The 56,271-nt window shown below is 69.6% G+C and carries 51 protein-coding genes and 1 other RNA gene (1 of these 52 running past the window's edge); 31 read left to right on the top strand and 21 right to left on the bottom strand.

Annotated features, from left to right (window positions below):
- The 6 genes from MD221_RS02875 to asnS form a co-directional block, all read right to left on the bottom strand.
- Positions 1 to 1,171: the 5' portion of an aldehyde dehydrogenase gene (locus MD221_RS02875; protein ID WP_242107679.1), read on the bottom strand. 263 nt of this gene lie to the left of the window's left edge; the window shows 1,171 of its 1,434 coding nt (coding positions 1-1,171); the start codon lies at positions 1,169 to 1,171; the stop codon falls past the left edge of the window.
- Positions 1,172 to 1,270: 99 nt separating this feature from the next.
- Positions 1,271 to 2,059, bottom strand: coding sequence for an SDR family oxidoreductase (locus MD221_RS02870; RefSeq protein WP_242107678.1), 789 nt, complete (start codon positions 2,057 to 2,059; stop codon positions 1,271 to 1,273).
- Between the two features lie 4 nt (positions 2,060 to 2,063).
- Positions 2,064 to 2,726, bottom strand: a complete 663-nt coding sequence (locus MD221_RS02865) for an FMN-binding negative transcriptional regulator (protein WP_242107677.1) — start codon at positions 2,724 to 2,726, stop codon at positions 2,064 to 2,066.
- A gap of 35 nt (positions 2,727 to 2,761) precedes the next feature.
- Positions 2,762 to 3,097, bottom strand: a complete 336-nt coding sequence (locus MD221_RS02860; RefSeq protein WP_242107676.1) for a hypothetical protein — start codon at positions 3,095 to 3,097, stop codon at positions 2,762 to 2,764.
- Entirely contained in the window at positions 3,094 to 3,402 is a 309-nt protein-coding gene (locus tag MD221_RS02855) for a hypothetical protein (protein WP_242107675.1), read from the bottom strand. Before MD221_RS02855 ends, MD221_RS02860 begins: the two co-directional genes overlap by 4 nt.
- Before the next feature lie 6 nt (positions 3,403 to 3,408).
- Entirely contained in the window at positions 3,409 to 4,809 is a 1,401-nt protein-coding gene (asnS, locus tag MD221_RS02850) for an asparagine--tRNA ligase (protein WP_242107673.1), read from the bottom strand.
- A 116-nt stretch (positions 4,810 to 4,925) separates the two neighbouring features.
- Between asnS and MD221_RS02845 the strand changes: the two genes are divergently transcribed.
- The 5 genes from MD221_RS02845 (at position 4,926) to MD221_RS02825 (ending at position 8,531) form a co-directional block, all read left to right on the top strand.
- Positions 4,926 to 5,279 carry a HesB/IscA family protein gene (locus MD221_RS02845; protein WP_242107672.1) on the top strand — a complete coding sequence of 118 codons (354 nt, stop codon included), beginning with the start codon at positions 4,926 to 4,928 and terminating at the stop codon, positions 5,277 to 5,279.
- 308 nt (positions 5,280 to 5,587) lie between these two features.
- Complete coding sequence (rpsF, locus tag MD221_RS02840) at positions 5,588 to 6,010, top strand: 30S ribosomal protein S6 (protein ID WP_242107670.1); 423 nt, start codon at positions 5,588 to 5,590, stop codon at positions 6,008 to 6,010.
- Between the two features lie 23 nt (positions 6,011 to 6,033).
- The gene (gene rpsR / locus MD221_RS02835; protein WP_096208774.1) at positions 6,034 to 6,264 is read left to right on the top strand and encodes a 30S ribosomal protein S18; all 231 of its coding nucleotides are present in this window, start codon (positions 6,034 to 6,036) and stop codon (positions 6,262 to 6,264) included.
- 124 nt (positions 6,265 to 6,388) lie between these two features.
- Complete coding sequence (rplI, locus tag MD221_RS02830) at positions 6,389 to 6,841, top strand: 50S ribosomal protein L9 (RefSeq protein ID WP_242107668.1); 453 nt, start codon at positions 6,389 to 6,391, stop codon at positions 6,839 to 6,841.
- Between the two features lie 274 nt (positions 6,842 to 7,115).
- Positions 7,116 to 8,531 (top strand): replicative DNA helicase, encoded by a 1,416-nt coding sequence (locus tag MD221_RS02825; protein ID WP_242107666.1) that lies wholly within the window; start codon positions 7,116 to 7,118, stop codon positions 8,529 to 8,531.
- A gap of 52 nt (positions 8,532 to 8,583) precedes the next feature.
- Here the strand turns inward: MD221_RS02825 and MD221_RS02820 are convergent, their stop codons facing one another.
- The gene (locus tag MD221_RS02820) at positions 8,584 to 10,011 is read right to left on the bottom strand and encodes a serine hydrolase domain-containing protein (RefSeq protein ID WP_242107664.1); all 1,428 of its coding nucleotides are present in this window, start codon (positions 10,009 to 10,011) and stop codon (positions 8,584 to 8,586) included.
- Positions 10,012 to 10,241: 230 nt separating this feature from the next.
- On the opposite strand from MD221_RS02820, the gene alr reads away from it, so the two are divergent.
- From alr to MD221_RS02800, 4 genes are all read left to right on the top strand, one after another.
- Positions 10,242 to 11,366, top strand: a complete 1,125-nt coding sequence (gene alr / locus MD221_RS02815) for an alanine racemase (protein WP_242107662.1) — start codon at positions 10,242 to 10,244, stop codon at positions 11,364 to 11,366.
- 53 nt (positions 11,367 to 11,419) lie between these two features.
- Positions 11,420 to 12,835, top strand: a complete 1,416-nt coding sequence (locus tag MD221_RS02810; protein WP_242107660.1) for a cryptochrome/photolyase family protein — start codon at positions 11,420 to 11,422, stop codon at positions 12,833 to 12,835.
- Positions 12,836 to 12,905: 70 nt separating this feature from the next.
- Positions 12,906 to 14,369: a WS/DGAT/MGAT family O-acyltransferase gene (locus MD221_RS02805; protein WP_242107658.1), complete on the top strand. Its 1,464-nt coding sequence runs from the start codon at positions 12,906 to 12,908 to the stop codon at positions 14,367 to 14,369.
- A 126-nt stretch (positions 14,370 to 14,495) separates the two neighbouring features.
- Positions 14,496 to 15,185, top strand: a complete 690-nt coding sequence (locus MD221_RS02800) for a YiaD family glycine zipper/OmpA-like lipoprotein (RefSeq protein WP_242107655.1) — start codon at positions 14,496 to 14,498, stop codon at positions 15,183 to 15,185.
- A 224-nt stretch (positions 15,186 to 15,409) separates the two neighbouring features.
- Here the strand turns inward: MD221_RS02800 and ssrA are convergent.
- Positions 15,410 to 15,762, bottom strand: a transfer-messenger RNA (tmRNA) gene (gene ssrA / locus MD221_RS02795).
- Positions 15,763 to 15,886: 124 nt separating this feature from the next.
- On the opposite strand from ssrA, the gene MD221_RS02790 reads away from it, so the two are divergent.
- Positions 15,887 to 18,082 (top strand): CHASE domain-containing protein, encoded by a 2,196-nt coding sequence (locus MD221_RS02790; RefSeq protein ID WP_242107653.1) that lies wholly within the window; start codon positions 15,887 to 15,889, stop codon positions 18,080 to 18,082.
- Between the two features lie 9 nt (positions 18,083 to 18,091).
- Here MD221_RS02790 and smpB read toward each other — a convergent pair whose 3' ends face one another.
- Positions 18,092 to 18,586 (bottom strand): SsrA-binding protein SmpB, encoded by a 495-nt coding sequence (smpB, locus tag MD221_RS02785; protein WP_242107651.1) that lies wholly within the window; start codon positions 18,584 to 18,586, stop codon positions 18,092 to 18,094.
- An 80-nt stretch (positions 18,587 to 18,666) separates the two neighbouring features.
- Between smpB and MD221_RS02780 the strand changes: the two genes are divergently transcribed.
- Positions 18,667 to 19,098: a type II toxin-antitoxin system RatA family toxin gene (locus MD221_RS02780; RefSeq protein WP_242107649.1), complete on the top strand. Its 432-nt coding sequence runs from the start codon at positions 18,667 to 18,669 to the stop codon at positions 19,096 to 19,098.
- Positions 19,095 to 19,358 (top strand): RnfH family protein, encoded by a 264-nt coding sequence (locus MD221_RS02775; RefSeq protein WP_242107648.1) that lies wholly within the window; start codon positions 19,095 to 19,097, stop codon positions 19,356 to 19,358. The genes MD221_RS02780 and MD221_RS02775 overlap by 4 nt, the downstream gene beginning before the upstream one ends.
- A 31-nt stretch (positions 19,359 to 19,389) precedes the next feature.
- Here the strand turns inward: MD221_RS02775 and MD221_RS02770 are convergent, their stop codons facing one another.
- Positions 19,390 to 19,785 carry an outer membrane protein assembly factor BamE gene (locus MD221_RS02770; RefSeq protein WP_242107647.1) on the bottom strand — a complete coding sequence of 132 codons (396 nt, stop codon included), beginning with the start codon at positions 19,783 to 19,785 and terminating at the stop codon, positions 19,390 to 19,392.
- Positions 19,786 to 19,890: 105 nt separating this feature from the next.
- Between MD221_RS02770 and fur the strand changes: the two genes are divergently transcribed.
- The gene (fur, locus tag MD221_RS02765; protein WP_242107646.1) at positions 19,891 to 20,298 is read left to right on the top strand and encodes a ferric iron uptake transcriptional regulator; all 408 of its coding nucleotides are present in this window, start codon (positions 19,891 to 19,893) and stop codon (positions 20,296 to 20,298) included.
- 201 nt (positions 20,299 to 20,499) lie between these two features.
- Entirely contained in the window at positions 20,500 to 20,766 is a 267-nt protein-coding gene (locus tag MD221_RS02760; RefSeq protein ID WP_242107645.1) for a hypothetical protein, read from the top strand.
- A gap of 18 nt (positions 20,767 to 20,784) precedes the next feature.
- On the opposite strand, the gene recN is transcribed toward MD221_RS02760, so the two are convergent.
- On the bottom strand, positions 20,785 to 22,485 hold the full coding sequence (recN, locus tag MD221_RS02755) for a DNA repair protein RecN (protein WP_242107644.1): 1,701 nt from the start codon (positions 22,483 to 22,485) through the stop codon (positions 20,785 to 20,787).
- Between the two features lie 125 nt (positions 22,486 to 22,610).
- Here recN and hrcA point away from each other — a divergent pair, with 125 nt between their 5' ends.
- The 4 genes from hrcA to dnaJ all read left to right on the top strand — a co-directional run bounded on the left by hrcA (position 22,611) and on the right by dnaJ (position 27,631).
- The gene (gene hrcA / locus MD221_RS02750) at positions 22,611 to 23,738 is read left to right on the top strand and encodes a heat-inducible transcriptional repressor HrcA (protein WP_242107643.1); all 1,128 of its coding nucleotides are present in this window, start codon (positions 22,611 to 22,613) and stop codon (positions 23,736 to 23,738) included.
- A gap of 116 nt (positions 23,739 to 23,854) precedes the next feature.
- Positions 23,855 to 24,364, top strand: coding sequence for a nucleotide exchange factor GrpE (grpE, locus tag MD221_RS02745; RefSeq protein ID WP_425602186.1), 510 nt, complete (start codon positions 23,855 to 23,857; stop codon positions 24,362 to 24,364).
- A gap of 124 nt (positions 24,365 to 24,488) precedes the next feature.
- The gene (gene dnaK / locus MD221_RS02740; RefSeq protein WP_242107639.1) at positions 24,489 to 26,411 is read left to right on the top strand and encodes a molecular chaperone DnaK; all 1,923 of its coding nucleotides are present in this window, start codon (positions 24,489 to 24,491) and stop codon (positions 26,409 to 26,411) included.
- 95 nt (positions 26,412 to 26,506) lie between these two features.
- Entirely contained in the window at positions 26,507 to 27,631 is a 1,125-nt protein-coding gene (dnaJ, locus tag MD221_RS02735) for a molecular chaperone DnaJ (RefSeq protein ID WP_242107637.1), read from the top strand.
- A gap of 319 nt (positions 27,632 to 27,950) precedes the next feature.
- Here dnaJ and MD221_RS02730 read toward each other — a convergent pair whose 3' ends face one another.
- Positions 27,951 to 28,631, bottom strand: coding sequence for a 2OG-Fe(II) oxygenase (locus MD221_RS02730; RefSeq protein WP_242107635.1), 681 nt, complete (start codon positions 28,629 to 28,631; stop codon positions 27,951 to 27,953).
- A 122-nt stretch (positions 28,632 to 28,753) separates the two neighbouring features.
- Between MD221_RS02730 and dapB the strand changes: the two genes are divergently transcribed.
- On the top strand, positions 28,754 to 29,479 hold the full coding sequence (gene dapB, locus MD221_RS02725) for a 4-hydroxy-tetrahydrodipicolinate reductase (RefSeq protein WP_242107633.1): 726 nt from the start codon (positions 28,754 to 28,756) through the stop codon (positions 29,477 to 29,479).
- A 42-nt stretch (positions 29,480 to 29,521) separates the two neighbouring features.
- Here the strand turns inward: dapB and MD221_RS02720 are convergent, their stop codons facing one another.
- From MD221_RS02720 to MD221_RS02710, 3 genes are read right to left on the bottom strand one after another with little or no spacing between them, the layout of a single operon-like run.
- Positions 29,522 to 29,908, bottom strand: coding sequence for a hypothetical protein (locus MD221_RS02720; protein WP_242107631.1), 387 nt, complete (start codon positions 29,906 to 29,908; stop codon positions 29,522 to 29,524).
- Entirely contained in the window at positions 29,905 to 31,335 is a 1,431-nt protein-coding gene (locus MD221_RS02715; RefSeq protein WP_242107630.1) for a radical SAM protein, read from the bottom strand. Before MD221_RS02715 ends, MD221_RS02720 begins: the two co-directional genes overlap by 4 nt.
- On the bottom strand, positions 31,323 to 32,060 hold the full coding sequence (locus MD221_RS02710) for a prolipoprotein diacylglyceryl transferase (protein ID WP_242107629.1): 738 nt from the start codon (positions 32,058 to 32,060) through the stop codon (positions 31,323 to 31,325). The genes MD221_RS02715 and MD221_RS02710 overlap by 13 nt, the downstream gene beginning before the upstream one ends.
- 166 nt (positions 32,061 to 32,226) lie before the next feature.
- Between MD221_RS02710 and carA the strand changes: the two genes are divergently transcribed.
- From carA to MD221_RS02660, 10 genes are all read left to right on the top strand, one after another.
- The gene (gene carA, locus MD221_RS02705; RefSeq protein ID WP_242107628.1) at positions 32,227 to 33,417 is read left to right on the top strand and encodes a glutamine-hydrolyzing carbamoyl-phosphate synthase small subunit; all 1,191 of its coding nucleotides are present in this window, start codon (positions 32,227 to 32,229) and stop codon (positions 33,415 to 33,417) included.
- 2 nt (positions 33,418 to 33,419) lie between these two features.
- Complete coding sequence (locus tag MD221_RS02700; RefSeq protein WP_242108570.1) at positions 33,420 to 33,866, top strand: DUF6973 domain-containing protein; 447 nt, start codon at positions 33,420 to 33,422, stop codon at positions 33,864 to 33,866.
- Between the two features lie 8 nt (positions 33,867 to 33,874).
- Entirely contained in the window at positions 33,875 to 37,174 is a 3,300-nt protein-coding gene (carB, locus tag MD221_RS02695; RefSeq protein WP_242107627.1) for a carbamoyl-phosphate synthase large subunit, read from the top strand.
- Positions 37,171 to 37,644, top strand: a complete 474-nt coding sequence (gene greA / locus MD221_RS02690) for a transcription elongation factor GreA (protein WP_242107626.1) — start codon at positions 37,171 to 37,173, stop codon at positions 37,642 to 37,644. The genes carB and greA overlap by 4 nt, the downstream gene beginning before the upstream one ends.
- A 345-nt stretch (positions 37,645 to 37,989) precedes the next feature.
- Positions 37,990 to 38,937, top strand: coding sequence for a phosphoglycerate mutase (locus MD221_RS02685; protein ID WP_242107625.1), 948 nt, complete (start codon positions 37,990 to 37,992; stop codon positions 38,935 to 38,937).
- Positions 38,934 to 40,670, top strand: coding sequence for a single-stranded-DNA-specific exonuclease RecJ (gene recJ / locus MD221_RS02680; protein ID WP_242107624.1), 1,737 nt, complete (start codon positions 38,934 to 38,936; stop codon positions 40,668 to 40,670). Before MD221_RS02685 ends, recJ begins: the two co-directional genes overlap by 4 nt.
- A gap of 223 nt (positions 40,671 to 40,893) precedes the next feature.
- A protein-coding gene (gene prfB, locus MD221_RS02675; RefSeq protein ID WP_242107622.1) for a peptide chain release factor 2 occupies positions 40,894 to 42,022 on the top strand; the annotation gives its coding sequence in 2 pieces (ribosomal slippage) (positions 40,894 to 40,968 and positions 40,970 to 42,022; 1,128 coding nt in all).
- Between the two features lie 104 nt (positions 42,023 to 42,126).
- Positions 42,127 to 43,635: a lysine--tRNA ligase gene (gene lysS / locus MD221_RS02670; protein ID WP_242107620.1), complete on the top strand. Its 1,509-nt coding sequence runs from the start codon at positions 42,127 to 42,129 to the stop codon at positions 43,633 to 43,635.
- A gap of 194 nt (positions 43,636 to 43,829) precedes the next feature.
- Positions 43,830 to 44,888, top strand: coding sequence for a response regulator (locus tag MD221_RS02665; protein WP_277928874.1), 1,059 nt, complete (start codon positions 43,830 to 43,832; stop codon positions 44,886 to 44,888).
- A gap of 7 nt (positions 44,889 to 44,895) precedes the next feature.
- Positions 44,896 to 47,034, top strand: coding sequence for an ATP-binding protein (locus tag MD221_RS02660; protein WP_242107619.1), 2,139 nt, complete (start codon positions 44,896 to 44,898; stop codon positions 47,032 to 47,034).
- A 10-nt stretch (positions 47,035 to 47,044) separates the two neighbouring features.
- On the opposite strand, the gene MD221_RS02655 is transcribed toward MD221_RS02660, so the two are convergent.
- From MD221_RS02655 to acnA, 3 genes are all read right to left on the bottom strand, one after another.
- Positions 47,045 to 47,944 (bottom strand): crotonase/enoyl-CoA hydratase family protein, encoded by a 900-nt coding sequence (locus tag MD221_RS02655; protein WP_242107618.1) that lies wholly within the window; start codon positions 47,942 to 47,944, stop codon positions 47,045 to 47,047.
- A gap of 166 nt (positions 47,945 to 48,110) precedes the next feature.
- Positions 48,111 to 49,790, bottom strand: coding sequence for a long-chain fatty acid--CoA ligase (locus tag MD221_RS02650; RefSeq protein WP_242107617.1), 1,680 nt, complete (start codon positions 49,788 to 49,790; stop codon positions 48,111 to 48,113).
- Positions 49,791 to 50,274: 484 nt separating this feature from the next.
- The gene (gene acnA / locus MD221_RS02645; protein WP_242107616.1) at positions 50,275 to 53,055 is read right to left on the bottom strand and encodes an aconitate hydratase AcnA; all 2,781 of its coding nucleotides are present in this window, start codon (positions 53,053 to 53,055) and stop codon (positions 50,275 to 50,277) included.
- A gap of 215 nt (positions 53,056 to 53,270) precedes the next feature.
- On the opposite strand from acnA, the gene MD221_RS02640 reads away from it, so the two are divergent.
- Together MD221_RS02640 and MD221_RS02635 are read left to right on the top strand one after the other, a co-directional pair.
- A complete protein-coding gene (locus MD221_RS02640; protein WP_242107615.1) occupies positions 53,271 to 53,516 on the top strand; it encodes an AbrB/MazE/SpoVT family DNA-binding domain-containing protein in 246 nt (81 codons plus the stop codon).
- Between the two features lie 23 nt (positions 53,517 to 53,539).
- Positions 53,540 to 53,944, top strand: a complete 405-nt coding sequence (locus MD221_RS02635; protein WP_242107614.1) for a type II toxin-antitoxin system VapC family toxin — start codon at positions 53,540 to 53,542, stop codon at positions 53,942 to 53,944.
- Positions 53,945 to 53,998: 54 nt separating this feature from the next.
- Here MD221_RS02635 and hflD read toward each other — a convergent pair whose 3' ends face one another.
- Genes hflD through MD221_RS02620 form a run of 3 tightly spaced genes read right to left on the bottom strand, consistent with a single transcriptional unit; the run spans position 53,999 to position 56,255 of the window.
- The gene (gene hflD, locus MD221_RS02630; RefSeq protein WP_242108568.1) at positions 53,999 to 54,598 is read right to left on the bottom strand and encodes a high frequency lysogenization protein HflD; all 600 of its coding nucleotides are present in this window, start codon (positions 54,596 to 54,598) and stop codon (positions 53,999 to 54,001) included.
- The gene (gene mnmA, locus MD221_RS02625; RefSeq protein ID WP_242107612.1) at positions 54,598 to 55,770 is read right to left on the bottom strand and encodes a tRNA 2-thiouridine(34) synthase MnmA; all 1,173 of its coding nucleotides are present in this window, start codon (positions 55,768 to 55,770) and stop codon (positions 54,598 to 54,600) included. The genes hflD and mnmA overlap by 1 nt, the downstream gene beginning before the upstream one ends.
- 2 nt (positions 55,771 to 55,772) lie before the next feature.
- Complete coding sequence (locus MD221_RS02620) at positions 55,773 to 56,255, bottom strand: NUDIX hydrolase (protein ID WP_242107610.1); 483 nt, start codon at positions 56,253 to 56,255, stop codon at positions 55,773 to 55,775.
- Positions 56,256 to 56,271 lie beyond the last annotated feature (16 nt).

Below are 56,271 nucleotides of genomic sequence, written 5' to 3'. Positions count from 1 at the left end.
CGTCGAAGGGCTGCAAGGTGGCGACCGGCCCGAAGATCTCCTCGCGGTTGCTGGCGGTGTCCGGGCCCAGGCCCTCGATCACCGTCGGCGCCACGAACCAGCCCGGACGCTGCAGCGCCTGCCCGCCGCACAGGGTCGTGCCGCCCTCGGCGCGGGCGCGGGCGATGGCCGCGACCACCTTGTCGAAATGCGCCTGCGAGACCAGCGGCCCGAGCCGCGCGTCGGAGTCCATCGGATCGCCCACGCGCAACGCCGCCGCGCGCTCGACGAAGGCGTCGCGGAACTCGCTGTAGATGCCGCGCTCGACCAGGATGCGCGAGCCGCACAGGCAGATCTGGCCGCTGTTCTGGAACGCCGAGCGCACCAGCGTGTCCAGGTGGTCGCGCCAGTGGCTGTCGGCGAACACCAGGGTCGGGTTCTTGCCGCCCAGCTCCAGCGAGACCTTCTTCAGCATCGGCCCGGCGACGCCGGCGATGCGCCGCCCGACCGCGGTGCTGCCGGTGAAGGACACCGCCTTGATCGCCTCGTGGGCGACGATCGCCTCGCCGACCTCCGGGCCGAGGCCGTGGACGATGTTGAGCACGCCGCGCGGGAAGCCGATCTGCGCCGCCAGCTCGCCGAGCAGGGTGGCCGTGGCCGGGGTGATCTCGGAAGGCTTGGCGACCACGGCATTGCCCGCGGCCAGCGCGGGGGCGATCTTCCAGGTGAACAGGTACAGCGGCAGGTTCCACGGCGAGATCGTGCCGACCGTGCCCAGCGGCTGGCGCAGCGTGTAGTTCAGGCCGGCCTCGCCGTGGTGCGATTCGCTGGCGAACTGGGTGGCGGCGTGGGCGAAGAAACGCAGGTTGGAGATCGCGCGCGGGATCTCGACATCGCGCGCCAGCGCGAAGGGCTTGCCGCCGTCGCGCGACTCGGCGTGCGCGAAATCGTCCAGGCGCGCGTGCAGGGCGGTCGCCAGCGCGTCGAGCCAGTGCGCGCGCTCGCTGTTGGGCAGGCGCGCCCACGCCGGTTGCGCGGCCTGCGCGGCGGCGACGGCCGCGGCCACGTCGGCGGCGCTGCCGGAGGCGACCTGCGCATAGGCCCGGCCCGAGGCCGGATCGAACACGTCGAGCCAGCGACCGCTGTCGGAAGCCCGGGCCTCGCCGTCGATCCAGTGGGGCAGTCGCTGCATGCGCCTAGCTTAAAGCACGGCGATGAACGGCGCGCGCGGGCGATCGCGGGCCAGGCGCGCCGTACGCCGAGGCACGGATGCGCGGGCGCGCGCGTGTCCTCAGATCGAGTTCATCCGCCCGCCGTCGACGGCCAGGCTCACGCCGTTGACGTAGCCCGCCGCCGGCGAGCACAGGAAGGCGATCACGCCGCCGGTTTCCTCCGGTTTGGCGAAGCGGCCGGCGGGCACGCTCGCGCGCATGCCGGCCAGCACGTCCTCGGTGCTCTTGCCGGTGGCGCGGCTGCGCTCGCGCACGATCTGCTCCACGCGTGCCGTCTCGGTGTAGCCGGGCAGCACGTTGTTGACGGTGATGCCGTCGCCGCCGAGCTCGCGCGACAGGGTCTTGGCCCAGCCCGCCACCGCGCCACGCACGGTGTTGGACACGCCGAGCCCGGCGATCGGCTCCTTCACCGAGGTGGAGACGACGTTGACGATCCGTCCCCAGCGCGCCGCGCGCATGCCGGGCAGCACCGCCTGCACCAGCACCTGGTTGGCGATCAGGTGCCGCTGGAAGGCCTCGAGGAAGGCGGACGGCTCGGCCTCGAACGCGGGCCCGCCGGCCGGGCCGGCGCTGTTGTTGACCAGGATGTGCACGGGCGCGCGCGCGGCCAGTGCCGCGACGGCTTCGCGCATGGCCTCGGTGGCGGACACGTCCGCGACCAGGAAGCCGTGCCGCTGCTGCGGCTGCGCGCGGGGCAGGGCGTCGGCCACGGCCTGCAGGGCGTCGGCGCGCCGCGCCAGCACGGTGACGTCGGCGCCCAGCAGGGCGAGCTCGTGCGCGGCGGCGCGGCCGATGCCTTCGGAGGCTCCGCAGACCAGCGCATGCCGGCCGGTGAGGTTCAGGTCCATCGCGTTACTCCTGTGGTGCCGTCCCGTCCCCGGCTCGCATGGAGGGCGGCAGCGACAGCGCATGCATCATCGCCGCCACGGCCCGCGCCCCGGCATCGTCGCGCGCGCCGAGCGCCTCGGCCACCGCGCGGCGGTTGGCTTCGGGGTGGTTCTGGCTGAGCTTGAATTTCAATTCCACGCGCGCGGGCACGAAGCGGAAGCCGACGATGCCGCGCAGCTGCACGCGATGGTCCTCGCGCTCGGGCTCGAAGCGCCAGTCGCTGCCGACCGTGGCCTCGAAACGCGCGCTGGTGCGGACGACGAGGTCGGCGAGCGCCGCTTCGTCCTCGAAGCGCTGCAGCGGCCCGGACAGATGCGCGACCGCGTAGTTCCAGGTCGGCACGCGCGCCGCCGGTTCCTTGTCCGGATACCAGCCGGGCGAGACGTAGGCATGCGGCCCGTGCACGATCATCAGCGCCTCGCCGCCGTGGCGGGCCTGCGGGTTCGGCCTGGCCCAGTGCCCCTCGATCAGGATCGACTGCGCCGTGCGCCGGTACAGCACGGGCAGGTGGGTGGCGATGGGCGCGCCGTCGCCGCCGCCGGTGATCAGGGTGACGAAGGCGTCGCCCTCGAACAGCGCGTCGAGGCGGGTGAGGTCGTCGCTGGCGAAGGCGCGCGGGGTGTACATGCGGGGCGAGTCAGCAGTCGAGCCGGATCGCCGCGTCAGGCGCGGCTGCCGAGCCGTTGCACCATGCGTTCGCGCAGCTGCGCGTCGTCGCGCGCCTGCGGCGGCTGGATCTCGCCGGGGGCGAAGCCGCGCGCGAGCGCATCCTCCTCGTCGAGGCCGTCGAAGGCGACGAACTCGGCGTCCATCAGCGCCGCGCGCGCGCTGTCCTCGCTGTCGTAGACCAGGGTGTTGCCGTCGCTGTCGAGCACCGTCGCGGTGCCGGCCTCGCGCACCTGCAGGCGCGCCCAGACGATGGTGCGGCCGAGTGTGGCCAGCCACCATTGCGTGCGCGCCGTGCCGCCTTCGCCGGAAGTCGTCCCGGACGCGTTCATGCCGGCACCACCGCGGACAGCAGCCAGAGTCCGCCCGCGCAGGCGAGCCCGCCGAGGATCGTCATCAGCGACAGCCGCGCCGGAGTGGCCAGGCCGGTGAACTGCGGATCGGCCACCTGCCGGTAGCGGCCGCTGAGCAGCCAGCCGAGCGCCGCGGGCTTGAGGAACGCGCCCTCGCCGAAGCCCGCGCGCACCTCGGCATGGCGGTCGCGCAGGTGCACCAGCGCCAGCGGCCAGAAGATCACGAAGGCGCAGGCGCCGGCGATGGCGGCGGCGACGAACAGCAGGGCGAAGAACAGGATCATGGGGCCCTAGAATTCCGCATTGCCGGGCGCGCGCGGGTAGGGGATCGCGTCGCGGATGTTGGACAGCCCGCACACGTACACCACCAGGCGCTCGAAGCCCAGGCCGAAGCCGGCGTGCGGCACGGTGCCGTAGCGGCGGAAGTCGCGGTACCAGCCGTAGTGCGCCGGGTCCAGGCCGAACTGCGCCATGCGCGCGTCGAGCACGTCCAGGCGTTCCTCGCGCTGCGAACCGCCGATGATCTCGCCGATGCCCGGCGCCAGCACGTCCATCGCGGCGACCGTCCTGCCGTCGTCGTTCAGGCGCATGTAGAAGGCCTTGATGTGCTCGGGATAGTTGGTCACCACCACCGGGCGGCCGACGTGCTGCTCGGTCAGCCAGCGCTCGTGCTCGGTCTGCAGGTCCAGGCCCCATTCCACCGGGAAGTCGAACTTCTGGCCGGACTTCTGCAGCAGCGTCACCGCATCGGTGTAGTCGATGCGCTCGAACGGCGCGTTGACGAAGGCTTCCAGCCGCGTGATCGCGTCCTTCTGCACGCGCTCGGCGATGAAGGCCATGTCGTCGGCGCGCTCGGCCAGCACCGCGCGGAACAGGTACTTGAGGAATTCCTCGGCCACGCGCGCGTCCTCGGCCAGGTCGGCGAAGGCGATCTCCGGCTCGACCATCCAGAACTCGGCCAGGTGGCGGGTGGTGTTGCTGTTCTCGGCGCGGAAGGTCGGGCCGAAGGTATAGACCTTGCTCAGGCTCAGGCAGTACGCCTCGACGTTGAGCTGGCCGGAGACGGTGAGGAAGGTCTCCTTGCCGAAGAAGTCGCCGGAGAAGTCGACCGCGCCGTCCTTGCCGCGCGGCAGGTTGGCCAGGTCCAGGGTGGAGACGCGGAACATCTGCCCGGCGCCCTCGGCGTCGGAGGTGGTGATGATCGGCGTGCTGATCCAGTAGTAGCCGTTCTCGTGGAAGTAGCGATGCGCCGCCTTGGCCAGGCAGTCGCGGATGCGCGTCACCGCGCCGAACAGGTTGGTGCGCGGGCGCAGGTGCGCGACCTCGCGCAGGAATTCCAGCGAGTGCGCCTTGGGCTGGATCGGATAGGTCTCCGGGTCCTCGACCCAGCCAACCACCTCCAGCGCCTCGGCCTGGATCTCGAAGCTCTGCCCCTGGCCCTGCGAGGCCACCAGGCGGCCGCGCGCGACCACGGCGCAGCCGGCGGTGAGACGCTTCACCTCGCCCTCGTAGTTGGGCAGGGTGCTCGGCGCCACCACCTGGATCGGCGCGAAACAGGAGCCGTCGCTGACGTTCACGAAGCTCAGGCCCGCCTTGGAATCGCGCCGGGTGCGCACCCAGCCCCGGACCGTCACCTCGCCGCCTTCCGGCACCTTGCCGGCCAGCGCCTGTTCGACACTCAACGTTGTCATGCCTTGAATTCCTGCGGAACGCACCGATCTGGAAGCCGTACAGTCTACCTAAGCCGCGAGGCGGCATTGGTAGGTATCATCACAATCGTTTCCGAGTCCCGGCCGCCAGCATCGCCATGAGCATCACCCTCGCACCCGCCGCCTTCGAACGCGTCAAGGGCTACATCGCCGGCACCCCGGGCGCGATCGGCCTGCGCCTGGGCGTGACCCGCACCGGCTGCTCCGGCTGGGGCTACCTGGTCGACCTGGCCAGGGAGCCGCGCGAGGGCGACAACGTGTCCGAGCAGGACGGGGTGCGGATCTACGTGGATGCCGACAGCCTTCCGCTGGTGGACGGCACCGAGATCGACTTCCTCAAGCAGGGCCTGAACGAGCAGTTCGTGTTCCGCAATCCCAATGTCGCGGCCGAATGCGGCTGCGGGGAAAGCTTCACCACGGACGCCGACAAGGGCGAGCCGGGGCACGCCTAGCGCGGCGCTGCCGCGCTGCCCCGGCGAGCGCCCGGCCATGGATTTCGAGCCGCGCCGTCAGCGCGGCGAGGGGGGCGGACGTTCCGAAAGCGGGGCAGATGCGCCATGGACGGCAAACGCGGATCGCCGAGCCGCCGGACTTGCCCCTAAGCCATTGATCTCCCATAATATACGGCTCCCTGCGGCCTGGCCGCCGGGAGACCTTGCTCCACCGCGTCCGCTGCGGACGGTCGGGGGGCTATCCGGGCTGCCGGATTCCCGCGGGATTTCCCGGGGAACGGCCGCCGAATATCCACAAGGAAACCACAATGCGTCACTACGAAATCGTCTTCCTGGTCCACCCGGACCAGAGCGAGCAGGTGCCCGCCATGATCGAGCGCTACAAGGCGCTGGTCGAGGGCGGCAACGGCACGATCCACCGTCTCGAGGACTGGGGTCGCCGGCAGCTGGCCTATCCGATCAACAACCTGGTCAAGGCCCACTACGTCCTGTTCAACGTCGAGGCCGAGCAGTCCGTGCTCAACGAGCTGGTCGAGCTGTTCCGCTTCAACGACGCGATCCTGCGCCACCTGGTCGTGCGCCGCGACGGCCCGGAGACCGAGCAGTCGCTGATCATGAAGAACAAGGACGAGAAGAGCGACAAGCCCGAGCGTCGCCGCCGCGACGACGAGGATGAAGGCAAGGTCGGCACCGCCGACGATGCCACCGACGCCGAAGCCGAAGCCGCCTGAGCCCCTCTAGGAGCCGCACCGACATGTCCAAGTTCTTCCGCCGCCGCAAGTTCTGCAAGTTCACCGCCGAGGGTGTGAAAGAGATCGACTACAAGGATCTCAACACCCTGCGCCAGAACCTCACCGAGAACGGCAAGATCGTCCCCAGCCGCATCACCGGCACCAAGTCCCGCTACCAGCGCCAGCTCGCCACCGCCGTCAAGCGCGCGCGTTTCCTGGCCCTGATCCCGTACACGGACAACCACAACGTGTAAGCGGCGCGGGCCCCGGGCAGGGGCCCGTCGTCGCCTTCCATCCCCGTCCATTCGGACAGCCACCAGTTGCGGCGCCTGGGCGCCGCTAACGAATCGAGCTCATTAGGAGCACGGGAGCACCACCATGGAACTGATCCTCCTGCAGAAAGTCACCAACCTCGGCAACCTGGGCGACAAGGTCAAGGTCAAGCCGGGCTACGGCCGCAACTACCTCGTTCCGCAGGGCAAGGCCGTGCCGGCCACCGCCGCCAACCTGGCCGAGTTCGAAGCTAAGCGCGCCGAGTACGAAGCCAAGGCCAAGGCCATCCACGACGGCGCCAATGACCGCCTGACCAAGCTGGAAGGCGCCAGCGTCACCATCTACGCCAACGCCTCCACCGAGGGCAAGCTGTACGGCTCGGTCGGCCCGCGCGACATCGCCGAGGCGCTGACCAAGGCCGGCACCCCGGTCGAGAAGTCGGAAGTGGTGATGGGCGAAGGCCCGCTGCGCAACGTCGGCGAGTTCGAGGTCATCGTGCACCTGCACGCCGACGTCGAGACCACCGTCAAGGTGATCGTGGCGCCGGAAGTGGCGTGATGCGGCACCTCCGGAAGCCGCGCGGCGACGCGCGGGCTTCCAGACGAACGGGCGCCGGGAGGCGCCCGTTTTTCGTTGGGTCGCGGCGCCGGGAGGCGCCTGTGTTTTTGTTGCGTCGCAGCGCCTGAGACGCGTCCGGGGAAAGTTATGCACAGCATGTCCCAAGACTTGTCTGCAACCGGATCGCAGGAACGCCGCTACGATGTCCACTTCGATGCCAGCACGACAACAACAGGATCGCGACGACGGTCCGTCTAGGGGAGTCACGTCACTGATGAGCGCAAGACCGGGCTTCCGCAACGATGGGCCCACTTATCCGGGACGTGCCGACAGCCGCATCGAACAGCTGCGCGTGCCGCCGCAGTCGGTGGAAGCCGAACAGGCGGTGCTCGGCGGCCTGATGCTGGCCCCGGACGCCTTCGACCGCGTCGCCGACCAACTGGTCGACAGCGACTTCTACCGCCGCGACCACCAGCTGATCTACCGCGCCATCCGCGAGCTGGCGGAGAAGAACAAGCCCTTCGACGCGGTCACGCTCGGCGAATGGTTCGAGTCGCAGGGCTTGGCCGAACAGGTCGCCGGCGGCGCCTACCTGATCGAGCTGGCCAGCACCACGCCCTCGGCGGCCAACATCGCCGCCTATGCCGAGATCGTCCGCGACAAGGCCGTGCTGCGCCAGCTGATCGAGGTCGGCACCGGCATCGTCAACGACGGCTTCCAGCCGGAGGGGCGCGAGAGCAGCGAACTGCTGGCCAAGGCCGAGCAGGAGGTGTTCGCCATCGCCGAGGCCGGCGCGCGCGGGCGCACCGACTTCACCCCGGTCAACAAGGCCATGGCCGAGGCCTTCGACGTCCTGCAGACGCGCTACGCCAACGGCGGCGGCATCACCGGCATGCCGACCGGCTACACCGAATTCGACGAGATGACCGCCGGCCTGCAGCCGACCGACCTGCTGATCCTGGCCGCGCGTCCGGCGATGGGCAAGACCACGCTGGCGCTGAACATGGCCGAGTACGCCGCCATGAAGACCAAGAAGGCGGTGGCGGTGTTCTCGATGGAAATGTCGGCCAGCCAGCTGGCGCTGCGCCTGATCTCCTCGGTCGGCCGCGTCAACGCCACGCGCCTGCGTACCGGCCAGCTCGAGGACGAGGACTGGAGCCGCGTCACCAGCGCGATCCGCCTGCTCAAGGAAACCAAGATCTTCATCGACGACACCCCGGCGCTGTCGCCGGAGGTGCTGCGCGCCAAGGCGCGGCGCCTGAAGCGCGAGCACGACCTCGGCCTGATCGTGATCGACTACCTGCAGCTGATGCAGGTGCCGGGCAACAGCGAGAACCGCGCCACCGAGATCTCCGAGATCTCGCGCTCGCTCAAGGCGCTGGCCAAGGAGCTCAACGTGCCGGTGATCGCGCTCAGCCAGCTCAACCGCTCGCTGGAGACCCGCACCGACAAGCGCCCGGTGATGGCCGACCTGCGCGAATCGGGCGCCATCGAGCAGGACGCCGACGTGATCATCTTCATCTACCGCGACGAGTACTACAACAAGGAAAGCTCGCCGGACAAGGGCCTGGCCGAGGTGATCATCGGCAAGCAGCGTAACGGCCCGACCGGCTCGGTGAAGCTGAAGTTCTTCGGCGAGTACACGCGCTTCGACAACCTCGCGCACGACTCGGTCGGCAGCTTCGAGTAGTCGCCCGCGACGGTCGGTGGGTGGGTGTCCGGAGGGCGCTTATCGCGCCGCGCTAGGGCTTGGCCGTCAGGCTGCGCGCTTTTTCGTACAGCGCCCGCGCCCGTTCCTGCTCGCCATTGGCCTGGTAGGTCTCGGCCAGGCTGTCCCAGGTGTTGGCCGAGCCGGGGAAAAGGCGGGTGTTGAGGCGAAACAGCCGGATCGCCGCCTCCGCCCCGAGGCTCTCGCGCGCGGCGTAGCCGGCATTGTTGATCGTGCCTTCCAGCGCTGCGTCCGCCATCGCCGCCTGCTTGCGCGCCGCGGCGACCGCCGCATCCATCGCGGCGGCGTCGGCGCCTTGCCAGGCGAGGCCGATCAGCCGCTCCGACAGGGCCTGGGACGGGAAGCGGCGCGGCGCCACGGCCGCCATCGCGCTGTCCACCAGGGTCCGCGACCAGACGTTGCGCGCGCTGCCGTTGGTCAGATAGAGGAAGGCGTAGAGATCGCCGTCGAGCGCGTCCTCGAACACGAGGCGCACCCGGACGCGGGCGCCGCCATCGTGTCCGACGAAGCGATAGGGGGCGCTCTCGCCGTATTCCCAGCCGCCGGCGAACGTGCCGCGCCGGCCATCGCGCAGCGTCTGCGCCCGCCAGAGCCGCTGCAGCGTCGCCTTGCCGACCAGTTCGCCCTTGCCCAGCGCCCGCAGGAAGCGCGCGAGGTCGTCCAGGCTCGCGTAGAGGGAGCCATGGGCGTAGCTGTAGTCCGGCCAGGGGATCTCCTGCTGCCTCTGCAGCCGGCCGTCCTTGCCGAGGTAGGCGGCCGCCACGCCGCGCCCGGGCAGGCGGGCGGGACCGAGCCAGGTGTGGCGCAGATGCAGCCGGCGAATGATGCGCTCCTCGGCGATCTCCACGTACGGCTTGCCGTAGTGGGCCTGAAGCAGCGCCGAGAGCACGAGGTAGTTGGTCTGCGTGTAGCGCGACTGCGTCCCGGGCGCGAACTGCGGCGGCTTTGCGCCGGCGGCCGAGAGCGCGGCGGACAGGTCGGGCGGGAAGGTCGCGGGGGATTCGCCCTCGAAGTACTCCGCCACGCCGGAGGTATGGTCGAGGAACTGGCGCACCGTGATGTTCCGCCAGGCGCCGGGCAGGTCGGGAAGGTAGGCGCTGGCGGCCGCGTCCGGATCGACGCTTCCCCGGTCGACGAGTTGCATCACCAGCGTGCTGACGAACAGCTTGCTCAGCGAGTACACCGGAAAGACATGTCCGGGCGTCAGGCGCTTCCCGGCCTCGACGTCGGCCTGGCCGTCCGCGCCGCGGAAGAGCACCTGGCCGTTGTGCACCACCATGACCGCCTGGCCGGCGATGCCGTAGCGCTCCCGGTTGGCCTGCATTGCGGCCTGCATGCGCTGCTTCGGCGCGGCCGATGCGCCGTCGGTCGCGCCGAACGCGTTGCCGGTCGGCAGTCCGGTCAGCAGCAGCGCCAGGCATAGGCCGCGCAGAAGATTCAAGCCTGCCTCCATTGGCGGGATGGCGCGGCCGGTCCATCGGTCGGCTGCGGGAGTGCGCGCGCTGCGCCGGCGCAGTATGCCATCGGCTCCTGTCGCCGCGGCGATCGGGCGCGACGGCCGCGGCCGGCGCGGGCGGGCGATTCCGGTATGCGACAATCGCCGGCGCGATCACTCACTCGGATGCGCGCGCTCGGATGCGCGCGTTCCGGCCGGCGGTTTTGGACAGCACCATGCAGGATCCCATCGACCAACGCCCCAGCCGCATCGTGGTCGACCTCGACCGCCTTTCGCACAACCTGCGCGGCATCCGCGAACGCGTCGGCGTGCCGGTGATGGGCATCGTCAAGGCCAACGCCTACGGGCACGGCCTGGTCGCGGTGGCGCGGCACCTGCAGGCGCAGGGCGTGGACCAGCTCGGCGTGGCGTTCCTGGAAGAGGGCATGAAGCTGCGCCAGCACGGCATCGCCCTGCCGATCCTGGTGATGGGCGGCATCTTCGGGCCGCAGGCGGCGCAGTTCATCGAGCACGACCTGGAGATCACCGTGTCCTCGCTGGCCAAGCTGCGCCAGGTGGAAGCGGCCGCCGAGGCGCTGGGCCGCAAGGCGGTGATCCACCTGAAGATCGACACCGGCATGGAACGCATCGGCGTGCACAGCTATTCCGCCGGCCCCTTCATCGAGGCGGCGGCGGCCTCGCGCTGGTGCGTGCTCAAGGGCGTGTACTCGCACCTGGCCTGCGCCGACGATCCGGACTCGCCGATGACCGCGCAGCAGCTGGAGCGCTTCCTGGACGCCTGCGCGCATTTCGAGCGCATCGGCGCGCCGATGCCGCTGCGCCACCTGGCCAACTCCGGCGGCGTGCTGCACTTCCCCGACACCTACCTGGACATGGTGCGTCCGGGCATCCTGCTCTACGGCGTGCTGCCCGATCCGGCCTCGCGCGCCACCGTCGATACGAGGGCGGCGCTGTCGCTGCGCTCGCAGGTGATCTACTTCAAGGTGGTGAGGGCGGGCAATCCGGTCAGCTACGGCGCCACCTGGGCGCCGCAGCGCGACACGCGCGTGGTCACCGTGCCGATCGGCTACGGCGACGGCTATCCGCGCGGGCTGTCCTCGCGCGGACGGGTGCTGATCCGCGGCCAGGCTTATCCGGTGGTCGGGCGCGTATGCATGGACCAGTTCATGGTCGACATCGGCAGCGGGAGCGCCTGGAACGAGGACGAGGTGGTGCTGATCGGCGAGCAGGACGGGGCGGCCGTCAGCGTCGAGTCGCTGGCCCGGGCCGCCGGGATGAGCGCCTACGAGATCCTGGTCGGCTTGAACGAGCGGATTCCGCGCCAGTACGTCGCCGCGTGAACGGCACGGCCGCCGGCCGCTGACGCGGCGGCGCGCGCCGTGGATACTGGGCCATGCCCAATGCCCTGGTCTGGTTCCGCAACGATCTGCGCCTGGACGATCATCCGGCCCTGCAGGCCGCGCTGGACGCCGGCTGCGCGCCGGTGTGCGTCTATATCCACGCCCCGGACGAGGAGGGCGACTGGGCGCCCGGCGCCGCCTCCGATGCCTGGCGCCACCGCTCGCTGATCGCGCTGGACGCGCAGTTGCGGCGGCGCGGCTCCCGCCTGCGCTGCTTCGCCGGGCCCAGCCTGCAGACGCTGCGCACCCTGGTGGCGGCCTGCGACGCCGAGGCGGTGTTCTGGAACCGCCGCTACGAGCCCGCCATCGAGCGCCGCGACGCGGCGATCAAGCAGACGCTGCGCGGGCAGGGCACGCGCGCCGAGAGTTTCGACGGCGCCCTGCTGTTCGAACCGTGGCGCTTGCGCACCAAGCAGGGCGGGCCGTACAAGGTGTTCACGCCGTTCTGGCGCGCGGCGTTGGCGGACTGGCGGATTCCCGGCGTCCGGGATGCCCCCGCCACGCTGCCCGAGGCCGTGGGCGGCCCCGACGGCCTCGCCGTGGAGGCGTTGCGGCTGTCGGCCCAGCCGGCCTGGGACGCCGGCTTCTGGACGATGTGGACGCCGGGCGAGGCGGGCGCGCGCGAGGCCCTGGAGGTGTTCGTCGACGGCGCGCTGCGCGGCTATCGCGAGCAGCGCGAGCGGCCCGACCGCGCCGGCAGCTCGCGGCTGTCGCCGCACCTGCACTTCGGCGAGATCGCGCCCTGGCGGGTGGCGGCGGCGATCGAGGCCGAACGCAACGCCGGCAACGCCGCCGACGCCGATGCCTACCTGCGCGAGCTGGGGTGGCGCGAGTTCGCGCATGCGCTGCTGCACCATTTCCCGGAAAGCGCCGGGCGCAACCTCGATGCGCGGTTCGATCGCTTCGACTGGGCGCGCCCCGATCCGTCGCGGCTGCGCGCCTGGCAGACCGGCACCACCGGCGTGCCGATCGTGGACGCGGGCATGCGCGAGCTCTGGGCCACCGGCTGGATGCACAACCGCGTGCGCATGATCGTCGCCAGCTACCTGTGCAAGCACATGCGCCTGCACTGGCTGGAGGGCGCGCGCTGGTTCTGGAGCACCCTGGTCGACGCCGACCTGGCCAACAACACCCTCGGCTGGCAGTGGGTGGCCGGCACCGGCGCCGACGCGGCGCCGTACTTCCGGGTCTTCAACCCGGTCACCCAGGCGCAGCGCTGCGATCCGGACGGCGCCTACATCGCGCGCTGGGTGCCGGAGCTGGCCGCGCTGCCGACGCCGCTGCGCTTCGCGCCATGGACCGATCCCCGGCAGGCCGCCGCGCGCGCGCCCGGCTATCCGCCGCAGCCGATCGTCGACCTGGCCCGGGGCAGGGACGAGGCGCTGGCGGCCTACCGCCGGTTGCGCTAGCGCAACGCGTTCGCGTTGACCGGCGCAGGGCCGCGTGATTCACTCCGGTTCCTGATCCGGGAGGGAGTGGATGGCCACGCAGAAACCGCGCAAGCGCGCCAATCGCGAACCGATGTCGCGCGTCGATACCGCCTGGTTGCGGATGGAGCGTGCCACCAATCCGATGATGATCACCGGCGTGCTGATGTTCGAGGAGCCGATGTCGCTCGAACGCCTGAAGCAGGTCATCGACAAGCGTTTCCTGGCCTATTCGCGTTTCCGCCAGAAGGCGGTCGACTCGCCCACCGGCGCGGCCTGGGTGGACGACCCGCACTTCGAACTGGACTGGCACGTGCAGCTGGCGGCATTGCCCGGGCGGCGCGGCCAGGGCGGCTCGGACAAGCGCGCGCTGGAGCGCTTCGTCAGCCAGCTGGCCTCCAGCCCGCTCGACAAGAGCCGGCCGCTCTGGCAGTTCCACCTGGTCGAGCACTACGACGGCGGCTCGGCGCTGGTGGCGCGCCTGCACCACAGCTATGCCGACGGCATCGCCCTGGTGCAGGTACTGCTCTCGCTCACCGACACTTCGCGCGATGCCGGCAAGGACAAGGCGCTGGCCAAGGCCTGGCTCAAGGAGGACGGCGCCGAGGTGGCCAAGCGTGTCGGCGCGGTGGAGCGCTACGCCAAGCTCGGCGGCAAGATGCTCGGCAAGAGCATGGAGATGGTGCAGGACCCGACCCTGGCCGCGATGCTGGCGAAGGAGGGCGGGGAGATCACCCGCGAGCTGCTGCAGGCGCTGACCCTGCCGGACGATCCGCCCTCGCTGCTGCGCGGCAAGCTGGGCGTGAGCAAGCGCGTGGCCTGGGCCAAGCCGCTCGACCTGGAGGAGGTGAAGGCGGTGGGACGCGCCTGCGACTGCACGGTCAACGACGTGCTGATGGCGGCCGCGGCCGGCGCCCTGCGCGACTACATGATCGAGCGCGGCGAGGACGTGGACGGCCTGATCCTGCGCGCGACGGTGCCGGTGAACCTGCGGCCGCTGGAGCATGCGCGCAAGCTTGGCAACCATTTCGGCCTGGTGTTCCTCGACCTGCCGGTGGGCGAACCGAACCCGATCCGGCGGCTGGAGCATGTCGCCGAGTGCATGAATCAGCTCAAGAATTCCAGGCAAGCCATTGTTGCATATGGGCTTCTTGCCGCTTTAGGCATGGCACCTCAAGCAGTACAGGAGCTTGCGCTGGAGCTGTTCAGCCGCAAGGCCACGGCGGTGGCGACCAATGTCCCCGGGCCTCCGCAGCCCCTGTACCTGGCCGGCTGCAAGATCCGCGACCTGATGTTCTGGGTGCCGCAGACCGGCTCGATCGGCATCGGCATTTCGATCATGAGCTACAACGGCCAGGTGCATTTCGGCCTGATCGCCGATGCCAAGCTCATTCCCGATCCGGACGCGGTCATCCGCCGCTTCGGCACCGAGTTCGACAAGCTGCTGTACCTGGCGCTGATGGGCAACTGGGACAACGCGCTCAACTCGGTGGCAGCGCAGGCGCTGATCGACTAAGGGCCCGCTGAACCGGGCGTCACGGCGCAGCCCGGCATTCGGGTATCCGTCACACTCGGACGGCGGCGACAGGTTAGCTTGTGGCTCCCATGCATGCCGGCCCCCGCCGGACGACGAGGTATAGCCATGAAGCGCCTGTCCACACGACTCCCCACGGCCGCGACCGCCGCCGCGCTCGCCGGCAGCCTGCTGCTCAGCAGCTGCGCCAGCTACACCGGCCAGACCAATGCCCCGGACGACCCCAACCGCACCCGCACCGGCGCGCTGATCGGCGCCGGCATCGGCGTGGTCGCCGGCCTGCTCAGCGGCAGCGACGCCACCGAGCGCCGCCAGCGCGCGCTGATCGGCGCCGGCATCGGCGGCCTGGCCGGCGGCGGCATCGGCGCCTACCAGGATCGCCAGGAAGCCGAGCTGCGCCGCAAGATGGCCGGCACCGGCGTCGACGTGGTGCGCCAGGGCGACAACATCACCCTCAACATGCCCGGCAACGTTACCTTCGATTTCGACAAGTCGGACATCCAGTCGCAGTTCTATCCGGTGCTGGACAACGTCGCCAGCACGCTGCAGCAGTACAACCAGACCGTGATCGAAGTGGCCGGCCACACCGACAACGTCGGCACCGACGCCTACAACCAGCAGCTCTCGCAGCGTCGCGCCGACGCGGTGGCGGCCTACCTGTCCTCGCGCGGCATCGTGCGCGACCGCATGATCACCGTCGGCGCCGGCAAGACCCGCCCGATCGCCAGCAACGACACCGACAGCGGCCGCGCCGCCAACCGCCGCGTGGAGATCACGCTGGTGCCGGTGCGCAGCTGAGGCTGAGCGTACGCCGCTGTGGAACGAGGCCGCCTCCGGGCGGCCTTTTTTTTCGTTTGCGCGGCCTTGCAGGCGCGCGCACGGGTTCAGCCGGCGGGCATGCGGAGCGCCATGGCGACAACCGCCGGCGCCGAAGGCGCGCTGCTGGACGCCATCCGAATTCGCCGCAGCGAACCGGGAGCGGACGAAAAAAAACCGACGGAGGCCCGTCGGTTCTTTAAGGATGGTGGAGGTGGCGGGAATCGAACCCGCGTCCGAAGGCACTCCATCCCCGGCACTACATGCTTAGCGCTCCGTTAGATCTCGTCCACCGACAGCACGGCGCGCAAAGCGCATCGGCGGACCAGTCTGCTGGATTTAACCGGGGTTGGCAGACAACCGCCCCGGCGGTCCCGTGATGATGACCCTACATCCACGAGCACGGGCACAAGTGGGTTCGGGGCTTAGGCCTTAAGCGGCCAGAGCGTAGTTGTCGTCGTTGGCAACTATGAGTTTTGCCGCTGGATTTACGAGGAAAGCTGCCCCCTCGGCATGCGCCAGGCAACTTCGCGACCCCCGTCGAAGCCAGTGCACCCCCGGGGAAAGACCATTGCTGACCTCACCAGTATAGGGGCGGGGCGGGCCGGCGCAAGGCCGGCGAAGCGGCCGCCCGCGCAGCGTCGCGCTCGGCAGCGGCGGGGACTGTCGGTATGCTGAACGCGATGAATTCGCCAGCGCATCCACCGCTCGACGCAGACAAGGAGCCGCGCGCGCCGATCCGCGGCTATCTGCTGTCGGGGCTGGTGCTGCTGGCCTCGCTGCTGCTGGTCTTCCTGTACTGGCGCAATGCGCAGCGCAACGAATTGCGCGCGGCGCACGCCGAGTTTGTGGCCGAGGCCGAAGGCATCACCAAGCTGCTGCGGCAGCGGCTGCTCAACTACGAGCTGGTGATCCGCGGCGGCGTGTCGCTGTTCGCCTCGCTGGAACGGCCGAGTCCGGAGCAATGGAAGGACTACGTCGACGGCCTGAACATCGACAAGCACTTTCCGGCGCTGGCGGGACTCGGCTTCGCTCCCTACCTCGACCACGCGCAACTGCTGGCGCTGCAGGCGTCCTCGCAGGCGAACGGAAAGCCGGGTTTCACGATCCGTCCCGCGGGCGTGCGCCAGCGCTACGGGCCCATGCTCTACCTGCAGCCGACGATTCCCTCCAACGTGGAGGCGATCGGTTTCGACATGTACTCGGAGACCGCGCGCCGGACGGCCATGAACGCCGCGGCGAAGAGCAGCATGGCGCGGATGACCGAGCCGTTGCGGCTGATGCCCGGAACGCGCTGGACGGCCCCGGGGCTGATGCTGTACGTGCCGGTCTACGGCGGCGAACCGCCGCACAGGACGGTCGCGGAGCGCCTGAGCGCGTTGCAGGGATGGGTGTGCATGCCGCTGGATACGCGGGCGCTGCTGGAGGAGATCCTGCGCACCACGCCGCGCCCGATCGAGATCAGCATCGTGGACGCCGCCAAGGGCGGCCTGTCGGTCTATCCCGGCGCGCTGTCCGCCGAGCGCGAGGGGCGGCCGCTGTTCGAGCGCACCACCGAACTCGACATCTATGGCCGCCACTGGCTGCTGCACTTCAGCTCGCAGGCGCAGGGCGGCCTGCTGGCCGGATCGTCCGGACTGCTGGCGGTGCTGATCGTGGGCGTGATCGCCTCGTTGCTGCTCTCGGGCATCACCCTGGCCCTGGCGCGCACCGAGGCGACCGCACAGCTGCGGGCGGCGCAGATGAGCGAGTCGTACCGGCGCAGCGAGCTGCGCTTTCGCAACGCGATGCGCTATTCGGCCAGCGGCAAGGCGCTGCTCGACCATCACGGCACGATCGTGGAGGCCAATCCCTCGCTCGCCGCCATCCTCGGCAGCACGCCGGAACTGCTGGTGGGCGAGCCGTTCACGCGCCGCTTCGTCGGCGGGAGGGACGAGGCGAACGACGGCTGGGCCCCGGGGCAGGGCGTGCGCCGCGTCACCCGCAGGCTGCGCCGCGCCGACGGCGAGCTGCGCGACCTGCAGCTCACCTACGCCCCGGTGTCCGGCAACATCGGCCAGGACGTGACCAGCCTGGTGGAGGTGGAGGACGTGACCGAGCGCCTGCGCGCGCAGGCGCAGGAACAGGCGCTCAATCGCCTGCTCGAGGCGCGGGTGGCGATGCGCACGCGCGAGCTTACCCACGCCAACCAGGAGCTGGAATCCTTCGCCTACAGCGTTTCGCACGACCTGCGCACGCCGCTGCGCAGCATCGAGGGCTTCAGCCGCCTGCTCGCCGAACGCTACGGCGACCGCATCGACGCCGAGGGCCGCGACTACCTCACGCGCGTGCGCAACGCCACCAGCCGCATGGACGGGCTGATCGATGCGCTGCTGCGCATGTCGCGCGTCAGCCGCAGCCCGCTGACCTGGGCGCCGCTGGACCTGTCGGCGATCGCCGCGGACCTGGTGCGCGAATTGCGCGAGAGCGAGCCGCAACGCGAGGTCCGCGTCGAGATCGAGCCCGGCCTGCACGCGGTCGGCGACGCCGCGCTGGTGCGCAACCTGCTGCAGAACCTGCTCGACAACGCCTGGAAGTTCACCGGCGGCCGCGACCAGGCGCGCATCGCGTTCGGCAAGGGGCCCGGGCAGGGCGAGCAGGCCGAATTCTTCATCCGCGACAACGGCGCCGGCTTTTCGCCCGAATACGCCGGCAAGCTGTTCCGGCCGTTCCAGCGCCTGCACAGCCAGCAGGAGTTTCCCGGCTACGGCATCGGCCTGGCGTCGGTGCGGCGGATCATCGAGCGCCATGGCGGCAGCATCCGCGCCGAAAGCCGGCTCGGGGAGGGTGTCACGTTCTGGTTCACGCTGCCGAGGAGCGCCGAGGACACGGAGGCCTGAAGCCGAGGCTCAGGCGTCCTTGTTGTGGCGCCGCATCAGCCGCTGCTTCTCGCGCGCCCAGTCGCGCTCCTTGCTGGCCTCGCGCTTGTCGTGGGCCTGCTTGCCCTTGGCCAGGGCGAGTTCGGCCTTGATGCGGTTGCCCTTCCAGTACAGGGCGGTGGGCACCAGGGTATAGCCGTCGCGCTGGACGCGGCCGATCAGGGTGTCGATCTCGTTGCGATGCAGGAGCAGCTTGCGGGTGCGGCGCTCCTCGGCGACCACATGGGTGGAGGCGGAGATCAGCGGCGTGATCTGCGCGCCGATCAGGAACAGCTCGCCCTTGAGCACCACCGCGTAGCTGTCGCCGATGTTGGCGCGGCCGGCGCGGATCGACTTCAGCTCCCAGCCCTGCAGGGCGAGGCCGGCCTCGTAGCGGTCCTCGATGTGGTACTCGTGGCGCGCGCGCTTGTTCAGCGCCACGGTGCCGGTGCCGTTTGCCTTATCCTTGTGACCCTTCTTGCTCATCGCTCCATTGTCCCATGCCGGCAGGAGCGCGTGCACCGCTCCGCGCCGTTCCGTCCAGTTCCGTCTTGCCTCGTCCGTCCATGCCCACGATCCAGCGCAGCGCCCTCGTCGAACACTCCGCCGCCCGCATGTTCGCCCTCGTCAACGACGTCGCGGCCTATCCGCGCCGCTTCGAATGGTGCGAGGCGGCGCAGGTACTGGAGGCCGACGAGGCCAGGGTGGTGGCGCGGCTGGACCTGGGCTTCGGCGCCCTGCGCACCTGGTTCACCACCGAGAACACGCTTTCGCCGCCGCACCACATCGACATGGCGCTGCGCGAGGGGCCGTTCAAGCGCCTGCACGGCCGCTGGCAGTTCCACGCCCTGGACGAGTGCGCCTGCAAGGTGACGCTGACCCTGGACTTCGAACCGCAGAACCGCCTGCTCGGCCCGGCCCTGGCCCTGGGCTTCCAGGCGCTGGCCGACCGCATGGTCGACGATTTCGTGCGCGTGGCCGACCGCGCCGAGGCATGAGCATCCGCGTGCAGGTGGTGCGGGCCTGGCCGCGGCGCCATCAGACGGTCGAGCTGCGACTGGAAGCCGGTGCGACGGTCGCCGACGCGCTGGCGGCCAGCGGCCTGCAGCTGGAGGGGGTCGGCGGCTACGCCGTGTACGGAGAGCGTGCCGACGCCGGGCGCGTATTGCGCGAAGGCGATCGGGTGGAGCTGCTGCAGCCGCTGCTGGCCGATCCGAAGCAGGCGCGCCGGCGGCGCGCCCTGCGCAACAAGGAATAGGGAGCTTCGGTCGGGCCGAAGGCGACCGCCCTCAGCGGCCGCGGCCCTTCTTCTTGTCCTTGGCCAGGTTGGGGCCGAAGGATTTGCGCAGGTCCTTGGACAGCTGCTCGTCCTGCTCCGGGAAGTAGTCGCCGTCCCACTTGGCGAGCGTGTCGTTCTCGAAGTACAGCGTCAGGTTCTTGACCTCGGCGCGGCCGATGCGGCCGGTGCGCTGCGAAGCGGTGTAGTCCCAGCGCTGGTTGTGGAAGGGGTCGGCGACCGAGGGCGAGCCCAGCAGCGTGATCACCTGCTGCTTGCTCATGCCGGCCTGCAGCTGGTCGACGGCGCTCTTCTCGAGCAGGTTGCCCTGATAGATCGGCTGGCGGTAGAAGATGCCGCAGCCGGCCGTGGCCAGGGTCAGGAAGGCGAGGATCAGGAGCTTGCGCATGAACGGCCGGTCGAGGGAAATCACGGCGATGATACACTCCCGGCGACCGCCGCGACCCACTCCCCAGGCAGCTGGCGCTAAACCGTCAGTGAATGGAGACTCCCGATGGAATCGCAAGAATTACGCAAGGTGGGGCTGAAGGTGACGCATCCGCGGATGCGCATCCTGGAGCTGCTGGAGCAGAAGGGCGCCCGCCACCACTTCACGGCCGAGGACATCTACAAGCAGCTGCTGGAGAGCGGCGACGAGATCGGCTTGGCCACGGTCTACCGGGTGCTCACCCAGTTCGAGGCCGCCGGCCTGGTCCTCAAGCACAATTTCGAGGGCGGCACGGCCGTCTACGAGCTCGACCGCGGCGGCCATCACGACCACATGGTGGACGTGGACACCGGCAAGATCATCGAATTCGAGAGCACCGAAATCGAGAAGCTGCAGCGCGAGATCGCCGAACGGCACGGCTATGTGCTCGAGGAGCACTCGCTGGTGCTGTACGTGCGCAAGAAGCGCGGATAAGGCCGGACGGGGAAACGCGAGGCATGCCGTTTCGACGCGCCCACCGGCGCCAACGCGGGCTGCGGCTCGCGGCGGCGCTGGCCGCGACGGCGCTGCTGCTGGCGGGATGCGCGTGGCAGGAAGCCGCTGCCGAAGGCTGCGGCGGGATCAAGCGGCCTGCGCCCGGGGGAGCTTCCCGACAAGGCCGGGGCCAAGGCGGCGATGCTGGCGCTGTACCGCGACGCGTTCGGGGACATGCCCGAATATGCCTATGCCAGGGTCCGGCTCGGCACCTGCATCCCAGCCGTCAACGCCGAGCGCCCCGGGCAGAAGGCTTGCGCGGTGGCGGTCACCATCGGCGCGGGCACCCTGGAAACCCAGGCCGATTTCCATTGGAACGGCTGTGCCTGGGAGGCCCGGTCCAGTACCTCGCAGGATCATCTGCCGTTCCCGGACCCCAAGCTCGCCGGGCCTACGCCCGAGGAGTAGGCGCGGGGCGGTCCCGGGTCAGCCCGCGCCGTCCAGGAGCTGCACCGCCGCGGCGCGGGCCTGCTCGGTCACCTTGACGCCGCCGAGCATGCGCGCCAGCTCGGCGACGCGCCCTTCGGGATCGAGCACCTCTACCGCGCTCTGGGTCATGCCTTCCACGGGCGCCTTGCTGACGCGGTAGTGCGTGTGGCCCTGCGCGGCGACCTGGGGCAGGTGGGTCACGCACAGCGCCTGGCGGCGGTCGCCCAGGGCGCGCAGCTTCTGGCCGACGATCTCGGCGACCGCGCCGCCGATGCCCGAATCGACCTCGTCGAAGACCATCGTCGGCACCGCGTCCGAGCCGAGCGCGGCGACCTCGATGGCCAGGGAGATGCGCGAGAGCTCGCCGCCCGAGGCGACCTTGCGCAGCGCGCGCGGCGGCTGGCCGGCATTGGCCGAAACCAGGAACTCCACGCGCTCGGCCCCCTGCGGGTCGGGGCGGTCCTGCGGCTGCGGTTCCAGGGCGGCCTCGAAGCGGCCGCCGCCCATGCCCAGTTCGTCGATCAGGGCGGTGGTGGAGGCCGAGAGCGTCTTCGCCGCGGCCGCCCGCGCCCGGCCCAGGGCCTGGGCCGCCTGGCGCCAGTCGCCGGCGGCGGCCTCGATTTCGCCGTCCAGCGCCTGCAGCCGCGCGCCGGCGTTGCGCAGGCCCTCCAATTCCAGTGCCAGCGCATCGCGGTGCGCGGCCAGGGCGTCGGGGGCGACGCGGTGCTTGCGGGCGAGATCGTGGAGACGCGAAAGCGTGGCTTCCAGTTCCTCGAACCGGGCGGGATCGAGGTCGAGGTCGGCGCGCACGCGATCGAGCAGGGCGGCGGCTTCGTCGACCTGGATGGCGGCCGCCTCGAGCATGGCGTCGACCTCCGCCAGGCGCGGCTCGTGCTCCTGTACCCGCGCCAGGTCGCCGCGCAACTGCTGCAGTTGCTGCGGCAGCGCCGGCAGTTCCTCGCCATCGCCGCCGAGGCGGGCCAGGGCGCTCTCGCAGGCGGCGATCAGGCCTGCGGCATGGGCGTGGCGGCGATGCGCGGCGTTGAGCTCGGCGATCGCCTCCGGCGCCAGCGTCTCGCGTTCCAGCTCGTCCAGCTGGTGGCGCAGCCAGTCGCTGCGCTCGGACACGTCTCCCGGCTTTGATAGGTATGCATTCGACAGCGCCTCGCGCTCGCGCAGCAGGCCACTCCAGTGCCGTGCGGCGGCCTGCACCCGGGCCAGCGCGGCCTCGTGGCCGCCGAAGGCATCGAGCAGGGCGAGCTGGCTGGGCCTGGAGAGCAGGGCCTGATGCTCGTGCTGGCCGTGGATCTCGACCAGGTGCGCCGACAGCGCCGCCAATTGCGAGAGCGGCGCCGGGCGACCGTTGATCCAGGCGCGCGAACCGCCGTCGGCGCGCAGGGTGCGGCGCAGCATGCAGAGCCCGGCCTCGCCGCCCTCCTCGAGCATGTCCTGCTCGCGCAGCCACTCGCGGGCGGCCGGAGCGTCGCACAGGTCGAACTCGGCATGCAGCTCGGCGCGTTCGCTGCCGTGGCGCACCATGCCGCTGTCGGCGCGCTGGCCGGAGAGGAAGCCCAGCGCGTCCACCAGCAGCGACTTGCCCGCGCCGGTCTCGCCGGAAATCACGGTCAGGCCGGGGCCGAACTCCAGTTCGCTGCTGGCGACGACGGCGAAATCTCGAATGGCAAGGCGGGTGAGCATGTGGCGCGAATTGTGCCGTGAGGCCCGCCAGCGTGTCATCGGGGCGGCGCAAGGCTTGCGACTCCGGGCTTGCCACTTCGCGGAGGCGGGCTTATACCGTTGACGTCCTTTTCCGCCCGCTTGCGATGGCCAGGCCTCCAGACCGCGATCCGACCCTCGACCCGCGCGCACGCCAACTGCTGCGCACCCTGATCGCGCGCCACATCCGCGACGGCGAGCCGGTCGGGTCGCAGACGCTGGCCCGGCACGCCGGGCTCGACGTCAGCCCGGCCACGATCCGCAACATCCTCGCCGACCTGGAGGAGATCGGCCTGCTGTCGGCGCCGCACACCTCCAGCGGGCGCGTGCCCACGCCGCAGGGCTATCGCGTCTTCGTCGACTCGCTGCTGCAGGTGCGGCCGCTGCCGGACAACGAGATGGCGCGGCTGAAGAACGAACTGCCGCTGGGCGGAGGCACCCAGTCGCTGCTGGGCAGCGCCTCGGAACTGGTCTCGGCGATGACCCATTTCGTCGGCGTGGTCAGCGTGCCGCGGCGCGAGCAGTTCGCCTTCCGGCACATCGATTTCGTGCCGCTGGACGGCAAGCGGATCATGGCGATCCTGGTGTTCGCCGACAACGACGTGCAGAACCGCATCGTCGAGCCGCGCCGCGCCTTCGACCCGGGCGAGCTCGAGCGCGTGGCCAACTACCTCAACATCAACTTCGCCGGCCGGCCGCTGTCGGAGATCCGCGCCACGCTGCTGCACGAGATGCGGGTGGCGCGCAACGAGATGGAAAGCCTGCTGTCGCAGACCGTCGAGCTGGCCGAGCAGGTGCTGGCGCCGGAGGTGATCGACCGCGGCAACGAGGACATGGTGGTCGCCGGGCAGACCCGCCTGATCGGCGTGCAGGACCTGGCCGACCTGGACCGCCTGCGCGACCTGTTCGAGGCCTTCGCCCGCAAGCGCGAGATCCTGCAGTTGCTCGAACGCACCGTGCGCGCTCCGGGCGTGCGCATCTTCATCGGCGAGGAAACCGGCCTGGCGCCGCTGGAAGGGGTGTCGCTGGTGACCGCCCCGTACGCCGCCGACGGCCGCGTGCTGGGCGTGCTGGGGGTCATCGGCCCCACGCGCATGGCCTACGACCGGGTGATTCCGGTGGTGCAGGCCACCGCCGAGGTGCTCGGCGCGGCCCTGGGCGAGGCAGGGATGCGCGCGGGCGGCGCGCCGCCGCGGCCCGGCGCCGGGCCGGGCGATCCCGGCCGCCAGGGTTGAATCGCGGGCGCCAAGCCCCATAGCTAGCCGGTCCGCGGCGGAGCGGGGCGATCGTGCCCGGCAGGGACAGCGTTGCCGAGCCCGCCGCGATCCCGGATGAAACGTTTTCAGGACACGTGATGACCACAGAACCGCCGTTCGACCCCAATGCCCAGGCGTCCGAAGCCGAGGCGCAGGCCGCCGAGATCGAGACCCTGAAGGCCGAGCTCGAGCAATTGCGCGCGCAGTCGCTGCTCGAGCGCGCCGATCTGGAAAACCAGCGCAAGCGCCTGGCCCGCGACATCGAGATCGCCCGCAAATTCGCCAACGAGCGCCTGCTGGGCGAACTGCTGCCGCTGTTCGACAGCATGGAGGCTGGGCTCGCGGCGGCGGCCGAGGCCGATCCGCTGCGCGCCGGGCTGGAATTGACCCTGAAGCAGCTGCACCGCATCGCCGAGGCCAACGGGCTGACCGAAGTGGCGCCGCAGGCCGGCGACAGCTTCGACCCGGACAAACACCAGGCGATGAGCATGGTGGAGGCGACGGGCGTGCCGCCGGGCGCGGTCGCGCAGCTGTTCCAGAAGGGCTACCTGCTCAACGAGCGCCTGCTGCGGCCGGCGCTGGTGGTGGTGGCCCGGCACGACTGAACGGACGTGCCCCGGGGCGGGGCGCTTGCATGACAGGCGCTTGAACGCCCGGCGCCCGGCCCCAGATAGCCCCTAGCGGCGGCCCGACCGCCAACCAGACAAAGATTTCGAGAGGGAAACAGCAATGGCAAAAATCATCGGCATCGACCTCGGCACGACCAACTCGTGCGTGGCGATCATGGAAGGCGGCAAGGCGCGCGTCATCGAGAACAGCGAGGGCGATCGCACCACGCCGTCGATCGTCGCCTACACCAAGGACGGCGAAGTCCTGGTCGGCGCCAGCGCCAAGCGCCAGGCCGTCACCAATCCCAAGAACACCTTCTACGCGGTGAAGCGCCTGATCGGCCGCAAGTTCACCGACGCCGAAGTGAAGAAGGACCTGGACCTGGTGCCCTACAGCATCGTCGCCCACGACAACGGCGACGCCTGGGTGCAGACCTCCGACGGCAAGAAGCTGGCGCCGCAGGAAGTCTCCGCGCGCGTGCTGGAGAAGATGAAGAAGACGGCCGAGGCCTATCTCGGCGAGACCGTCACCGAGGCGGTGATCACCGTGCCGGCCTACTTCAACGACAGCCAGCGCCAGGCCACCAAGGACGCCGGCAAGATCGCCGGGCTGGACGTGAAGCGCATCATCAACGAGCCGACCGCGGCCGCGCTGGCCTACGGCCTGGACAAGGAAGGCGGCGACCGCAAGATCGCCGTGTACGACCTCGGCGGCGGCACCTTCGACGTGTCGATCATCGAGATCGCCAACGTCGACGGCGAGAAGCAGTTCGAGGTGCTGGCCACCAACGGCGACACCTTCCTCGGCGGCGAGGACTTCGACAAGCGCGTCATCGACTATCTCGTCGACGAATTCCAGAAGGACCAGGGCATCGACCTGCGCAAGGATCCGCTGGCCCTGCAGCGCCTGAAGGACGCCGCCGAGCGCGCCAAGATCGAGCTGTCCTCCTCGCAGCAGACCGAGGTCAACCTGCCGTACGTGACGGCCGACGCCTCCGGTCCGAAGCACCTGAACATCAAGCTGACCCGCGCCAAGCTCGAATCGCTGGTCGAGGACCTGGTGAAGAAGACCATCGAGCCCTGCCGCACCGCGCTCAACGACGCGGGCCTGCGCGCCGGCGACATCGGCGAGGTGATCCTGGTCGGCGGCCAGACCCGCATGCCCAAGGTGCAGCAGGCGGTGGCCGAGTTCTTCGGCAAGGAGCCGCGCAAGGACGTCAACCCGGACGAGGCCGTGGCGATCGGCGCGGCGGTGCAGGGCGGCGTGCTGGCCGGCGACGTCAAGGACGTGCTGCTGCTCGACGTGACCCCGCTGAGCCTGGGCATCGAGACCCTGGGCGGCGTGTTCACCAAGATCATCGAGAAGAACACCACCATCCCGACCAAGGCTTCGCAGACCTTCTCCACCGCCGAGGACAACCAGTCGGCCGTGACCGTGCACGTGCTGCAGGGCGAGCGCGAGCAGGCCCGCTACAACAAATCGCTGGCCAAGTTCGACCTGACCGGCATCGACGCCGCGCCGCGCGGCATGCCGCAGGTGGAGGTGTCCTTCGACATCGACGCCAACGGCATCGTCCACGTCACCGCCAAGGACAAGAAGACCGGCAAGGAGCAGAAGGTCGAGATCAAGGCCGGCTCGGGCCTGTCCGACGACGAGATCCAGCGCATGGTCGCCGACGCCGAGGCGCACCGCGAGGAGGACAAGAAGTTCCACGAGCTGGTCAGCGCCCGCAACCAGGCCGATGCCCTCGTGCACGGCGCGCGCAGCGCGATCAAGGACAACGGCGACAAGGTGCCGGGCGACGTGATCGGCCGCGTCGAGGCCGCCATCGCCGAGGTCGAGGCCGCGATGAAGGGCGACGACCAGGCGCAGATCGAGGCCAAGTCGCGCGCGCTGGAGGAAGCCGCGCAGTCGCTGTTCGCGGCCGCCGCGGCGGCGCAGTCCCCGTCCGGCGACGCCGATGGCGACGCCGGCGGCGCGCGCAAGGGCGACGACGTGGTCGACGCCGAATTCACCGAAGTCAAGGACGACGACAAGAAGTAAGGCGCCAGGCGGGACGGGAGACGGGAGACGCCTCGCGGCGTTCCCGTTTCCGCTTGCCGCTCGCCTTGCTTCCGTTTCGCACCACCTGGCACACCATGAGCAAACGCGACTACTACGAAGTCCTGGGCGTGGCCCGCAACGCCGGCGACGAAGAGCTGAAAAAGGCCTATCGCCGCTGCGCGATGAAGCACCACCCCGACCGCAATCCCGGCGACAAGGCCGCCGAAGCCGCGTTCAAGGAATGCAAGGAAGCCTATGAAGTGCTCTCGGACGGGGGCAAGCGCCGCCTGTACGACCAGCACGGCCACGCCGCGTTCGAGCACGGCATGGGCGGCGGCAACGCCGGTCCCGGGTTCGCCGACATGGGCGACATCTTCGGCGACATCTTCGGCAACATCTTCGGCGGCGGCGCCGCCCGCGGCCCGCGCCGCGGCGCCGACATCGGCTACGTGATGGAGCTCGACCTGGAGGAGGCCGTCGCCGGCGTCGAGAAGCGCATCGAGCTGCCGACCCTGGCGGCCTGCGAGCCCTGCAAGGGCACGGGCTCGGAGGACGGCAAGCTGGAGACCTGCACCACCTGCCACGGCCGGGGCCAGGTGCGCTTCCAGCGCGGCATCTTCTCGATGCAGCAGCCGTGCCCGGATTGCCATGGCCGCGGCCAGAGCTTCAAGAACGCCTGCAAGGTGTGCCGCGGCAGCGGCCGCATCGAGGAGGAGAAGGTGCTGTCGGTGAAGATCCCGGCAGGCGTGGACAACGGCGATCGCATCCGCCTGTCCGGCGAGGGCGAGGCCGGTCCGCCCGGCTCGCCGCCCGGCGACCTCTACGTCGAGGTGCGGGTACGCCCGCACGAGATCTTCGAGCGCGACGGCGACGACCTGCATTGCGAGGTGCCGATCCGCATTTCCCAGGCCGCGCTCGGCGACGTGGTGCGCGTGCCCACCCTCAACGGCGAGGCCGAGATCCGCATCCCCGCCGAGACCCAGACCGGCAAGGTCTTCCGCCTGCGCGAGAAGGGCGTGAAGTCGGTGCGCAGCCGCGGCGTCGGCGACCTCTACTGCAAGGCCGTGGTCGAAACCCCGGTCAATCTCACCGCCGAGCAGCGCGACCTGCTGGAGAAGTTCGAGGCCACCTTCGTCGGCGAGGGCGCGCGCCGCCATTCGCCCAGGTCCAGCACCTTCGTCGACGGCGTCAAGGGCTTCTGGGAGCGGATGACCTCGTAGCGCTTGCGAGCGTCAATCAAGGGCGCCCCGCAAAAGCCCGCGTTCCCGCGCGGGCTTTTTCATGCCTGCGGATTTCATGTCCATCCGGCGGTCGCGACGGCACATCAGGACGCGTTTCCCGGCAATGCCCCCTCTAGCGTCGTCCCAGCAAAAGCTGGGACCCATTTTTGCTTCTCCGCCCTACAGCCAAGGGCAACATGGATCCCGGCTTCCGCCGGGACGACGGTGGAGGAGCAGGGCTCCGGCAAAGGGCGCCGCCGGAAAATGCCCACCAAAAGCGTCAGCCAGAAACGTCAGCCATGAGCGCCAACCGGGCGCCTTAGTCATGCCGCGCATTGATCCCGCGCCTCGCGCCCCAGCGGGCGTCGAGCGCGCCGGCGATCTTCTTCACCCAGCGCGAGAACCGCCCGCGGCGCTGCTTGCGCGAGAGCTCCCCGGCGCTGGTCAGCCAGGCGACCTGCACCACGCGGCGTTCGCCTTCGAAGGGCAGGTGTCCGTGCCAGGAGTTGTCGGCGCGCCGGAACGCGACCAGGGTGCCGTACTCGGGACGGATTTCCGGCGCCGCCAGCGCCTGGATGTCGTCGCCGCGATGGAGCAGGCGCAGGCAGCCCTCGCTGGCCTGCGGCCAGTCGAGGTTGAGATAGAGCAGGGCGGTGGCGATCTTCGACTTGCTGTCGGTATGGATCGTGCCGTGGCGCAGGTGGACGGCATCGCTCAGGGTGACGATGGCAGGCCGCTCGGACAGCCGTTCCAGCCCCAGGCGCGCGCCGATGGCGTCGGCGACGGCCGGCGAGATCATCTCGGCCACCAGCGCCCGCACCGAATCTCCGCAATCCTGCGCCCGATAAGGAAAGAAGCCGGCGCAGCCATAGCGCGGAAAATCGGCGGCCAGCGCATCGCGCTGCGCGTCGGGCAACTGCCTGGGCGCGACCAGGAACGCGAAGGGCGCCGAGGCGACCAGCACGTCGGGACGATCGAGGCGGGCGGGATCGAGCAGCATGGCAAGCGACGGCGAGGGCGGAGTCGGCCTGTTGCGTTGCGCCCGATCATAACCTCGCCCGGCGCGGCCGGGGAGCGACGGCCCTGCTTGCCGGCGCGTGCGCGCGTCGCTAGCCTGCATGCATGAGCGAACCCGTCCGCCTTTTGCCCGTCCGCATCCTGATCCATGGCGCCTCCGGGCGCATGGGGCAAGCCCTGCTGCGGCTTGCCGGCGCGCGCCAGGACTGCCGCGTCGTCGCGGCGGTCTCGGCGCGCTCGCCGGCGCAGCGCGTGGTCGAGGGCGTGCCGCACTTCGCCGCCAGCGAACTGGGCGGCGCGCCGGAGTTCGACGCGGCCATCGATTTCAGCCTGCCCGACGGTTTCGGCGCGGTGCTGGCGCTGTGCGTGCAGCGCGGCGCCGCCTTCGTGTCCGGCACCACCGGCCTGTCCGAGGCGCAGCGCGCCGATCTGCAGGCCGCCGCCGCGCGCGTGCCGGTGCTGTGGGCGGCGAACTTCAGCCTGGGCGTGGCCGTGCTCGAGGACCTGGTCGAGCGTGCCGCCTCGACGCTGCGCGGCTGGGACTGCGACATCGTCGAGGCGCATCACACGCAGAAGAAGGATGCCCCGTCCGGCACCGCGCTCGCGCTCGGCGCCGCGGCGCAGCGCGGCGATGCGCGGCCGCATTACGCCAGCCTGCGCGCCGGCGACATCGTCGGCGAGCACATGGTGCAGTTCACCGGCGCCGGCGAACGGATCGAGCTGATCCACCGCGCCGGCAACCGCGACATCTTCGCCCGCGGCGCGCTGCACGCGGCGGTCCGCCTGGCCGGGCGCCCGGCGGCCGAATATCGCCTGCGCGACCTGCTCTGAGGGTGCCCTGCGAACGGCGCGGCCGCGTGCCCGCGGCCGTCGTCAGAGGGCGAACAGGCTGAAGCAGGCCGCCACCAGCAGCAGCACGATGGCGGCGAGGATGCCGAAGCCGACCAGCAGGCCGAGCGCGCTGCGCGTCTGTCCGCGGCGCACGAGGTGAACGGCCAGCCACGCCACGGCCAGCCAGGGCAGCAGCAGCGGGATCACAACGAGCACGATGGTCGGGCCCGGGCCCGTCGAATCCCATTGCAGCAGCGCGGCCATCAGCACGATGCGCAGCAGGAAGGCGACCGCGGCGCCGCCGACCAGGCAGGCGAAGAACAGGGCGATGCCGATGCCCAGCGAGCCGCGGGCATCGGCCGGCGGCCGCGCCTGGGGTCCGCCGATCGGCGATTGCGGCGGGGTGTACGGGGTCTGGTCCTCGCTCATGCCATCACCTCCACGGCGTTGCCGGCCTCGACCTGGGCGCGCAGCTTCTCCAGCCGCTGCCGCAGGCCGTCGCGGTAGAACAGGTTGAACGTATCGAAGGGCACGATGCTGCCGTCGGGCTGGGCGATGTGCACGCAGCTCTTCTTCACCGAGCGCAGGTCGAAGCCCTCGGCGTCGATGAAGGCCATGATCAGCACCCGGAACACGTTGCGGTAGCCAAGGCCGGCCGGCGCCTGCACCTGCGGCAGGCAGCACAGCAGGTCGGCCAGCGAGCAGGCCTGCGATTGCGGCGAGTGGTTGGTCGCGAACAGCTTGAACAGCGCCTCGCGCAGGCCCTCGTCCTTCTCCAGCACGATGCTGTTGCGGCCGCCCTCGATCAGCACCTCCGGCGGCACCAGGCCGGTCAGCGGCACGATGTCGTCGCCGAGCTTGAGCGCATAGGCCATCGCCAGGCTGTCGGGATGGCAAGGCACCGGGATCAGGTCTTCCGGGCGGAACAGGCCGCTCTGTTCGAGGATGCCGCGGCGCACCTCGGTCAGGGTGAGGCGGTCGCGCGCGGCGTCGTAGCCCTCGGTGCGGCCGGCATGCTGGATCGGCTGGAAGGTCACGCCGCGCACGCAGGGCTGGCGGCGCGCGAATTCGACGATCTCCCCGAGCTCGCCGTCGTTGAGGCCCTTCTTGACCGTCACCACCAGCGTGGTGGAAATGTCGTGGCGGTTGAGCGCCTCCAGCGCGCGCAGCCGGATCTCGCGCAGGCGCGCGCCCCGCAGTTCCTGGTGGACTTCGTCGCGCAGCGAGTCGAACTGCAGGTACAGCTCGAAGCCGGGCATGTAGTCGGCCAGGCGCGCGACGAACTCAGGCTCCCTGGCGATGCGCAGCCCGTTGGTGTTGACCATCAGGTGGCGGATCGGGCGCGCCTTGGCGGCATCGAGGATGGCGAAGAACTCCGGGTGCAGGGTCGGCTCGCCGCCGGAAATCTGCACCACGTCCGGCTCGCCCTCGTTGGCGACCACCGCGTCGAGCATGCGCTCGATGGTGGCCAGGTCGCGGAAGCCGGGGCGGTGCGGACCGGAGTCGGCATAGCAGATCGGGCAGCGCAGGTTGCACTGATCGGTCACCTCGATCAGGGTGAGGCAGCTGTGCTGCATGTGTTCCGGGCACAGGCCGCAGTCGTAGGGGCAGCCCCAGCGGCGCTCGGTGTTGAAGCGCTGCGGCAGCTCCGGCGGCTTGACGAAGCGCTCGCGGCACAGGCGGTAGTAGGCGGCGTCGTCGGCGACCAGCACGCGCTCGCGTCCGTGCTGCGGGCACCACTTCTCCAGGTAGACGCGTTCGTCCTTGATCAGGATGCTGGCCTCCACGCGGCGCAGGCAGGTCGAGCAGACCGAGACGGCGCTGTCATAGAACAGGTACGGCCTTACCTTCGCCATGCCAGCGTCCCTGCGATCCTGGGGATGTCGCGCAGATAGTAGAGCAGGCCCGCCAGGCACAACAGCTGCAGGCCGGAGAACAGGCCGAGGTAGTGCAGCGGGATGGGGCGGATCCATTCGATCAGCAGGCGGTAGCCGAGGTAGGCGACCATGAAGGCGCGGAACCGGTCGCCCTCGCGCGCGAAGCGCCCGCCGTGCCGCGCGATCCAGGCGCCCAGCGCCAGCAGGAAGGCGATCTCGTACAGCTGCGTCGGGTGCCGGGGCACGCCGTCGCCGAAATCCACGCCCCAGGGCAGGGCGGTGGGGTTGCCGTAGGTATGGTCGTTCAGGCCGGCCAGGAAGCAGCCGATGCGCCCGATGCACATGCCCGCGATCAGCGGCAGCACGAAGGCATCGCCGGTGGAGCCGCGCACGCCCTCCAGGCGCTTGGCGATCTCCACGCCCGCCAGGCCGCCGAGCAGCGCGCCGATGATCGATTTCCCCTCCAGGAGGCGGCGCGGGTCGGGGAAGCCGGCGAAGGCGTAAAGCGGGTCGTACAGCCAGTAGGCGAGCTTGCTGCCGAGCGCGGCGCCGATGATCGCGCCGGCGGCCACCGCGATCGCGTGCTCGCGCGAGGCCAGGGCCGGCAGCGCCTGGCGCTGGCGCTCGCGCAGGTAAAGGCGGAAGCCGATGGCGTAGGCGGCGACCTCGAACAGTGTGTGGATCCAGTACGGGCTCGGCGGCATCGCCGCAGTGTAGGCCCTGCGGGGCGGCGGCACGGAAAATCGGCGGAGCGGGCTGGCGGAGCGGCGCGAAGGCCGCTACAATTCTCGCTCGCCTGATTCCCCCCCGCCTCCGGACCGGTTCCGCGCCGCTCCGGCGGTTTCTTGCAACCTGACGTAGGCGATCCCCGTGACCGATACAGCAATCCTCGCGCTTGAAGACGGCACCGTCTTCGAGGGCGTTTCCGTAGGCGCGCCCGGCCTTTCGGTCGGCGAGGTGGTGTTCAACACCGCCATGACCGGCTACCAGGAAATCCTCACCGATCCGTCCTATGCCCGTCAGCTCGTCACGCTGACCTATCCGCACATCGGCAACACCGGCTGTACCGACCAGGACGACGAGGCCGGCCAGGTCTGGGCCTCGGGCCTGATCGTGCGCGACGTGCCGCGCCGTCCCAGCAACTGGCGCAGCCAGGTCGCATTGCCGGAGTGGCTGCGCCAGCGCGGCGTGGTCGCCATCGCCGATATCGACACCCGCAAGCTCACGCGCCTGCTGCGCGACCGCGGCGCGCAGAACGGCGCGCTGATGGCCGGCGCCATCGATGCGGACAGGGCCATCGAGGCCGCGCGCAAGTTCCCCGGCCTGAAGGGCATGGACCTGGCCAAGGAAGTCTGCACGCGCGAGGCTTATCCCTGGCGCGAAGGCCAGCTCGACCTCGACACGGACACATTCGCCAGCCTGGGGGCGAAGCGCATTGCAAAGTCCGCACAGGCAGGTGCGGGTTCTGGCGAGGGACTCGCATACCGTGTCGTGGCCTACGACTTCGGCGTGAAGCGCAACATCCTGCGCATGCTGGCCGAGCGCGGCTGCGACGTGACCGTGGTGCCGGCGCAGACGCCGGCCGCGGACGTGCTGGCGCTGAAACCTGATGGCATATTCCTGTCCAACGGCCCAGGCGATCCGGAGCCTTGCGACTACGCGATCGCCGCGATCCGCGTTTTCATCGAGCAGAAAATCCCGACCTTCGGCATCTGCCTCGGCCACCAGCTGCTCGGCCTGGCCTCGGGCGCGTGCACGCTGAAGATGAAGTTCGGCCACCACGGCGCCAACCATCCGGTGATCGACCTGGGCATCTTCGACGAAGGCCGCAAGCGCGTGATGATCACCTCGCAGAACCACGGCTTCGCGGTCGACGAGGCGACGCTGCCGGACAACGTGCGCGTCACCCATCGCTCGCTGTTCGACGGCAGCAACCAGGGCATCGCGCTGACCGACGCGCCGGCGTTCAGTTTCCAGGGACACCCGGAAGCCTCGCCCGGCCCGCACGACGTCGCGCCGCTGTTCGACCGCTTCGTCGCGCTGATGGAGCGCGCGGCTTGAAGATCGGCCGCCAGAAGACCGGCCGCCGGCCACTGCGGAAACGGTGGAAATGGCCGCTGGCGGCGCTGCTCGTGCTGGCCGCCTATCCGTGCTTCGTCCTCGCCAGCGTCTACGCGCACTGGTTCGCCGCCGACCTGCCGGGCGGGCGCAACGGCCCGGCCGATGCCTACCGGCACGCGCTGGCCAGCGCCACCGTGGCCTACTCCGGCTCGCCGCGCTGGGTCGCCTGGGTGACCGCGGTGATGGAGCGCGACGGGCTGGGCAACGACAGCCGCGCCATGGATGCGCACAACAACCGCATCGGCGCCCGCATCGGCACGCATGCCGAAAGCTGGTCGCAGATGCAGGCCGACGTGCTTGCCGCCGTCGGCCACGGGAGCGTCGGCGCCGCCGACGCGCAACAGATCACCTGGCTGCCGCCCGAGCGGTGGCAGAACCGCCTGTACTGAGGAAGACGATGCCCAAGCGCAGCGACATCAAGACCATCCTGATCATCGGCGCCGGCCCGATCGTCATCGGCCAGGCCTGCGAGTTTGACTACTCCGGCGCGCAGGCCTGCAAGGCCCTGCGCGAGGAGGGCTATCGGGTGGTGCTGGTGAACTCCAACCCGGCCACGATCATGACCGACCCGGAAATGGCCGACGCGGTCTACATCGAGCCGATCCACTGGCAGACGGTGGAGAAGATCATCGCCAAGGAAAAGCCCGACGCGCTGCTGCCGACCATGGGCGGGCAGACCGCGCTCAACTGCGCGCTGGACCTGGCCGACAACGGCGTGCTGGAGAAGCACGGCGTCGAGCTGATCGGCGCTTCGCGCGAGGCCATCCGCATGGCCGAGGACCGCGAGCTGTTCCGCGTGGCGATGCAGGAGATCGGCCTGGAGTGCCCGAAGGCCGAGGTCGCGCGCAACTTCGAGCAGGCGGTGGAGATCCAGGCCAAGGTCGGCTATCCGACCATCATCCGCCCGTCCTTCACGCTCGGCGGCAGCGGCGGCGGCATCGCCTACAACCGTGAGGAGTTCGAGGAGATCGTCAAGCGCGGCCTGGACCTGTCCCCGGTGCACGAGGTGCTGGTGGAGGAGTCGGTGCTGGGCTGGAAGGAGTTCGAGATGGAGGTGGTCCGCGACACCGCGGACAACTGCATCATCGTCTGCTCGATCGAGAACCTCGACCCGATGGGCGTGCACACCGGCGACTCGATCACCGTGGCCCCGGCGCAGACCCTGACCGACAAGGAATACCAGCGCCTGCGCGATGCCAGCATCGCGGTGCTGCGCAAGATCGGCGTGGACACCGGCGGCAGCAACGTGCAGTTCGGCATCAACGCCCAGACCGGGCGCGTGGTGGTGATCGAGATGAACCCGCGCGTGTCGCGCTCCTCGGCGCTGGCCTCCAAGGCCACCGGCTTCCCGATCGCCAAGGTCGCCGCCAAGCTGGCGGTCGGCTACACGCTCGACGAGCTGAAGAACGAGATCACCGGCGGCCTGACCCCGGCCTCGTTCGAGCCGACGATCGACTACGTGGTCACCAAGATCCCGCGCTTCGCCTTCGAGAAGTTCCCGCAGGCCGACGCGCGCCTGACCACGCAGATGAAGTCGGTGGGCGAGGTGATGGCGATCGGCCGCACCCTGCAGGAATCGCTGCAGAAGGCGCTGCGCGGCCTGGAGACGGGCAAGGCGGGGCTGGACCCCACCGGCCTGGACCTGGCCAGCGACGACGATCTGGCCGTGCTGCGCCGCGAGGTGAAGGAAGCCGGCCCCGAGCGCCTGTTCTACCTGGCCGACGCCTTCCGCGCCGGCATGTCGGTGGAGGAGGTGCATGCGCTGTCGTTCGTGGACCCCTGGTTCCTCGACCAGATCGAGGGCATCGTCGAGGCCGAGCGCGAGGTCGCGACGGCCGGCATCGACGCGCTCGACGGCAAGCGCCTGCGCCGGCTCAAGCGCATGGGCTTCTCGGACGCGCGGCTGGCGCAGCTCACGGGCAGCGACGAGAAGGCGATCCGCGCCCTGCGCCGCGCCCACGGCGTGAAGCCGGTGTACAAGCGCGTGGATTCGTGCGCGGCCGAATTCGCCACCACCACCGCCTACCTGTACTCGACCTACGAGGACGAGTGCGAGGCCCAGCCCAGCGACCGCGACAAGATCATCGTGCTCGGCGGCGGCCCCAACCGCATCGGGCAGGGCATCGAGTTCGACTACTGCTGCGTGCACGCCGCACTGGCGCTGCGCGAGGACGGGTACGAGACCATCATGGTCAACTGCAATCCGGAGACCGTCTCCACCGACTACGACACCTCCGACCGCCTGTACTTCGAGCCGCTGACGCTCGAGGACGTGCTGGAGATCGTCGAGCTGGAGAAGCCCAAAGGCGTGATCGTGCAGTACGGCGGGCAGACCCCGCTGAAGCTGGCGCAGGCGCTGGAGGCCAACGGCGTGCCGATCATCGGCACCTCGCCCGATTCCATCGACCTGGCCGAGGACCGCGAGCGCTTCCAGCAACTGGTCGAGAAGCTCGGGCTGAAGCAGCCGCCCAACCGCACCGCGCGCAATCCCGACGAGGCGCTCGCCCTGGCGCGCGAGATCGGCTATCCGCTGGTGGTGCGCCCGAGCTACGTGCTCGGCGGCCGTGCCATGGAGGTGGTGCATTCCGACGCGGATCTCTCGCGCTACATCCGCGACGCGGTCAAGGTCTCCAACGATTCGCCGGTGCTGCTCGACCGCTTCCTGGACAACGCCGTGGAAGTCGACGTCGACGTGATCGCCGACACCGCCGGCGCGGTGCTGATCGGCGGGGTGATGGAACACATCGAGGAAGCCGGCGTGCATTCGGGCGATTCCTCCTGCTCGCTGCCGCCGTATTCGCTGTCGCAGCAGGTGCAGGACCGCCTGCGCGAGCAGGTGGTGGCGCTGGCCAAGGCGCTGAACGTGGTCGGCCTGATGAACACGCAGTTCGCGATCCAGGCCAACGAGAGCGGGGGCGAGGAAAGCGGGGCCGGCGAGGAGACGATCTTCCTGCTGGAAGTCAATCCGCGCGCCTCGCGCACCGTGCCTTTCGTCTCCAAGGCCACCGGCCTGCCGCTGGCCAAGATCGCCGCGCGCTGCATGGCCGGCAGGACGCTGGCCGAGCAGGGCGCCACCCGCGAGATCGTGCCCAGCTACCACTCGGTGAAGGAGGCGATCTTCCCGTTCGCCAAGTTCCAGGGCGTCGACCCGATCCTCGGGCCGGAGATGCGTTCCACGGGCGAGGTGATGGGCGTGGGCCGCAACTTCGGCGCGGCCTTCGCGCGCGCGCAGGAGGCCGCCAGCATCAAGGCGCCGCCGCCCTCGGGCAAGGCCTTCGTCTCGGTGCGCGATCCGGACAAGCCGCGCGTGCTGCCGGTGGCGCAGGACCTGGTGCGGCGCGGCTACGCGCTGGTCGCCACCGGCGGCACCGCCGCCTGGCTGCGCGCGCACGGCGTGGAATGCGAGCAGATCAACAAGGTCACCGAAGGGCGGCCGCACGTGGTCGACCTGATCAAGAACGGCGAGATCGCCTACATCGTCAATACCACCGAGGGCAAGCAGGCCATCGCCGACTCGTTCTCGATCCGCCGCGAGGCGCTGCAGCAGCGGGTGACGTACTCCACCACCATTGCCGGCGCGAAGGCGTTGCTGCATTCTCTGCAGTATCGCGGCAGCGGCCCGGTGTGGGCGCTGCAGGAACTGCATCAGACACTGAAGCACCCGGATTCGAAGCCAGAGGAACACGAACCAGCATGAGAGCGCCACTGACAACGCAAGGAGCGCAGCGCCTGCGTGCGGAACTGGAAGAACTCAAGAGCGTGCAGCGCCCGGCGGTGATCAATGCGATCGCCGAGGCGCGCGCGCACGGCGACCTGAAGGAAAACGCCGAGTACCACGCCGCGCGCGAGCAGCAGGGATTCATCGAAGGCCGCATCAAGCAGCTGGAGGCCGAGCTGTCGCACGCCCAGGTGATCGACGTGTCGACACTGAACGCCGGCTCCAAGATCGTCTTTGGCGCCAACGTCACCCTGGCCGACATGGACACGGACGAGGAGCGCCGCTACCAGATCGTCGGCGACCTGGAGGCGGACATCAAGCAGGGCCTGATCGCCATTTCCTCGCCGGTGGCGCGGGCGCTGATCGGCAAGCACGAGGGCGACAGCGTCACCATCGAGGCCCCGGGCGGCACCCGCGAATACGAGATCGTCGCGGTCAACTATGGGTGAGCAACCGCGCTTAGCCGATGCCTTATTGGCATCGGCTGCGGTTGCGAACGCCCGGCCACGGACGGCCGGGCCGGACGTTCCGAAGCCAGCCCTGTCGCGCCACGGACGGCGGCCAAAAGACTTCCCAAGCAAGACCGATGCCCTATCGGCATCGGCTGCGGTTGCGAACGCCCGGCCACGGACTTCGAGCCGCGCCGTCAGCGCGGCGAGGGGGCCGGACGTTCCGAAGCCAGCCCTGTCGCGCCGCGGACGGCGACCAATACACCTCCCAAGCAAGACCGATGCCCTGTCGGCGGAGGCTGCCGCAACGAACGCAAACCGCGTCGCCGCCAGCCGGCCCTGACCATGTCACGCGCCACCTTCCTGCTGCCCTCCGCCGCCCGCTTCGGCGCGCAACGTCTCTCGGCCGCCTGCGATGCCGCCCTGGGGCGCGGCGACCGGCTGCCGCCGCAATCCCCGGGCCGGCGCGCGCAACTGCTGCGCCATTTCGCGCTGCCCGAAGGCCAGTGGCCGATCGCCGCGCTGTCGCGGCAGGCCGACGCGGGCGATGCCGAGGGCGCGGCGTGGCTGCGCGCCGATCCGGTATGGCTGCGCCCCGACATCAACGGCGTGCGGCTGATGGCGCACGGCGAGGCGCTGCAGGCCACGCAGGCGGATTGCGAGGCGCTGTTGCCTGCGCTCAAGCCGGTGTTCGGCGACGCCGGCTTCGCGCTCGACGCGCCATTGCCCGCGCGCTGGTACCTGCGCCTGCCGCGAGAGGCCAGAATTCCCGCCTTCGCCGATCCCGCCGAGGCATTGGGCGACGATCTGTTCGAGCACATGGACGCCGGCGCCGAGGCGCGCCGCTGGCGCGCGCTGGAGAACGAGGCGCAGATCGTCCTGCACAACCATCCCTGGAACGCGCAGCGCGCGGCGCGCGGCCTGCCGCCCATCAACGCGCTGTGGTTCTGGGGCGGCGGCACCTTGCCCGCCGCGGGCGTGCGGATGCCATCGCCGCATGCGGGCATGTTCAGCGACGATGCCACGGCGCAGGCGCTGGCGGCCGGCACGAGCCAGGTGGCCGCATTGCCTGCGCGCTATCCGGGCGGCGAGGGGGATCTGCTGTTCGATCTGACGCAGACCCGCGATCTGGCCTGGGTGGAACACGAATGGCTGCAGCCGGCGCTGGCGGCCCTGCGCCGCGGCGCCATCGGGCGCCTGGAACTGGACGACGAGGCCGGCCGCGTGCTGCGGCTGGACCGCTGGCATCGCCTGCGTTTCTGGCGCGGCCCGTCCTCGCGGGCGCGGGCATGAAGCCGCTGCGCACGATCCGCCGACGCGCCTGCGATGTCGGCGCGGCCTGGCCGGAACAGGTGCCGCCGCTGCTGCGCCAGGTCTATGCCGCACGCGGCGCGCACGATCTGTCCAGCGCGCAGCCCCGGCTCGGGCAGCTGCCGGTCCCCGACGGCCTGCACGGCATCGAGCCGGCCACGGGACTGCTCGCCGCGGCCATCGCCGCGGACCGGCACATCGTGGTGGTCGGCGATTTCGATTGCGACGGCGCCAGCGCCTGCGCGGTGGCGGTGCGCGGCCTGCGCCTGCTCGGCGCGCGCCGCGTGTCCTATGCGGTGCCCAATCGCATGGTGCATGGCTATGGCCTGTCGCCGGCGCTGGTGGCCGACCTGGCCGCGCTGCAGCCGGAGCTGCTGGTCACGGTCGACCACGGCATCGCCTGCCATGCCGGCATCGCCGCGGCCAAGGCGATGGGCTGGCAGGTGCTGGTCACCGATCACCATCTGCCGGGCGACGCGCTGCCGCCGGCCGATGCCATCGTCAATCCCAACCAGCCGGGCGACGGCTTCGCCGGCAAAGCGCTGGCCGGCGTGGGCGTGATCTTCTACGTGCTGCTCGCGCTGCGAAAACGCCTGCGCGAGGCCGGCGCGTTCGCCGCCGGCGCGGAACCCGATCTGACCGTGCTGCTCGACCTGGTCGCGGTCGGCACGGTGGCCGACCTGGTGCCGCTGGACGTGCACAACCGCGCCCTGGTCGCCGCCGGCCTGCGCCGCCTGCGCGCGGGGCAGGGCTGCGCCGGGCTGCAGGCCCTGATCGAGGTGTCCGGGCGCAAGGCCGCCAGCCTGTCGGCGGCCGATATCGGTTACGCGGTGGCGCCGCGCATCAATGCCGCCGGCAGGCTGGAGGACATGGCCGTGGGCATCGAATGCCTGCTGTGCGACGATCCGCGGCGCGCGCGCGAACTGGCGCAGACGCTCGACGGCATCAACGCCGAACGCCGTGCCGTGCAGCAGCAGATGGTGGACGAGGCCGAGGCCGCGCTCTCCATGCTGGCGCTGGCCGAGACCGCGAGCGCCGCGCACTGCCTGTTCGACGCCAGCTGGCATCCCGGCGTGGTCGGACTGGTCGCCTCGAAAATGAAGGAGCGCCTGCATCGCCCGGTGATCGCCTTCGCGCCCAGCGAGCCCGGCAGCGAGTGGCTGCGCGGTTCGGCGCGCTCGATCCCGGGCTTCCACATCCGCGACGCGCTGGCGGCGGTGGACGCGGCCCATCCCTCGCTCATCGAACGCTTCGGCGGACATGCGATGGCGGCCGGGCTGAGCCTGCGGCAGGCGCACCTGGCCGATTTCGCCGCCGCGTTCGCCGATTGCGCGGCGCGCACGCTCGATGCCGAGTCCCTGTGCGACGTGATCGCCAGCGACGGCGAGCTGATGCCCGAGGCCTTCGTCGCCGCCAACGCGCTGGCGCTGCGCGACGGCGGGCCGTGGGGGCAGGCCTTTCCGGAGCCGGTGTTCGACGGCGAGTTCGCGGTGCTGGCCTGGCGTCCGGTGGGCACACAGCACCTGAAGCTGGAACTCGGGCTGGGCCCGCTGCGCCTGAATGCCATCGAGTTCGGCGGCTGGACGGGCACGCCGCCTGGCGCACGCGTCCGCATCGCCTACCGGCTGGCGCTGGACGAGTACCGGGGAGGCGAGGCGATCCAGCTCATCGTCGTGCATCGCGAGAGCGCGGACGGGCGCGAGGCGACCGCCTGATTCGCCGCCGCGCGGCGGCGCTTGGGCTTCGGCGCGGGCGCATGGCCTGGCAGGGCCCTTTCCCAGGCATGGCGCGGCAAGGCATCGCAATCGGATTTCGGATGCCGGCTGCGGGCCGGCTGGATGCCTCTCGACCGATGCCTGCCGCCGGCCGTCCGCGCCCTCGAAAGCCGCGTCCTTGCGCTACAATTTCCGATCTTTTTCGCCATTTCCTTCCGCCGTCATGATCGAACTCAATCCAATCCGCCAGCGCATCGCCGATCTCACCGAACGGCTGGTCGCGCTCAGGGGGTATCTTTGACTACGACGCCAAGCGCGAGCGTCTAGAGGAAGTCGAGCGCGAGCTCGAACATCCCGATGTGTGGAACGCCCCGGAGCGCGCGCAGGCGCTCGGCCGCGAGCGCTCCATGCTCGACAAGACCGTCAACGGCATCCGCACGCTGATCGAGGGCCTGGGCGGCGCCGGCGAGCTGCTCGACCTGGCCGAGGCCGAAAGCGACGACGACACCGCGCAGGCGGTGGTCGAGGACGTGGAGCGCTACGCCGTCGAGGTCGGCAAGCTGGAATTCCAGCGCATGTTCTCGGGCGAGATGGACGCCAACAATGCCTTCGTCGACATCCAGGCCGGCGCCGGCGGCACCGAGGCCCAGGACTGGGCGGAAATGCTGCTGCGCATGTACCTGCGCTGGGCCGAGAGCCGCGGCTGGAAGACCGAGCTGCTGGAAGTCAGCGGCGGCGACGTGGCCGGCATCAAGTCGGCCACCTTCCGGGTGGAGGGCGAATTCGCCTACGGCTGGCTGAAGACCGAAATCGGCGTGCATCGCCTGGTGCGCAAGTCGCCGTTCGACTCGGACAACCGCCGGCACACCTCGTTCACCTCGGTATTCGTCTCGCCCGAGGTCGACGACGACATCGATATCGACATCAATCCGGCCGACCTCAAGACCGACGTCTACCGCTCCTCCGGCGCCGGCGGCCAGCACGTCAACAAGACCGAGTCGGCGGTGCGCATCACCCACGTGCCCAGCGGCATAGTCGTCGCCTGCCAGACCGAGCGCAGCCAGCACGCCAACCGCGACCGCGCCATGAAGATGCTGGCGGCCAAGCTCTACGAGATGGAAATCCAGAAGCGCAACGCCGAAAAGGACGCGCTGGAGGCCACCAAGTCCGACATCGGCTGGGGCAGCCAGATCCGCAACTACGTGCTCGACCAGAGCCGCATCAAGGATCTGCGCACGGGCATCGAGCGCACCGACACGCAGAAGGTGCTGGACGGGGACCTGGACGAGTTCGTCGAGGCCAGTCTGAAGTCCGGCCTGGAGGCGGGTTCCAAGCGCGTCGACGCGGTATAAAGGCGGGCAGGGGCGGCGGGGAATGAGGCGGGTCGCCCGCCCCCGCGACGCCTTGCCCGCGCCCTCCAAATCCCCCTTTTAGACCCCGATCCGCTGCCAGCCCCATGACCGACGAACTCCAGCCTGCCGACGAAAACGCCCTGATCGCCGAGCGACGCAACAAGCTCAAGGGGATTCGGGAGCAGGGCATCGCCTTCCCCAACGACTTCCGCCGCCTCGACCACGCCGGCGACCTGCAGGACGAGTACGCCGATGCGGAGCGCTGGACCGGCGAGGCGCTGGAGGCGACCGGCCGCCGCGTCGCCGTGGCCGGCCGCCTGCTCGCCAAGCGGGTGATGGGCAAGGCCGCTTTCGCGCAGATCCAGGACGTGAGCGGGCGCATCCAGCTGTTCCTGCAGTCGGCTTCGCTCGGCGACCGCTACGACGCCTTCAAGGGCTGGGACGTGGGCGACATCGTCGGCGCCGAGGGCACGCCGATGCGCACCAAGACCGGCGAACTGTCGGTCAAGGTCGACACGCTGCGGCTGCTGACCAAGTCGCTGCGGCCGCTGCCCGACAAGTGGCATGGCCTGTCCGACGTCGAACAGCGCTACCGCCAGCGCTACGTCGACCTGATCGTGACGCCCGAGGCGCGCGAGGTGTTCTTCAAGCGCTCGCGCATCATCGCCGCCATCCGCCAGTGGCTGGACGCGCGCCGCTTCCTGGAGGTGGAAACCCCGATGATGCATTACATCGTCGGCGGCGCCACCGCCAAGCCGTTCACCACCCACCACAACGCGCTCGGCCTGGACCTGTACCTGCGCGTGGCGCCCGAGCTGTATCTCAAGCGCCTGGTCGTCGGCGGCTTCGAGCGCGTCTACGAGATCAACCGCAACTTCCGCAACGAGGGCGTGAGCACCCGCCACAACCCGGAGTTCACCATGCTCGAGCTGTACGAGGCCTACGCCACGTACACCGAGGTGATGGACCTGACCGAGTCGATGATCCGCGACGTCGCCCGGCTCACCCTCGGCACCACCGCCCTGCAGTGGGAAGGCAACGCCATCGACGTCGGCCCGGCGTTCCGGCGCTGGAAGCTGGAAGAGGCGGTGCGCGAGCTCAATCCGCACATCAGCGCCGCCGACTGCCGCGACCGCGAGGCGCTGGCGCGCCATTGCGAGGCGCTGCGCATCCCGGTCAAGCCGTCCTACGGCTGGGGCAAGCTGCTGCTGGAAATCTTCGAGAAGACGGTCGAGGCCGGCCTGGTCCAGCCCACCTTCATCACCCACTATCCGGTCGAGGTGTCGCCGCTGGCGCGCGAGTCGGACAGCGAGCCGGGCATCACCGACCGCTTCGAGCTGTTCGTCGGCGGCAAGGAGCTGGCGAACGGCTTCTCCGAGTTGAACGATCCCGAGGACCAGGCCGCGCGCTTCCGCGCCCAGGTCGAGGCCAAGGCCGGCGGCGACGACGAGGCCATGCACTACGACGCGGACTACATCCGCGCGCTCGAGGTCGGGCTGCCGCCCACCGGCGGCCTGGGCGTGGGCATCGACCGGCTGGTCATGCTGCTGACCGACTCTGCCTCGATCCGCGACGTGCTGCTGTTCCCGTACATGCGCCCGGAAGCCTCCTGACCGTTCCGGCGGGCGCGGAAGACGACGCGTGGGGTCAAATTGTGACCGCCTGCTCCCGCAACCAAGGCCGCGCCGGACCCGAATCCGCGTCCGGCGCGAACCGCCCGGCGCAGCACTTGCCTGCAACTATGGAACGGGCGAGTATGAGGAAGTTTGGATCGGGGAAATGACCCTCAAGCGGGGCGGGATCATCAGTGAACATCGTCATCGTCGATGACCAGACCTCCGCACGCACGATGCTGCGGCATATCCTCGAGGACATCAGCCCCGAGCTCGAGGTGCACGACTTCGGCGATCCGCAGGCGGCGCTGCGCTGGTGCGAGAGCAACCGGCCGGATCTGCTGCTCCTGGACTACCGCATGCCCGGCATGGACGGATTGGAATTCGCGCGCCGCTTCCGCCGTCCGCTGCTGCATCGCGACGTGCCGATCGTGCTGGTCACGGTGGTCGGCGACGAGCCGATCCGGCAGGCGGCGCTCGATGCCGGCGTGATCGACTTCCTGGTCAAGCCGGTACGCCCGCGCGAGCTGCGCGCCCGCTGCCGCAACCTGCTGCAGCTGCGCCAGCAATCGGAATCGGTGAAGCAGCGCGCGCTCTCGCTCGAGCAGCGCCTGTTGGCGAGCATGCACGAGGTGGAGGAGCGCGAGCGCGAAACGCTGACCCGGCTGGCGCGCGCGATCTCCTACCGCGACGCCGGCACCAACGCCAACCTCGAGCGGCTCGCGCAGGTCGCCGGCCTGGTCGCCGAGGAGATGGGGCTGTTCGAGGACGAGGTGCGCATGATCGAGCTGGCCGCGCCCTTGCACGACATCGGCAAGATCGCCATTCCCGACGCGGTGCTGATGAAGCCCGGGCCCTTGACTGCGGAGGAGTCGGCGATCATGCGCAGGCATCCGCAGATCGGCTACGAGCTGCTGAACGGCAGCCAGAACCGCTTCGTCCAGATCAGCGCCATCATCGCGCTTCGACATCAGGAGCGCTACGATGGCAGCGGGTATCCGGACGGGTTGGCCGGGGAGCAGATCCCGGTCGAGGCCAGGATCGTCGCGGTCGCGGACGTCTTCGATGCCCTGATCTCGAAACGTCCCTATAAGGATGCATGGGCCATAGACGAAGCATTGAGCTACCTCTCGCAGCAGCGCGGCAAGCTGTTCGACCCGCGTTGCGTCGACGCATTGCTGCACAACCGCCAGCGCCTGCTGTCGATCTGCGAGCGAACCTCCGACGTCTCGCTCTTGCCCAAGCTGCAGTAATCCCGCGATGAACCGCGCGCTGACCTGGATCAAGTCGCGTTTCAGCAATCGCCCGGACAGCGAGCACGGACAGGCGCTGATCCGCATGGCCATGCTGGTGGTGGTCGTCGCCTACCTCTACATCGTGATCGACGGGCGCCCCGGCGTGGCCTACGGCCTCGGGCTGTCCTACCGGTTCCTGGCGCTCGAGTTCGTGGTCGCCTTCGCCATCCTGGTCTGGCTGGCGTTGGCGCCGGGGATTTCCTATCCGCGCCGCGTGCTGGGCATGATCGCCGACTACAGCATGATGGGCACCGGCATGCATCTGATCGGCGACCTGTTGGCGCCGATGTACGTGATCGTGCTCTGGGTGACGGTGGGCAACGGCCTGCGCTTCGGACCGCGCTTCCTCTACGCCGCCGTCGGCTTCGCGGTGTTCACCCATTTGTGCGTGATCCTGACCACGCCGTACTGGCTGGACAATCCGTGGCTGGCCTGGGGACTGCTGGTCGGCTTGGTGGCCATCCCGCTGTACCTGAGCTCGCTGCTGCGGGCGCTGGTGCGCGCCACCGAAGCCGCCAAGGCGGCCAGCGACGCCAAGACGCGGTTCCTGGCCAACATGAGCCACGAATTGCGCACGCCGCTCAACGGCATCGTCGGCATGGCCCAGCTGCTCGGCACCACGCCGTTGTCGCCGGAGCAGCGCGACAGCGCGCAGGTGATCCAGACCTCCGCGCGTGCTCTGCAGCTGCTGGTCGACGACGTGCTCGACATCTCGGCCATCGAGGCCGGCAAGTTCCGGCGCAACGATGGCGATTTCTCGCTGTCCGACCTGCTCAAGAGCATCCATGTGATGCTGCAGCCTGGCGCGCAGGCCAAGTCGATCGCCTTCGAGATGTCGGTGGACAAGGACGTGCCCAACCTGCTGCACGGGGACAGCAGCTACCTGCGGCAGATCCTCACCAACTTGCTTTCCAACGCGATCAAGTTCACCGAACGCGGGCGGGTTTCGCTGGAGATCTCGCGGACCGCGGACATGGAGGAGCCGGTCTGGCTGCAGTTCTCGGTGCGCGACACCGGCATCGGTATTCCCGAAGGCAAGACCGAGCGCATCTTCGATGCCTTCGAACAGGTCGAGACCGGCCGCGGCCGGCGTTTCGGTGGCACCGGGCTCGGCACCACGATCGCCAAGGCGCTGACGGAATTGCTGGAGGGCGAGATCGGGGTCGAGAGCAGCGAGGGCGCCGGCTCCCATTTCTGGATCAAGGTGCCGTTCAAGCCGGCCCAGGCGCCAGGCCAGGACCAGGCGACGATGGCGAGCAACATCATCGCCTTCAGCGACCCGTTCGTGCGCCATCGCGCCAGGGTGCGGCCGCTGCGCGTGCTGGCGGCCGACGACCAGCCCGCCAACCTGACTGTGCTGCAGCGCCTGCTGGAGAAGGCGGGACATCGCGCCTTCATCCTCAACGACAGCGAGAACGTGCTGGCCACGCTGGAGACCCAGGGCTTCGACGCAGTGATCATCGACCTGCACATGCCGGGGATCAGCGGTCTGGAGGTGATCAAGCAGGTGCGGTTCATGGAGGCGGGGCGCAAGCGCACGCCGTTCATCGTGCTGACCGCCGATGCCACAGCCGAGGCGCGACTGGAATGCGAGCGCGCCGGAGCCTATGCCTTCATGACCAAGCCGCTGGCCGTCGACAAGCTGCTGGAAAAGCTGGCGGAAATCGCCGAGGGCGCGCCGCCGGTGCGCGAGATCGATCCTGAGAACGTATCCGCGCATGCCGCCGGATCCGGGGCCATTTCCGAGCATATCCTCGAGGAGCTGCGTGACATGGGGCTCGGCGAGGAGTTCTTCCGCCGTTTCCTGTCAGAGTGCATTCGCGATGCGCGCAAGAGCATCGCCGACCTCGAGGTGTCCGGCGCCGCGGCGCAATGGGAAATGTTCCGCGACGCCTGCCATGCCCTGAAAGGCACGGCCAGCAACATGGGCGCGATGCGTCTGGCCGAAAGCGCCTCGTCCGGCATGCGCATGTCGTCGACGCGGCTGACCCTGGAGTGGCGCGGGATCTGCGACCAGCTGCGGCAACAATTGCAACAGGCCTGCACCGCGCTCCGCGAGCGCGGCGATCTGGCCAAGAACGAAGCCGAATCCGACGGCAACTGAGAGGGCAGGCTCAGATCGCCGAGATGCTGCTGGTCTCGTTCTCCTGACGACGCGATTGGGCGCGCACCAGGCGCTCCATCGTACGCAGCTGCTTCTCGCCGAGCTGCATGGCCGCGTCCACCCAGATTTCGGCAACGCGCACCAGCTCGTCATGCGTGATCGGGGACACCGTTTCGCGCACGCGATGCAGGGCGAGCCGCGCCGAGGCGATCCGGCGGTTCTGGCGGATCACCTCGTAAACCGCGCGGACGCCTTCGCCCTTGGGGACGAGCACATCGACGATGCCCATGCGGTGCAGTTCGTCGCTGCTGTACATCACGCCGTTGAGCATCATCTGCTCGGCCAGCTTGGGGCCGACGCGGCGCGAAAGCAGGGAATACGCGCCCATGCCCGGGAACAGGCCGAACAGCACTTCCGGGAAGCCCATCTGCACGCCGCTTTCGGCGACGATGGTCTGGCACGCGAGCGCAAGCTCGAAGCCGCCGCCGAGCGCATCGCCCTCGATCAGGCCGATGGTGTGCGCGTTCGGATGCAGGCGCGTATGCAGCAGATGGATGCTGTCCACGCATTCGCGCGCGTAGCGCGCCAGCGCCATGCGATCGCGCTTGCGGATCAGCTCGGCGAACAATCCGAGGTCGCCGCCGAGATTGAATACGTGGGCATCGGACGCAATGACGATCTGCGCCAGGTGCTGGAACGACTCGTCCGCTTCGTCGGACACCGAGTCGATGGTCTGCTGTGCGAACAGGCGCAGTTCGCGCAGCAGCTTGGGGGAGAAGCAGGGGCGATAGGCGGGATCCGAATACGCCTGCTGGGCATGCATGAAGCACCAGTGGGAGTGGTTGGACGGATCCTGCTGGATGCGTATCGTGGAAAATGTATCGCGGTGGAGCAAGCCGACGTTGTGCATGGGAATCCCCTATGGCTGGCGGCAGGCCGGCCGGGCTCCGACACGTCGCCATCGAGAGGTCAAAGGCGCCCGATCGGCGATTCTATGCGCCTGATTCCCATAATCCGCAAGCGGAATTCACGTTTTTGGCCGGTCGCCACCAAAGTCGGGGCGATTTGGACAATTGTCAACTTGGGGTTGCGTTCTCGCGCAGCTCGCGGCGCAGGATCTTGCCGACGTTGGTCTTGGGCAGCTCCGTGCGGAATTCCACGTATTTGGGGTGCTTGTAGCCGGTCAGGTTCTCGCGGGCATGGGCCTTGACTTGGTCGGCGGTCAGGGCAGGGTCCTTCTTCACGATCACCACCTTGACTGCCTCGCCGGACTTTTCGTCCGGCACCCCCACCGCGGCGACCTCGAGCACGCCGGGCATGAGCGCGATCACGTCCTCCACCTCGTTCGGATAGACGTTGAAGCCGGACACCAGGATCATGTCTTTCTTGCGGTCGACGATGTAGAAGAAGCCCTGTTCGTCCATGCGCGCCATGTCGCCGGTGTGCAGCCAGCCGTCGGCATCGATGACCTGCGCGGTCTCCTCGGGGCGGTTCCAGTAGCCCTTCATCACCTGCGGGCCCTTGATGCACAGCTCGCCGACCTCGCCCAAGGGCAGGATGCCGCCGTTCTCGTCCTTGACGCAGGCGTCGGTGGAGGGGACCGGCAGACCAATCGAGCCGTTGTAGTCGGCCAGATCCATCGGGTTGATGCAGGCCGCGGGCGAGGTCTCGGTCAGGCCGTAGGCCTCCACCAGGGTCACGCCGGTCACCTTCTTCCAGCGGTCGGCGACAGCGCGCTGCACCGCCATGCCGCCGCCCAGGGTGAGACGCAGGCGCGAGAAGTCGATCTGGTCGAACCCGGGAGTATTGAGCAGCCCGTTGAATAGCGTGTTGACGCCGGTGATGGCGGTGAATGGCTCGCGCTTGAGCTCCTTGACGAAGCCGGGCATGTCGCGCGGATTGGTGATCAGGATGTTCATCGCGCCGAACTTCATGAATACCAGGCCGTTCGCCGTCAGCGCGAAGATGTGGTACAGCGGCAGGGCGGTCACGATGACCTCGTCGCCGGGCTTGGCCTGCACGCCCACCCAGGCCGAAGCCTGCTGCATGTTGGCGACCAGGTTGCGGTGGGTGAGCATCGCGCCCTTGGCCACGCCCGTGGTGCCTCCGGTGTATTGCAGGAAGGCGATGTCTTCCGGCGTGATCTCGATGTCGGGCAGCGCGTGGCGCTGTCCCAGGGTGAGCGTGTCGTTGAAGCGGACCGCGCCCGGGATATCGTAGTCGGGCACCATCTTCTTGACGTACTTCAGCACGAAATTGACGATCGGGCCCTTCGGGAAACCGAGCAGGTCGCCAAGCCCGGTGGTGATTACCTGCTTGACCTGCGTGCCGGCCAGCGCCTGCTGCACCGTGCTGCCGAAGTTGTCCAGCACCAGGACCGCGCTCGCGCCCGAGTCGACGAGCTGGTGCTTGAGCTCGCGCACCGTGTACATGGGGTTGGTGTTCACCACCGTGAGTCCGGCGCGCAGCACGCCAAAGGTGGCGATGGGGTACTGCAGGCAGTTGGGCATCATGATCGCGACGCGATCGCCCTTCTTCAGTTTCAGCTCGCCGAGCAGGTAGGCGGCGAAGCGCTTGCTCAGCGCGTCGAGCTCGGCATAGCTCAGGCGTTTGCCCATGCTGGAGAAGGCAGGACGATCGCGATAGCTCTCAATGGTCTTTTCCAGGATCGCCGGGATCGAGGGAAATTCGTCGACGTCGATTTCGGCGGGAACCCCAGCGGGATAGTTGCTCAGCCAGGGACGATCGAGGGTCATGCGGCTCTCTCCATTTTCGTGGTTGGCGGGCGCCCCGGGGGTGGCGTTGATCCGATTGGAGCATAGGCTCTAGGGGGGAGCAAGCGCGTGCTCGGCGCGATGCGCCGCGTCGGACCGCCGGTCGCGGCGAACTGCATTTCGGGGTCCGCCGCCGGCATCGGACAGGGCGGGATTCCAGGGACAAAAACACGGCGGCAAGGGACGAAAATTTGCCCGTTCGCGTGCGGCTGCGTCAGTCGCGCAGGCGCCTGCGGACGAACCTTGCCCGATTCCCGTCCGCGGCCGGTCCGGGCGCTGATATGGATACCAGTTCGTCCGACGATGCCCGCAAACGCGCGATCCCCGCCGGGGCGGGGATCGTGGAATCGCCAGGGATTTTGCAGGGGCGTGCCAGGCCGCGGCGGAGCAAGGGAAGGCCGTCCCTGGCCTTTCCGGGCGCCCGCCGCGCTGCGGGGGCGCCATCTTCCGCTCGTTGCGAAGCGATTTACGCGGCCTTCTTCGCGGCCAGCTGGCGCAGCACGTACTGCAGCAGGCCGCCGTTGCGGAAGTATTCGACTTCCTTGGGCGTGAGCAGCAGTACGTCGACCTCGAAGGTCTTCTTGCCGCCGTCGGCCCGGGTGGCGGTGACGGTCGCGGTCTTGGATTCGCCGTTGCGCAGTCCGGTGATGTCGAAGCTCTCCGATCCGTCCAGGCCCAGGCTTTGCGCGTTCTCGCCGTCCCGGAAGCGGCAGGGCAGCACGCCCATGCCGACCAGGTTGGAGCGGTGGATGCGCTCGAAGCTCTCGGCGATCACGGCCTTCACGCCCAGCAGGTTGGTGCCCTTGGCCGCCCAGTCGCGCGAGGAGCCGGTGCCGTACTCCTTGCCGGCCAGCACCACCAGCGGCGTGCCGTCGGCCTTGTACTTCATGGCCGCGTCGTAGATGGCCAGCTTTTCCGGCTCGGCGCCGTCCTTGCCGCGGTACAGGGTGTTGCCGCCTTCCTCGCCGCCGAACATCAGGTTCTTGATGCGGATGTTGGCGAAGGTGCCGCGCACCATCACGTCGTCGTTGCCGCGGCGCGAGCCGTAGCTGTTGAAGTCCGCCGGCTGCACGCCGCGCTCGACCAGGAAGCGGCCCGCCGGCGAATCCTTCTTGATGTTGCCGGCCGGCGAGATGTGGTCGGTGGTGATCGAGTCGCCGAACAGGCCGAGCACGCGCGCGCCGTGGATGTCCTCGATCGAGCCGACCTGCATGGTCATGCCGTCGAAGTAGGGCGGGTTCTTGATGTAGGTGGAGGCCTCGTCCCACTGGTAGGCCTGGCCGTCCGGGGACTCGATCTGGTTCCAGCGCGTGTCGCCCTTGAAGACGTCGGCGTAGTTCTGCGCGAACAGCTCCGGGCCGACCGTGGCGGCGATGGTGTCGCCGATCTCCTTGTTGGACGGCCAGATGTCGCGCAGGTACACGTCCTGGCCGTCGCTGCCCTTGCCGATCGGTTGGGTGGTGAGGTCGATGTTGACGGTGCCGGCGATGGCGTAGGCGACCACCAGGGGCGGGGAAGCCAGGTAGTTGGCCTTCACCTCGGGATGCACGCGGCCTTCGAAGTTGCGGTTGCCCGAGAGCACCGAGGCCACCACCAGCTCGTTCTCGGCGATGCCCTTGGACACCTCGTCCGGCAGCGGGCCGGAGTTGCCGATGCAGGTGGTGCAGCCGTAGCCGACCACGTAGAAGCCGAGCTTCTCCAGGTCGTCGAGCACGTCGGCCTTCTTCAGGTAGTCGGTGACCACCAGCGAGCCCGGCCCGAGCGAGGTCTTCACCCAGGGCTTGGCCTTCAGGCCCAGCTTGACGGCGTTGCGCGCCAGCAGGCCGGCGCCGAGCATCACCGCCGGGTTGGAGGTGTTGGTGCAGGAGGTGATCGCGGCGATCACCACCGAGCCGTCGGACAGTTCGGCGTCCTGCTCGTTGATGCGGATCTTCGACACCGGCGCGGCGGCCAGATGGTCGGCCTGCGGCTGGTCGCCGCCTTCGGTATCCAGCTCCTGGACGGCGCAACCGGTCCTGGCCTTGCGGTTGGCGATCAGCGGGCCGAGGTTGTCCTTGAAGTTGCCGTGCACGTCCTCGAGCAGCACGCGGTCCTGCGGGCGCTTGGGCCCGGCCAGCGACGGCTTGACCGAGGCCATGTCCAGTTCCAGCGTGGCCGAGTACACCGCGTGCGGGGACTGCGCGTCGTGCCACAGGCCCTGGGCCTTGGCGTAGGCCTCGACCAGGGCGATCTGCTCCTCGGTGCGGCCTGACAGGCGCAGGTAGTTCAGCGACTCGGCGTCGATCGGGAAGATGCCGCAGGTCGCGCCGTACTCGGGCGCCATGTTGGCGATGGTGGCGCGGTCGGCCAGCGGCAGGTGCTGCAGGCCGTCGCCGTAGAACTCGACGAACTTGCCGACCACGCCGAGCTTGCGCAGCATCTGGGTGACGGTCAGCACCAGGTCGGTGGCGGTGGTGCCCTCGGGCAGCTTGCCGGTGAGCTTGAAGCCCACCACCTGCGGGATCAGCATCGAGGAGGGCTGGCCCAGCATCGCGGCCTCGGCCTCGATGCCGCCCACGCCCCAGCCGAGCACGCCGATGCCGTTGATCATCGTGGTGTGGCTGTCGGTGCCGAACACGGTATCGGGGAACACGAGAGTCTCGCCCTCGCCGTTATCGGTATGAACGTCGCGCTCCATCACCACACGCGCCAGGTTCTCCAGGTTCACTTGGTGCACGATGCCGGTGTTGGGCGGCACCACCTTGAAGTTCTCGAACGCCTTCTGGCCCCAGCGCAGGAAGCCGTAGCGCTCCTTGTTGCGCTCGAACTCGATCTTGCCGTTGAGGTCCAACGCGTCGGGCCGGCCGAACACGTCGACCTGCACCGAGTGGTCGATCACCAGTTCGGAGGGGATCAGCGGATTGATCTGCTCGGGCTGGCCGCCCAGCTTCACCACCGCGTCGCGCATCGCCGCCAGGTCGACCACGCAGGGCACGCCGGTGAAGTCCTGCAGCACCACGCGCGCGGGCATGAAGGCGATCTCGGTGTCCGGCTCCTTGGCCGCGTCCCACTTCGCCACCGCCTCGATGTGCTCCTTGCCCACCGTGATGCCGCCGTCCTCGTGGCGCAGCAGGTTCTCCAGCAGGATCTTCATCGAGTAGGGCAGCTTGGCGATGTCGAAGCGCTCGCCGAGCTTGGGCAGGCTGCAGTAGGTGTAGGACTTGCCGTTGACGTCCAGGCGGGTGCGGGTGGCGAAACTGTCGCTCATGGGGGACTCCTTTGGCGGGGGCGCGCGAACGCCCTGGCGATGGTGGTGATTGTCCGCTTTTGCACCGGAAAGTCCGCACGGGGAGTACGGGCTCCTGCGGGAGGACCCGCCTGCGGCGGGTTCCTGCGGAGGATCGACGCATAGTATGGCGGATTGAGTATGAAATTTGAAGTATGTATACTCCTGGCGTACCCCTGATCCGGAGAGCGCAGATCATGGAAGCCACCGTTGCCGAACGCGGCCAGATCACCCTGCCCAAGGCGGTGCGGGACGCGCTCGGCCTGACCAAGGGCACGGTGCTGAAGGTCGAGCTCGACGCCGGGCGCATTATCCTGCGCAAGGATGTCAGCGAGGCGTTGCGCAAGGTGCGCGGCAAGTTCCGCCTGGTGGACGGCCTGGCCGGCACCGACGAGGCGATGCGCGCCATCCGCGGCCGCGCCCCCGGCGATCCCCTGGAGTAGGGCGGCTTCCGCCCGACAGGCAGATGATCGCCCTGGATTCGCCCGTCCTGCTCGACGTCCTGGTCGGCGACCCGCGCTACGCGGAGGCTTCCGAGGCCTGCATCGGCGACGCCCTGGCGCGCGAGGACGTGGTGGTCTGCGAGGCGGTGGTCGCCGAGGTGCAGGCGATGCTCGACACCTCGGTCAACCTGACCGAGATCCTGACCTCGATCGGCGTGCGCTACGAGCCCACGTCGGAGGCCGCGGCGATGCGCGCCGGCCACATGAACAAGCGCTTTCGCGCGCGCGGCGGCAAGCGCGAACGGGTGGTGGCGGACTTCCTGATCGGTGCCCACGCGATGCTGCAGTGCAATGGCCTGATCACCCGCGACGACGGCTTCTACCGCGATTACTTCAAGGGCCTGAAGCTGATCGTGCCCACGCGCTGAGCGGCGCCGTCGCCTCGACGCAGATTCCCGTCCGCCGGTCCGGCGCAATCCCGCCTAGCCCAGCGATCGCTCGATCGTGGCCAGCATTTCCCGGCGGCGCAGCAGGAAGTCGAGCAGGCTTCCGCCCATCTGTCGCCACAGCACCGCCGAGCGCAGCGCCGCCAGCAGCACCGCGCGGATTTCCGAGACGATATCGCTCTGCCCGAGATAGTGCGGGTTGCCTTGCACCATCACCTTCGGGCGCAGGTGGCTGATGGTGTCCGCGTACAGCTGCCCCAGGACGGTGAGCACCTCGGGGTGCGTGCTGCCCACGCGCGCCGCCAGCGGCGCGGCGGCGAGGATGCCCTCGTGCACGCGCTCGGCCATCGCGCCGTCGCGCACGAAGCGGCGCTCGATCTGCAGCACCGCCAGCGCCAGGCGCGGCAGCGCCTCGTCCTTGTTGTCGTTGCGGAAGTACTCTTGCAGCAGGCGCAGTCCGGGACGCAGCGCGTCGGCGCTGCCGTAGACCGCTTCCGGCGAATCGGCGTCGATGCGGAAAACGCTGTCGAGCGCGGTCTCCAGGATCGAGCCTTCCGCCTGTCCGGTCTCGGCGACGCGACGGACCTGCTTGAGCGCCTGCAGCAGGCCGGCGAGGGCGAGAATGCGTTCGTGCATCATGCCGCCGCCTCCCGGTGCGGCGATTGTGAAGGTGACGGTTGCGAAGGCGGGGACAGGGGGCGCGGCTGTTCCAGGGCGGCATCGGTGGCGGCGATGACCGCGCCGCCCAGGCAGGCCTCGCCGTCGTAGAGAACGAGCGACTGGCCGGGGGTCATGGCGCGCTGCGGCCGCGCGAAGCGCGCCTGGAGCGTGCCGTCGTCGGCCACGCGCACCTCGCAGGCCTCGTCCGTCTGGCGGTAGCGGATCTGCGCGGTGCAGGCGAACGCGGCGGCGGGCGGGGCGCCGGCGATCCAGTGCGCGGCCTCGGTGCGGGCCAGGCGGGACAGCAGGTAGGGACTGTCGCTGCCCTGATCGACGAACAGCAGGTTGCGTTCCACGTCCTTGCCCACCACGTACCACGGCGCGGCGTCGAAGCCGCGCACGCCCCCCAGCTGCAGGCCCTCGCGCTGGCCGAGGGTGAAATAGAACACGCCCGGATGCGTGCCGACCTTGCGCCCGTCCGGGGTGCGCATCTCGCCGGGCCGTGCCGGCAGGTAGCGGGACAGGAACTCGCGGAAATCGCGCTCGCCGATGAAGCAGATGCCGGTGGAGTCCTTCTTGGCCGCGGTCGGCAGCCCGGCCTCGGCGGCGATGCGGCGGACCTCGGGCTTGGCCAGCTCGCCCAGCGGGAACACGGTGGCGGCGAGCTGCGCCTGCCCGAGCTGGTGCAGGAAGTAGCTCTGGTCCTTGGCGCGGTCGCGCGCGCGCAGCAGTTGCCAGCGGCCTCCGGCGCGGGCGACGCGGGCGTAGTGCCCGGTGGCGATGCGCTCGGCGCCGAGCGCATGCGCCGCGTCGAGGAAGTGCTTGAACTTGATCTCGCGGTTGCACAGCACGTCCGGGTTGGGCGTGCGGCCGGCGGCATATTCGGCGATGAAATGGGCGAACACGCCGTCCCAGTATTCGCGGGAGAAGTCGCGGAAGTGGATCGGCAGGCCGAGCCGGCCGCAGACGGCCACCGCGTCGCGGCGATCGTCTTCGGCCCGGCACTCGCCGCTGCCGTCGTCGGCCCAGTTCTGCATGAACAGGCCGGCCACGGGCTCGCCCGCGTCGCGCAGCAGCAGCGCGGCCACCGACGAGTCCACGCCGCCGGACATGCCGACCACGGTGCGGACGGGGGAGGGCGAGGCCATGCTCACGCCACCAGGTGGGTCAGCATCGACAGGGGATAGCGCTGCCCGGCGAGGTGGTCGACCACCGCCTGCCACACCAGCGGGCTGCGATGGCGCTCGCGCGCCTCCAGCAGTTCGGCCGGGGTCATCCACAGCGCGCGCACGATGCCCTCGTCGAGCGGGCGCGCGGCATCGTGCGCGACCGGCTCGGCGGCGAAGGCGAAGCGCAGGTAGTGGCGGCCGTCGTCCTCCCCGTGGCGCGGCGGCGCCTTCCACTGGTAGGCGCCGACGAACGCGGTCAGGCGCACCTCCCAGCCGGTTTCCTCGCGCGTTTCGCGCAGCGCGGCCTGTTCCAGGCTCTCGTCGGGCTCGAGATGGCCCGCGGGCTGGTTGAGCACCAGGTCGCCGTTCACGCGCTCTTCCACGCACAGCAGGCGCCCGCCGTCCACCACCAGCGTGGCGACGGTCACGTCGGGTTGCCAGAAACGGCCTTCGCGATAGCTCATGGGCCTATTGTCACAT

Origin of the sequence: Luteimonas aquatica (assembly GCF_022662575.1) — a bacterium.
Classification (GTDB): Bacteria; Pseudomonadota; Gammaproteobacteria; order Xanthomonadales; family Xanthomonadaceae; genus Luteimonas; species Luteimonas aquatica.
This window is presented reverse-complemented; position numbering and strand designations above follow the sequence as displayed.

Coding starts and splice junctions, on each gene's coding strand:
- MD221_RS02640 (WP_242107615.1), top strand. CDS start 53,271: ATGGAAGCCACCGTTGCCGAACGCGGCCAGATCACCCTGCCCAAGGCG.
- fur (WP_242107646.1), top strand. CDS start 19,891: ATGGAATCGCAAGAATTACGCAAGGTGGGGCTGAAGGTGACGCATCCG.
- hrcA (WP_242107643.1), top strand. CDS start 22,611: ATGGCCAGGCCTCCAGACCGCGATCCGACCCTCGACCCGCGCGCACGC.
- MD221_RS02860 (WP_242107676.1), bottom strand. CDS start 3,097: ATGAACGCGTCCGGGACGACTTCCGGCGAAGGCGGCACGGCGCGCACG.
- MD221_RS02710 (WP_242107629.1), bottom strand. CDS start 32,060: ATGCCGCCGAGCCCGTACTGGATCCACACACTGTTCGAGGTCGCCGCC.
- MD221_RS02800 (WP_242107655.1), top strand. CDS start 14,496: ATGAAGCGCCTGTCCACACGACTCCCCACGGCCGCGACCGCCGCCGCG.
- MD221_RS02730 (WP_242107635.1), bottom strand. CDS start 28,631: ATGCTGCTCGATCCCGCCCGCCTCGATCGTCCCGACGTGCTGGTCGCC.
- MD221_RS02660 (WP_242107619.1), top strand. CDS start 44,896: ATGAACCGCGCGCTGACCTGGATCAAGTCGCGTTTCAGCAATCGCCCG.
- asnS (WP_242107673.1), bottom strand. CDS start 4,809: ATGACAACGTTGAGTGTCGAACAGGCGCTGGCCGGCAAGGTGCCGGAA.
- recN (WP_242107644.1), bottom strand. CDS start 22,485: ATGCTCACCCGCCTTGCCATTCGAGATTTCGCCGTCGTCGCCAGCAGC.
- rplI (WP_242107668.1), top strand. CDS start 6,389: ATGGAACTGATCCTCCTGCAGAAAGTCACCAACCTCGGCAACCTGGGC.
- MD221_RS02825 (WP_242107666.1), top strand. CDS start 7,116: ATGAGCGCAAGACCGGGCTTCCGCAACGATGGGCCCACTTATCCGGGA.
- recJ (WP_242107624.1), top strand. CDS start 38,934: ATGAAGCCGCTGCGCACGATCCGCCGACGCGCCTGCGATGTCGGCGCG.
- MD221_RS02770 (WP_242107647.1), bottom strand. CDS start 19,785: ATGCGCAAGCTCCTGATCCTCGCCTTCCTGACCCTGGCCACGGCCGGC.
- MD221_RS02685 (WP_242107625.1), top strand. CDS start 37,990: ATGTCACGCGCCACCTTCCTGCTGCCCTCCGCCGCCCGCTTCGGCGCG.
- MD221_RS02845 (WP_242107672.1), top strand. CDS start 4,926: ATGAGCATCACCCTCGCACCCGCCGCCTTCGAACGCGTCAAGGGCTAC.
- MD221_RS02805 (WP_242107658.1), top strand. CDS start 12,906: ATGGCCACGCAGAAACCGCGCAAGCGCGCCAATCGCGAACCGATGTCG.
- rpsR (WP_096208774.1), top strand. CDS start 6,034: ATGTCCAAGTTCTTCCGCCGCCGCAAGTTCTGCAAGTTCACCGCCGAG.
- MD221_RS02870 (WP_242107678.1), bottom strand. CDS start 2,059: ATGGACCTGAACCTCACCGGCCGGCATGCGCTGGTCTGCGGAGCCTCC.
- dnaJ (WP_242107637.1), top strand. CDS start 26,507: ATGAGCAAACGCGACTACTACGAAGTCCTGGGCGTGGCCCGCAACGCC.
- hflD (WP_242108568.1), bottom strand. CDS start 54,598: ATGCACGAACGCATTCTCGCCCTCGCCGGCCTGCTGCAGGCGCTCAAG.
- lysS (WP_242107620.1), top strand. CDS start 42,127: ATGACCGACGAACTCCAGCCTGCCGACGAAAACGCCCTGATCGCCGAG.
- MD221_RS02760 (WP_242107645.1), top strand. CDS start 20,500: ATGCTGGCGCTGTACCGCGACGCGTTCGGGGACATGCCCGAATATGCC.
- carB (WP_242107627.1), top strand. CDS start 33,875: ATGCCCAAGCGCAGCGACATCAAGACCATCCTGATCATCGGCGCCGGC.
- MD221_RS02720 (WP_242107631.1), bottom strand. CDS start 29,908: ATGAGCGAGGACCAGACCCCGTACACCCCGCCGCAATCGCCGATCGGC.
- MD221_RS02790 (WP_242107653.1), top strand. CDS start 15,887: ATGAATTCGCCAGCGCATCCACCGCTCGACGCAGACAAGGAGCCGCGC.
- MD221_RS02865 (WP_242107677.1), bottom strand. CDS start 2,726: ATGTACACCCCGCGCGCCTTCGCCAGCGACGACCTCACCCGCCTCGAC.
- MD221_RS02715 (WP_242107630.1), bottom strand. CDS start 31,335: ATGGCGAAGGTAAGGCCGTACCTGTTCTATGACAGCGCCGTCTCGGTC.
- MD221_RS02635 (WP_242107614.1), top strand. CDS start 53,540: ATGATCGCCCTGGATTCGCCCGTCCTGCTCGACGTCCTGGTCGGCGAC.
- MD221_RS02650 (WP_242107617.1), bottom strand. CDS start 49,790: ATGACCCTCGATCGTCCCTGGCTGAGCAACTATCCCGCTGGGGTTCCC.
- MD221_RS02855 (WP_242107675.1), bottom strand. CDS start 3,402: ATGATCCTGTTCTTCGCCCTGCTGTTCGTCGCCGCCGCCATCGCCGGC.
- MD221_RS02655 (WP_242107618.1), bottom strand. CDS start 47,944: ATGCACAACGTCGGCTTGCTCCACCGCGATACATTTTCCACGATACGC.
- rpsF (WP_242107670.1), top strand. CDS start 5,588: ATGCGTCACTACGAAATCGTCTTCCTGGTCCACCCGGACCAGAGCGAG.
- smpB (WP_242107651.1), bottom strand. CDS start 18,586: ATGAGCAAGAAGGGTCACAAGGATAAGGCAAACGGCACCGGCACCGTG.
- MD221_RS02620 (WP_242107610.1), bottom strand. CDS start 56,255: ATGAGCTATCGCGAAGGCCGTTTCTGGCAACCCGACGTGACCGTCGCC.
- MD221_RS02780 (WP_242107649.1), top strand. CDS start 18,667: ATGCCCACGATCCAGCGCAGCGCCCTCGTCGAACACTCCGCCGCCCGC.
- greA (WP_242107626.1), top strand. CDS start 37,171: ATGAGAGCGCCACTGACAACGCAAGGAGCGCAGCGCCTGCGTGCGGAA.
- MD221_RS02775 (WP_242107648.1), top strand. CDS start 19,095: ATGAGCATCCGCGTGCAGGTGGTGCGGGCCTGGCCGCGGCGCCATCAG.
- MD221_RS02810 (WP_242107660.1), top strand. CDS start 11,420: ATGCCCAATGCCCTGGTCTGGTTCCGCAACGATCTGCGCCTGGACGAT.
- acnA (WP_242107616.1), bottom strand. CDS start 53,055: ATGAGCGACAGTTTCGCCACCCGCACCCGCCTGGACGTCAACGGCAAG.
- dnaK (WP_242107639.1), top strand. CDS start 24,489: ATGGCAAAAATCATCGGCATCGACCTCGGCACGACCAACTCGTGCGTG.
- mnmA (WP_242107612.1), bottom strand. CDS start 55,770: ATGGCCTCGCCCTCCCCCGTCCGCACCGTGGTCGGCATGTCCGGCGGC.
- dapB (WP_242107633.1), top strand. CDS start 28,754: ATGAGCGAACCCGTCCGCCTTTTGCCCGTCCGCATCCTGATCCATGGC.
- alr (WP_242107662.1), top strand. CDS start 10,242: ATGCAGGATCCCATCGACCAACGCCCCAGCCGCATCGTGGTCGACCTC.